41 protein-coding genes and 1 pseudogene (1 of these 42 running past the window's edge) are annotated in these 57671 nt (G+C 41.2%); 21 read left to right on the forward strand and 21 right to left on the reverse strand.

Annotation, left to right across the window (positions count from 1 at the left end; translation table 11 throughout):
- Positions 1 to 183: 183 nt before the first annotated feature.
- Together L6773_RS05545 and L6773_RS05550 are read left to right on the forward strand one after the other, a co-directional pair.
- The gene (locus L6773_RS05545; protein WP_237852867.1) at positions 184 to 1686 is read left to right on the forward strand and encodes an outer membrane protein assembly factor BamB family protein; all 1503 of its coding nucleotides are present in this window, start codon (positions 184 to 186) and stop codon (positions 1684 to 1686) included.
- Positions 1687 to 2108: 422 nt separating this feature from the next.
- Complete coding sequence (locus L6773_RS05550; RefSeq protein ID WP_237852868.1) at positions 2109 to 2738, forward strand: hypothetical protein; 630 nt, start codon at positions 2109 to 2111, stop codon at positions 2736 to 2738.
- Positions 2739 to 3359: 621 nt separating this feature from the next.
- Here the strand turns inward: L6773_RS05550 and L6773_RS05555 are convergent.
- The 6 genes from L6773_RS05555 to L6773_RS05580 all read right to left on the reverse strand — a co-directional run bounded on the left by L6773_RS05555 (position 3360) and on the right by L6773_RS05580 (position 16861).
- Positions 3360 to 4361, reverse strand: coding sequence for a DUF4249 domain-containing protein (locus L6773_RS05555; protein ID WP_237852869.1), 1002 nt, complete (start codon positions 4359 to 4361; stop codon positions 3360 to 3362).
- 23 nt (positions 4362 to 4384) lie between these two features.
- Positions 4385 to 6658, reverse strand: coding sequence for a TonB-dependent receptor (locus tag L6773_RS05560; RefSeq protein WP_237852870.1), 2274 nt, complete (start codon positions 6656 to 6658; stop codon positions 4385 to 4387).
- A 451-nt stretch (positions 6659 to 7109) separates the two neighbouring features.
- Entirely contained in the window at positions 7110 to 9353 is a 2244-nt protein-coding gene (locus L6773_RS05565; protein ID WP_237852871.1) for a CehA/McbA family metallohydrolase, read from the reverse strand.
- A gap of 942 nt (positions 9354 to 10295) precedes the next feature.
- Entirely contained in the window at positions 10296 to 12083 is a 1788-nt protein-coding gene (locus L6773_RS05570; protein WP_237852872.1) for a RagB/SusD family nutrient uptake outer membrane protein, read from the reverse strand.
- A 37-nt stretch (positions 12084 to 12120) separates the two neighbouring features.
- Positions 12121 to 15387 carry a SusC/RagA family TonB-linked outer membrane protein gene (locus L6773_RS05575; RefSeq protein ID WP_237852873.1) on the reverse strand — a complete coding sequence of 1089 codons (3267 nt, stop codon included), beginning with the start codon at positions 15385 to 15387 and terminating at the stop codon, positions 12121 to 12123.
- Between the two features lie 964 nt (positions 15388 to 16351).
- Positions 16352 to 16861, reverse strand: a complete 510-nt coding sequence (locus L6773_RS05580) for a metallophosphoesterase family protein (RefSeq protein ID WP_237852874.1) — start codon at positions 16859 to 16861, stop codon at positions 16352 to 16354.
- 92 nt (positions 16862 to 16953) lie between these two features.
- Between L6773_RS05580 and L6773_RS05585 the strand changes: the two genes are divergently transcribed.
- Complete coding sequence (locus L6773_RS05585; RefSeq protein WP_237852875.1) at positions 16954 to 17988, forward strand: glycosyltransferase family 2 protein; 1035 nt, start codon at positions 16954 to 16956, stop codon at positions 17986 to 17988.
- A 342-nt stretch (positions 17989 to 18330) separates the two neighbouring features.
- On the opposite strand, the gene L6773_RS05590 is transcribed toward L6773_RS05585, so the two are convergent.
- Both L6773_RS05590 and L6773_RS05595 read right to left on the reverse strand, forming a co-directional pair.
- Positions 18331 to 19998, reverse strand: a complete 1668-nt coding sequence (locus L6773_RS05590) for a carboxylesterase/lipase family protein (protein WP_237852876.1) — start codon at positions 19996 to 19998, stop codon at positions 18331 to 18333.
- A gap of 131 nt (positions 19999 to 20129) precedes the next feature.
- A complete protein-coding gene (locus L6773_RS05595) occupies positions 20130 to 21317 on the reverse strand; it encodes an esterase (RefSeq protein ID WP_237852877.1) in 1188 nt (395 codons plus the stop codon).
- 214 nt (positions 21318 to 21531) lie between these two features.
- Between L6773_RS05595 and L6773_RS05600 the strand changes: the two genes are divergently transcribed.
- The 3 genes from L6773_RS05600 (at position 21532) to L6773_RS05610 (ending at position 24886) form a co-directional block, all read left to right on the forward strand.
- On the forward strand, positions 21532 to 22209 hold the full coding sequence (locus L6773_RS05600) for a hypothetical protein (RefSeq protein ID WP_237852878.1): 678 nt from the start codon (positions 21532 to 21534) through the stop codon (positions 22207 to 22209).
- Between the two features lie 69 nt (positions 22210 to 22278).
- Complete coding sequence (locus L6773_RS05605) at positions 22279 to 23457, forward strand: lycopene cyclase family protein (RefSeq protein WP_237852879.1); 1179 nt, start codon at positions 22279 to 22281, stop codon at positions 23455 to 23457.
- Positions 23458 to 23773: 316 nt separating this feature from the next.
- On the forward strand, positions 23774 to 24886 hold the full coding sequence (locus tag L6773_RS05610; protein ID WP_237852880.1) for a right-handed parallel beta-helix repeat-containing protein: 1113 nt from the start codon (positions 23774 to 23776) through the stop codon (positions 24884 to 24886).
- Between the two features lie 5 nt (positions 24887 to 24891).
- On the opposite strand, the gene L6773_RS05615 is transcribed toward L6773_RS05610, so the two are convergent.
- Complete coding sequence (locus L6773_RS05615) at positions 24892 to 25611, reverse strand: PIG-L deacetylase family protein (RefSeq protein WP_237852881.1); 720 nt, start codon at positions 25609 to 25611, stop codon at positions 24892 to 24894.
- A gap of 144 nt (positions 25612 to 25755) precedes the next feature.
- Between L6773_RS05615 and L6773_RS05620 the strand changes: the two genes are divergently transcribed.
- Positions 25756 to 26829: a YEATS-associated helix-containing protein gene (locus L6773_RS05620; RefSeq protein WP_237852882.1), complete on the forward strand. Its 1074-nt coding sequence runs from the start codon at positions 25756 to 25758 to the stop codon at positions 26827 to 26829.
- Positions 26830 to 26927: 98 nt separating this feature from the next.
- On the opposite strand, the gene L6773_RS05625 is transcribed toward L6773_RS05620, so the two are convergent.
- Entirely contained in the window at positions 26928 to 30515 is a 3588-nt protein-coding gene (locus L6773_RS05625) for a vitamin B12-dependent ribonucleotide reductase (RefSeq protein WP_237852883.1), read from the reverse strand.
- 892 nt (positions 30516 to 31407) lie between these two features.
- On the opposite strand from L6773_RS05625, the gene L6773_RS05630 reads away from it, so the two are divergent.
- The 3 genes and pseudogenes from L6773_RS05630 (at position 31408) to L6773_RS05635 (ending at position 32825) form a co-directional block, all read left to right on the forward strand.
- A complete protein-coding gene (locus tag L6773_RS05630; RefSeq protein ID WP_237852884.1) occupies positions 31408 to 31575 on the forward strand; it encodes a hypothetical protein in 168 nt (55 codons plus the stop codon).
- Between the two features lie 110 nt (positions 31576 to 31685).
- Positions 31686 to 32029: pseudogene (locus tag L6773_RS21705) on the forward strand (DUF3047 domain-containing protein).
- A 49-nt stretch (positions 32030 to 32078) separates the two neighbouring features.
- Positions 32079 to 32825, forward strand: coding sequence for an acyl-[acyl-carrier-protein] thioesterase (locus L6773_RS05635; RefSeq protein ID WP_237852885.1), 747 nt, complete (start codon positions 32079 to 32081; stop codon positions 32823 to 32825).
- 3 nt (positions 32826 to 32828) lie between these two features.
- On the opposite strand, the gene L6773_RS05640 is transcribed toward L6773_RS05635, so the two are convergent.
- The 8 genes from L6773_RS05640 to L6773_RS05675 form a co-directional block, all read right to left on the reverse strand.
- On the reverse strand, positions 32829 to 32987 hold the full coding sequence (locus L6773_RS05640; RefSeq protein ID WP_237852886.1) for a hypothetical protein: 159 nt from the start codon (positions 32985 to 32987) through the stop codon (positions 32829 to 32831).
- Positions 32984 to 33160 (reverse strand): hypothetical protein, encoded by a 177-nt coding sequence (locus L6773_RS05645; protein ID WP_237852887.1) that lies wholly within the window; start codon positions 33158 to 33160, stop codon positions 32984 to 32986. Before L6773_RS05645 ends, L6773_RS05640 begins: the two co-directional genes overlap by 4 nt.
- A 92-nt stretch (positions 33161 to 33252) precedes the next feature.
- Positions 33253 to 34074, reverse strand: coding sequence for an aldo/keto reductase (locus L6773_RS05650; RefSeq protein WP_237852888.1), 822 nt, complete (start codon positions 34072 to 34074; stop codon positions 33253 to 33255).
- A 64-nt stretch (positions 34075 to 34138) separates the two neighbouring features.
- Complete coding sequence (locus L6773_RS05655; RefSeq protein ID WP_237852889.1) at positions 34139 to 36625, reverse strand: T9SS type A sorting domain-containing protein; 2487 nt, start codon at positions 36623 to 36625, stop codon at positions 34139 to 34141.
- A 59-nt stretch (positions 36626 to 36684) separates the two neighbouring features.
- Complete coding sequence (locus L6773_RS05660; RefSeq protein WP_237852890.1) at positions 36685 to 37593, reverse strand: tetratricopeptide repeat protein; 909 nt, start codon at positions 37591 to 37593, stop codon at positions 36685 to 36687.
- 64 nt (positions 37594 to 37657) lie between these two features.
- On the reverse strand, positions 37658 to 38968 hold the full coding sequence (locus tag L6773_RS05665; RefSeq protein ID WP_237852891.1) for a dicarboxylate/amino acid:cation symporter: 1311 nt from the start codon (positions 38966 to 38968) through the stop codon (positions 37658 to 37660).
- Complete coding sequence (locus L6773_RS05670; protein WP_237852892.1) at positions 38965 to 39804, reverse strand: DUF92 domain-containing protein; 840 nt, start codon at positions 39802 to 39804, stop codon at positions 38965 to 38967. Before L6773_RS05670 ends, L6773_RS05665 begins: the two co-directional genes overlap by 4 nt.
- A gap of 3 nt (positions 39805 to 39807) precedes the next feature.
- Entirely contained in the window at positions 39808 to 40065 is a 258-nt protein-coding gene (locus L6773_RS05675) for a DUF3098 domain-containing protein (protein WP_237852893.1), read from the reverse strand.
- Positions 40066 to 40162: 97 nt separating this feature from the next.
- Between L6773_RS05675 and L6773_RS05680 the strand changes: the two genes are divergently transcribed.
- From L6773_RS05680 to L6773_RS05700, 5 genes are all read left to right on the forward strand, one after another.
- A complete protein-coding gene (locus L6773_RS05680; protein WP_237852894.1) occupies positions 40163 to 40774 on the forward strand; it encodes a Maf family protein in 612 nt (203 codons plus the stop codon).
- On the forward strand, positions 40771 to 42675 hold the full coding sequence (locus L6773_RS05685) for a tetratricopeptide repeat protein (protein ID WP_237852895.1): 1905 nt from the start codon (positions 40771 to 40773) through the stop codon (positions 42673 to 42675). The genes L6773_RS05680 and L6773_RS05685 overlap by 4 nt, the downstream gene beginning before the upstream one ends.
- Positions 42676 to 42678: 3 nt before the next feature.
- Entirely contained in the window at positions 42679 to 43956 is a 1278-nt protein-coding gene (locus tag L6773_RS05690) for an asparagine synthetase B (RefSeq protein ID WP_369431344.1), read from the forward strand.
- Between the two features lie 217 nt (positions 43957 to 44173).
- Complete coding sequence (mazG, locus tag L6773_RS05695; RefSeq protein WP_237852897.1) at positions 44174 to 44935, forward strand: nucleoside triphosphate pyrophosphohydrolase; 762 nt, start codon at positions 44174 to 44176, stop codon at positions 44933 to 44935.
- Between the two features lie 211 nt (positions 44936 to 45146).
- Positions 45147 to 46298 (forward strand): citrate/2-methylcitrate synthase, encoded by a 1152-nt coding sequence (locus tag L6773_RS05700; RefSeq protein WP_237852898.1) that lies wholly within the window; start codon positions 45147 to 45149, stop codon positions 46296 to 46298.
- Between the two features lie 88 nt (positions 46299 to 46386).
- On the opposite strand, the gene ald is transcribed toward L6773_RS05700, so the two are convergent.
- Both ald and L6773_RS05710 read right to left on the reverse strand, forming a co-directional pair.
- Positions 46387 to 47499 carry an alanine dehydrogenase gene (gene ald, locus L6773_RS05705; protein ID WP_237852899.1) on the reverse strand — a complete coding sequence of 371 codons (1113 nt, stop codon included), beginning with the start codon at positions 47497 to 47499 and terminating at the stop codon, positions 46387 to 46389.
- Positions 47500 to 47633: 134 nt separating this feature from the next.
- Positions 47634 to 47909 carry a hypothetical protein gene (locus tag L6773_RS05710; RefSeq protein ID WP_237852900.1) on the reverse strand — a complete coding sequence of 92 codons (276 nt, stop codon included), beginning with the start codon at positions 47907 to 47909 and terminating at the stop codon, positions 47634 to 47636.
- Positions 47910 to 48094: 185 nt separating this feature from the next.
- On the opposite strand from L6773_RS05710, the gene L6773_RS05715 reads away from it, so the two are divergent.
- The gene (locus L6773_RS05715; protein ID WP_237852901.1) at positions 48095 to 48970 is read left to right on the forward strand and encodes a DUF58 domain-containing protein; all 876 of its coding nucleotides are present in this window, start codon (positions 48095 to 48097) and stop codon (positions 48968 to 48970) included.
- A 3-nt stretch (positions 48971 to 48973) separates the two neighbouring features.
- Here L6773_RS05715 and L6773_RS05720 read toward each other — a convergent pair whose 3' ends face one another.
- On the reverse strand, positions 48974 to 50239 hold the full coding sequence (locus L6773_RS05720; protein WP_237852902.1) for a M23 family metallopeptidase: 1266 nt from the start codon (positions 50237 to 50239) through the stop codon (positions 48974 to 48976).
- 179 nt (positions 50240 to 50418) lie between these two features.
- Between L6773_RS05720 and L6773_RS05725 the strand changes: the two genes are divergently transcribed.
- The 5 genes from L6773_RS05725 to L6773_RS05745 form a co-directional block, all read left to right on the forward strand.
- Positions 50419 to 51411 (forward strand): hypothetical protein, encoded by a 993-nt coding sequence (locus tag L6773_RS05725; protein ID WP_237852903.1) that lies wholly within the window; start codon positions 50419 to 50421, stop codon positions 51409 to 51411.
- A complete protein-coding gene (locus L6773_RS05730) occupies positions 51408 to 52406 on the forward strand; it encodes a vWA domain-containing protein (protein ID WP_237852904.1) in 999 nt (332 codons plus the stop codon). The genes L6773_RS05725 and L6773_RS05730 overlap by 4 nt, the downstream gene beginning before the upstream one ends.
- A 21-nt stretch (positions 52407 to 52427) precedes the next feature.
- Positions 52428 to 55778 (forward strand): transcription-repair coupling factor, encoded by a 3351-nt coding sequence (mfd, locus tag L6773_RS05735; RefSeq protein WP_237852905.1) that lies wholly within the window; start codon positions 52428 to 52430, stop codon positions 55776 to 55778.
- Entirely contained in the window at positions 55775 to 56722 is a 948-nt protein-coding gene (locus L6773_RS05740) for an L-threonylcarbamoyladenylate synthase (RefSeq protein WP_237852906.1), read from the forward strand. The genes mfd and L6773_RS05740 overlap by 4 nt, the downstream gene beginning before the upstream one ends.
- Before the next feature lie 251 nt (positions 56723 to 56973).
- A protein-coding gene (locus tag L6773_RS05745) for a fasciclin domain-containing protein (RefSeq protein ID WP_237852907.1) crosses the window boundary here: on the forward strand, positions 56974 to 57671 show its 5' portion. Its footprint extends 1069 nt past the window's final position; only the first 698 of its 1767 coding nucleotides appear in the window; it begins with the start codon at positions 56974 to 56976; its stop codon lies beyond the right edge, outside the window.

The following is a 57671-nucleotide window of genomic DNA, read 5'->3' on the forward strand; positions in this document are numbered from 1 at the left end:
GGCTGTGGCTGCGCGGTGACGGGCAGGGCGGCTTTACCCCCGTTCCGCCGATGCAAAGCGGGCTCGTGGCTCCCGGTGACGTACGGGACATGCAAATCATATCCACTGGAACAGGTAGACAACTGGTCATCTCCAACGTTGCAGACTCTATCCAGGTTTTTCAAATAAATCAACCATAATCATATGAGAACATTTATACTTACCGCATTATCGATCATTGTCCTGGCTATTGTTGCTTTCATTTTAAAAGATTGGTTCTTTTTCACTCCTGATAACTGGGAAAGACAGATTTCAGATATCGGTTCAGCATCCTCACCAAGGGCAGTAGACTTAACAGGAGATGGTGTATTGGATATCGTAATGGGTGGGGGTGCTCGTGAATTCTCACCAACTAATTATGGTGTGCTGGCATTTGATGGTAAAGATGGGAAGATTCTTTGGAATGTAGCTTCACGAAATCAGGTCATAGGATCACCCACTTTCTACGACATAAACAATGACGATATCCCGGATGTAATTATAGGTGGAAGAACTGCTATTTTATTTGCCATCGACGGAAAAAGCGGGAATGTTATTTGGGAGCATACACCGTCTTATGTTGGAATGGATATTATAAACGATCGCTCAATCCTAAATTTTTACAATATTCAATTAATTCCTGATCAAGATGGAGATGGTTTGAAAGATCTGCTAACCGCTTATGGTGGTTTCATTAAAGCTCAACCCACTGATACAGACAGGCCCATTGGAAGTTTAATGGTGATTAGTTCAAAAGACGGTTCTACATTGGCGAAGGCTGAAGTTCCTGACGGCCGCGAAACTTATATGTCTCCGCTTATTTATGATTTTCAAGGTGATGGCGAATTATCCGTCTTGTTCGGAACCGGTGGTGAAACAATCAATGGCCACTTCTATAAAGCCAACCTTCAAAGTGTTTTGGAGGAAGACCTGTCAGATGCTGAAGTTTTGGCTGAGGGTCGAGGAAAGGGATTTATTGCACCACCGGTAATAGCTAATATGAATGAGGATAATATTAAAGATATCATCGTTAATTCAGTTAACGGCAAGGTTTTTTGTATTGACGGCTCAACAAATGAGATTCTTTGGGAAGCCAATTTGGGAGAAGAATTTGAAGGTTATACCTCTCCATCTCCGGGGCATTTTAATTCTGATGATACTTTAGATTTTTTTGTCAGTTACGGTCACGGTGTTTGGCCGGCTATTGATTTTGCCTACCAGGTAATGCTTGACGGTTCAGACGGATCAATTATTTCCGCGCATACAGCCGGTACGTTTCAATACGCATCACCTGTAACCTTCGATTTTAGCCAAGACGGGAAAGATGACGCATTAGTCATAACCAATGGTAAAGAAGATGAAACAACCGGCATGAGCACAATTGAAATTTATGTAAATGAGATGCTGGCTTTTGATCCGCACAGCCAAACCCAGTTTCGTATTCACGAAAAGAATGCCGGATCAAACCTTGGTTCAACACCTCTGCTCACAGACCTTGATAATGACGGATACTTAGATATCATTTACAGCTATATGAATGATCCAATAAACTACTATTCATTTAAATCATTGCGAATTGAACGGATTGAGATGGATATTCAACTGGATGAGCCGATAAAATGGGGGGAGTATATGGGACCCGGTTATGATGGGGTCTATAAAGATTGAGTTTGCAGGAAGACGGTGTAAACGCGTTCACCAGTTCAGTTCTTTTTAGTGAAATAGAGGTCTTAACCACTCAGTAACGTGAATATCCGAGGTACCCTCTCACAACTCTTCCCGCAAGGCGATCCCTTTGGGAAAGGAACTTCTTCCGACGGCTGTCGGGATGTGTACTCTTGAATTCATGATTTAAGCCACCTTCAAGCGTGCGATAGCTCCTTGAAGAGTGGCGGTGATGAAGGTCAACCAGTCAATAACGAAACGACCAGAATACCACAACTCTTCAAGGATCCCGGAAATGCACCGTGAACTCTTGAAGGTTGTACAAGCCAAACCACATATTGCAAGTGCTTATTTTGGTGTAATTACTTGAAGATTATTTGATTTTATGTTATTTGTCTTGAGTAATAAGAAGGAGTATCAAGAAGATGCAACTCAGGGAAAAAAATTACTACCATATCTATTACAGGGGAATTGATAAAAAAGATCTATTCTTAACAGAAACCGACTATCACCACCTTCTGACCAAGTATCAATACTATCTTTTCATTGCAGTTGAAACCTATGCATTCTGCCCATTAAAAAATCATATTCATCTTATAGTGCGCGTAAGATCTGCTGAAGAGCAAAGAAGCTTAGTAAAGAGGCTGAAGCGTAAACCAAGTTCCGAATTCTATGGATTAAACTATTCTGAATTCAGAGTACAATCGGCCTCCATACAATTCGGGCATCTGTTTAATAGCTACACAAAATATTTTAATAAAAAGTATGAGAGATCAGGAGTTCTGTACGATGGGCGTTTTAAAAGAATTGAAATTGACAGCGAGGAGTACTTAACTCAATTGATCTGTTATATTCATCGGAATCCAATACATCATGGAATTACCAGGGAATATACCTCATATCCTTATTCTTCTTACAATGAGATCATGTTGAGAGAGAAAAGTATTACCAACAAGCAGAAAGTGTTTGAATGGATGGGAGGAGAAGAAAATTTTAAAAGGGCTCATGAAGAGTTTAAAAAGAAGTTAAGTGAACAATATTTTTTGGAAGAGTAACAAACTCAGCCACCTTTAATCGTGCGATAGCTCCTTGAAGAGTGGCGGGGATAAAGCCCAACCAGTCAATAACGAAACGATCAAAATTCTACAACTCTTCAAGGATCCCGGAAATGCACCGTGAACTCTTGAAGGTTGTTTCGGACCGTGCTACTGTGAGAGTTAGCAGGAACTCCAAAAGTGGCGCGGATAGAGGGCTGACCGGTAACCGCTTGGTTTAATTCACTTTCAGCCAGATCCGGTTAGATCAATCGTTTTGCTTACAATTCCAATGACCAGCCGTCACGATCAACTCTTTGAGTAGTTTTTAGATCAGGATGCGGTGAATCGGTAGTTTGTTTGAGGCGTGGTTTTTTTTCTTGCCAGCGCAATGTTTCTTCTTAAATATGAGTATGCAAATTAAAAAGAGTTCTGAGCCAGCAGGAAAAATACAATGTCTTTATTAATTAACGACAGTTCTAGATGATAATGATGGATTAAATGATTGAATAGATGACATTGAATTGAAAATGTGTTTTCGACTCCTCTGACGGTTCGGGGTAGGCAGGCTCAAAATCACGATTTTAAATAAATTTATATCGAGCTGACGTTAATTTAAGGCACCGGGTAGGATCGCAAACCTTATTGAAATGGATCTTCCTCAGGACATGAAATTATATTTCCCTTCTGATCCAAACACCCCTTGTAAGGAACATATTTACTGTCAATTCCAATGACATACCCAAGTCCGTTTTCAATATTATTCAAAGTTTGAGGTAGAGCGTAAATTACATCATTCAATGTTTCAATCTCTTCATCCCACTCTGTACTTGATGAGGCAACAAAAACCTGTCTGTATACAACTTCAAATTCACCTTCCGGAGGCAATAGTAATTGCCTTTCTATCTCATTGAGTTCAGCATCCGGGTCGATTTCTACCGTATAGAAACCGGGAAATTCCTCTACTTCCTCAGCTTCATTTCGATAAGCAAACGTAAAGGTTCTAATTGCTTCAAAGTCCGTTGCTACGAGCCTAACATAATATCTTACCTGGATATCAGCTAAATTTACGCTACTATCAACTAAGACATAGTACTCGGGTGGTGCTCCCGGTACAGTAAGTACAGCTACGATGGGCGTAGGTAATTCAGCCGGTGTTTGAACAGTTACATGGCTCTCCTCGCCACTTTCGAGTTGAGCTGAAAGACGATACGATTGACTATTTTCGAGGGGTTCATCCGTCCAAAAATTCAAAAAATTCCTGCCTTGTTGAAAGAGACTGTCGTTCATAACGATTTCATGACCGGTATTAACATTTTCAATCGTTACTCTAATATTTTTCCCATTATTCTGCAGATCTACCTGTTCCCGAACAGGAGTGATATGTACCCATTGAGTATCAGCAGAGGCATCGAGATAGCCGTACATCGAAAAAAACAATTCATTGTTTGATTCGAGCGGTTCAAACGATTGGTTGCATCCTGAAAACAGGATAAACAGCAAGAAAAACCCAAACATTACTGAAGAGGAGAAAGATTTTACTTTCATATTTTTAAAGATGCAGGTGCTTTCCGATTGAACCGAACTTGGCTGTTGAAATTTATCAGCAGTTTGTTTCATAATGCCATCTTTCACTTTTGCCATTTTTCTTTTTACTTCATACATCATTAATCAATCTCCAACTCAAGTGTGGCATATGGCAGAAATGGCAATTGATCTATACGTCGTTGTGTAAAAACATCGTAATAGAAGATATTGGTTTGATCGTAAATGTTAATCGCCCCCACTTGCAGATTCAATGCAGTACCGGAGTTTGTAAGCTGGAAACTTCTCTCAACTGAAACATCTAAACGATGAACAACCGGCATTCGCCCCTGGTATGGTTTATCAAGTATTACGCGGCGTGTACCACGGTCGGTGGTTACATCAGGCAGACGTTCTCTGAAATCTAACAGGTCATCAAACCCAAGAGGACGCGTATAAGGTAAGCCGGTTCCCAACTGCCATCGTGAACCAATGGTAAAGCCGCCTACATCTACGCTAAACAGAAGGTTCACCTGGTGACGGCGATCATGCGGCGGATTGTATTCCTGGATCTCTTCTCCAAACCAAACATTAAAATGATCTTGTGCCGATGTGTAAAGAGTATGGCTGTATCCATATCCTGCAAGAGCATAAAATCGTCCCCGGTTGTACTCAACGCGGATATCCGCTCCATATACTTCGCCATCAGCAAGGGCAAGATCTGTTGTGAACCGGGCGATGGTACTCCATACCGGAACCGCGATATTCGACATGGTTTTATAATATCCCTCAATAGAATAGGAAAAACCCCGAAGAATCTCCTGCTGCCATCCCAGCAATCCATGTACGGATGTCATTTGATCGGCACCTAAAGGTGTTCCCGACCAGGCCACAAACACGGAGCTGAGATCCCGCATATCACTAATACCCACAATAGATTGTTTATAAATGCCTAAAGAACCGCTGATCTCCTGTGCTTCATCATCAAACGGCAAGAGTGAAAATCTGAACCGGGGTTCAAAGCTCAATCCATATCCCTGAGGATTGAAGGATACGGCTGAACCCGGCTGGACAGTGAACCGATCTCCAATATTAATCGCCGTTTCAAGATATCCACCCAATGCTAACTCAGAGTAATTATCCCCGGTTATTCCGACAAATTTTTCGCCAAGATTATAACTGAGGTAGTTCAGTTTTGTAAAAAAACCATAATCGAACCGAACATCTCCACGATATTGACGAAGATTAAGATCTACATTCAATCCAAATACGCCCGATGAAAAACCAAAGGGTTCTGATTCTGTGACTTTATTCGAAAAATGAGTGATGCTCATATTTGTATCCATAAGAGCTCGAGACCCTTCCGGCAAAGCTACACATTTGCCACCCAAAACAATATTCCGCCACTGGATACTTTCCGGTTGCTCAAAGTCCATTCTTCCCCTGTCGTATGTATGCATAAGCATGGCCGAGCAACGAGTATTTTGATCGATATAACTGCTTTTCAAAAACTGGCTTTGAAATTTAAGAGGCTGATCTTCTACCGGGTACCATGTACTTGTTTCCTCAATCAGTGAATTCCGCATTGAGAAGACAAATGAGGATTCCCCCTTTGAAATTGGGCCTTCCGCCATCACTTCTGCCGCAAAAGGACTGATAGATCCTGATCCTTTATATTGTTCACGGTCTCCATGCCTCATCTGGATATCCAAAACGGATGAGAGCCTTCCTGTATATCTCGGTCCAAATCCACCTGCATAAAAATCGGCTCCTGAAACGAGGCTAGAGGGAAAGGGTGAATAAAATCCTACAATATGAGCCGGTTTGTAGATCATGGCTCCATCCACCAAAGCCATATTCTGGGAAGGCGTTCCACCGCGAATGAAAAACTGTCCACCGCGATCGCCCATCGCCACAACACCGGGAAGGGTCTGCAGGTAAGTTACAAGATCACCCGTAGCGGGGCTGGGTACCCGTGTCATATCAACCGGTGTAATTCGCTGGCGACCTTCATCTCTCATTGCAGCCCCGGTAGATTCCGAAACCACAACTTCATCCATCATCGCATCATCGGGATCGAGGGCAGTGTTGATGGAACGGTCCTCCCCTCTTCTCAACGAAATCGTATCCTGCTCAGCTACATAGCCGATGAAGCTTATTCGCACAATCCATGTTCCCGGTTCAATGGAACCGATACTGTAAAAACCATCGCTGTCAGCTGATGTACCGCGCCTGGTATCATCCTCTGTTGATTCCAATATCACATTCGCACCATAAAGCGGCTCGCCGGTTACATTATCCGTAATTAACCCCTGGATTGATGCATCCTGCGCAAAGATTCGTTCAGCAGAGAAAAGTAAAAAGCCAAACGAAAATAATATCACAGAAAGGAAACGAGCCACATTCAGATTATTCATAGAGTTGAATGATTATATGACGAAATTCTTATCAACACTTGATGATGTCTTTCTTTTGAAACCAGATTAGATTTGTTCAAAGCAAATTGAGCCGCAGCAAAAAATTTATTGTTTCATACCAAAACAAAATAATAATCTATTCCAACATTGAAAGCGGTTTTTAGAACGAATTTTTACTTTTTTGTAAAAGTTTTGAATAATGTGAAAACTGATCGGCGATTGTTTTATTGCTTACCAAGCGACAGAGTATCAAACACTATGAATTCGGCAGTTGAAGCCGATTCAACTGCCAAGGTAGATTTCTCGGCCGATGAGCCTCGCCTGCCCTTTCGGTCTTTGGGCAAGCAAATCTTCTTTGCATAACCTTCTTAAATCAATAGAACTCAAAAGAGCTTACATTAACACTTTTCGAACTTTGTTCAATCAATATCATGTATGGCAGATTTTATCACTAATCAGATTGATATGGCGATGTTCGTCCGAACTCAACAGCACGATGTGATATGCTTTCATAGACAGCTCTACCCTCTTCCAAAAGATCTAATACTGCTTCTTTTTGCTCATTACTTTCAAAAAGGGCTTTTGTCTGAACCCAATCCTCTAACCTGTTGATGACGCTGATAAACTCAGCCGTTTCTTCTGCAAATCCACGTGGGCGTTGTTCAAAATTTACGAAGACAGGATTGGAATGAGCTCCTTCCGTTCGCGCAGCAATCCAGGCACTATCATTCAAAGTTATGGTTTGATTGATTCCATTTCCTTTTGCCACCACTTCGCCATTCACCACAATTTCAACCGGTTGCATTCCATCGGGGTTTAATGCAGAAGCCTCAATATGTACCTCAACGGATCCATCTGTATAAGGTATTTCATTCCCCGGTTTTAGACCATCCACTGTAAAAAACAGCATAGGCCCTTTTGTGATAAAACTCCGGCCATGCTTTAATCCATCAAGCCAGTTATCCACGTTAAACGTATCCTCTCCAAGGTACACATAGGCACGTGGTGTATCTTTCATCGACCAGTCAGGTCCCGATGTAGCGAAGATGTTAAACCCGCAATTCAGCAGTTTGTACCAGACATCAAGCTGACCGGCATTCCCGTAGATCTCAGCGAGGTGCATATTCCCGAGGGCTGCATTCACGGGCATCTCAAACCCGGTGGAAGGCCATGTTGCAAAGATGGGTTCCTCTTCTGTAATGTATGATCCAAAGTGAGCCCCAATAGTTACTCCACCCTGCTCAACCGCATCTTTAAGGATAAATTCATTAGGTGGATAATCAGGACCTCCCATTTCTCCGATTGAACCGGAAGCAATTGGAAATATCAATCGATCCAGTCCAAGAAGAGCTAAATGACCATAGGGGTTATTCCGATATTCTTCTCCATAGGTGATCAGGTGATCGGAATTAGAATGGCTTTTCAGGGGGCCCATCGGGTATTCATCGGCATAGATAGCATGATCTACACGTTCACCCTGAAGCGTCAATATAGCTGAGACTCCAAACCCCTCCCCTTGTGTTACCAACGGCCAAAATCGGCTGTATTGAACCGGCAGGCCTACATCAGTTGTGTGAATGTGGGTATGACCAGAATACCAACCGCGATTCTTCATGTTGATCCACCGCTTTAAGGGTTCCGTGACGATTCCATCTTCAGGAACCTGCACTTCAACAGGTTCATATTCAAATCCATGATAGATTCGCGCAGTTTTCCCTTCAGGCTCAACCCCCAATTTTGCCCTGCCATTGATATAGAAAAAAGGTCCATTTTGAAATGTCCACAACGGTGTTTGCCAACCGACCGACTCACGATCTACAGCATAAGATGGACCTTGCAGAGGCGTCCAATATCTATTTCCTTCTTCATCTTTAACTTCAACGCGAACGGGGAGTGGATCTCCGCTTTCATCATCCCGGATATCAAACTGAATTGCATTTTCTGAATCAATGGTCTTCTCGTTCTCTGAATATTCTGCATGATTGATATCGAATTGAGTTTCTGCGGAAATGTGATTGTACCAGTCGTAGGTGGCGGGAAGAGTCCCGGAACCGCGGACTGTGAATGAACCCATAAAATTATCTTCCTGATTAATAGTGATCGTGGCCGCTTCAGTTCCTTCATCCATGGGAGCCACGTACACAAACGTGTATAGGGGTTGATCTTTTGTCAGCATGATCTCTTTCGACCAGAACAAAATTTCTTCGCTTTCTGAACTCTCCAACTTAAGATGAGTGTGCCCCGGGCTCTCCGTTGTGAATTCAACCAAAACAACTTCTCTTGACCCAACAGGTGTATCAACTTCAGACTTTAATCCAGAAATTGATATTTCATCCCCGAAACGAATACTGATAGACGGAAACTGATCCATTTTTTCACTGAAATAAGTTCGGCTATTTTCTAATAATTGCGTTCTTAAATCAGTGGAAAGTTTTACCTGTTTCTGCACATCCGGATGATCGATATTTAATCCCTGGTCATCTGTCATTTCCCGGATTTCCCAGGATTCCTCTCTCAAAGTTTGCCAATTCTTGAAGAGTGATTCTGCTCCCGCATCAGAGTGACGCAAAGTCTGAATAGCCATCATATAATCGTTCAGTTCTGCCAATTCCGGATTGGTTTTTGGATCGTGAGCTGATGATATATCTGTGATCATCAACAAAACTATGAATAGGAGAAGTGTTTTCTTTACCATTTTATTTCAATTTTCAAACATTTTAACTCTTATAGCTCGAGTATCTTACTCGCGCTCATCCTCATAAACACAAACCAGTACTTTGCAATATTTCAAAACTAGACTCTGCGATACCCAGCGATCTCAGCGGTTCACCAAATATAACCGCAGGGGGCGCAGAGAAACGCTGAGACAAGCTCATACACACAATTTAATCCTAAATCTATCTCGCATGAAATATGTTTTAAAAAACATGTTCCTTGATTGCGAAAGCATCTTCGATCATGCACATTTCAACAAGTACAAACGAGATGTTTCCCTTATCTAATCTATAAACAAAATACTCCGCGATACCCAGCGGTCTCAGCGGTTCACTATGTATAACCGCAGGGGGCGCAGAGGTACGCTGTGAAGATCATGCAAGTCACACAATTTAATTCTAAATCTATCTTGTACGAAAATTGTTTTAAATACCTAGTCCTTGATTGCGAAAGCATCTTCGATCATGCACATTTCAACAAGTACAAATGAGAGGTTTACCCTATCTAATCTATAAATAAAATACTCCGCGATCTCAGCGGTTTCAAATGTATAACCGCAGGGGGCGCAGAGGTACGCTGTGAAGATCATGCAAGTCTCACAATTTAATTCTAAATCTATCTTGTACGAAAATTGTTTTAAAAACCTAGTTCTTGATTGCGAAAGCATCTTCGATCATGCACATTTTAACATGTACAAACGAGATGTTTACCCTATCTAATCTAAAAAATACTCCGCGATACCCAGCGATCTCAGCGGTTCACTATGTATAACCGCAGGGGGCGCAGAGAAACGCTGAGAGTATCATATTCAAAACTGTATTTATTCCAAAACTTCCAGAATATAACTGCAAAAAAAAATCCCGGAAGGATAACCTCCCGGGATTTCACATCTGAAAATTTCAGAAAATAACTTAGTTGTTGATTACCAACCTGGATTTTGTATCAAAGTAGAAGCTCCGTCTTGCTGACTCAGCTCGATCTGAACTGATGGAATCGGGAACCGGTAATAACGTTCAGTAACCTGTGCAGAAGCAGTGAGATACTCTCTTCGATTCTGCTCAACAGATATATAGTTATTAAGTGTTGGTTCCAGGATTCCCCATCGTTGAAGGTCAAACAATCGAGTTCCTTCCATACCAAGTTCCAGGCGACGCTCCGCACGAACAGCTGCACGCGCATAGTTTACGTCAGAGAAAGAACCTGCAGGATACATACCAACCTGGTAATTTGCCCATGTAATAGATGGATCATCAAGAGGTACGGCTATCGTTGAACGATCACTACCGGGACCTTGTGCAGCTACTCCGGCTCGCATTCGGATCTCATTCACAATAGGACGAGCCAATTCAGGACTTCCGGTTTCCACATACGCCTCAGCAAGTTGAAGCATTACATCAGCATAACGCAGGATGTGAATCTTCACAGAGTTTAACTGGGTGTTTACCCAACCAACATTACTCTGAGCGTCACTGGCTTGTTCATGGACGTTTTTCTTGGGACTATAAGGTCCACCAAACGATGGCTGACGAATCCAGCCCTCTTCGTGGGGTCCCCAGTCTTTATAAGGTACGCCGTCACGTCCTACTGTCCAGTCGATTCGAGGATCAACAGGAACCGTATTTTGTGTGCCATCAAACTCCTCGTCCTGGGCATTCCATGCTCGTGTAGCATCAAATACAGTCAGACCATCAGCTCCTCCGGCCATCGCAAGCGGAAGTCCGCTTCCGTCAACCTTAAAGAAGTTGACCAGGTTTTGAGAACCCTGGTGGAAACCACAGCAGCCGAATGGGCTACCGGAGTGAGGGAAGTTTAATCGCTCACCAAAGTTAGCATTATTACCATTGGGCTCACCGTCATTCGAAGATGCCTGGTAAGCAAGGATAGTTTCTGGACCATTGTAAAGATCACTGAATCCTGTCCATACATGATGGTAGTTTTCTTCGAGTGCAAAAGGGCCGTTGTTCACTACATCCTCTAACACTGTTCTGGCAGCAGCATAATCTCCATTCCATGTGTACACCGTACCTAAGTAGGCTTTTGCAGACCAGGAAGTAGCACGACCTGCTTCACCGTTTCTTGGAGAATCGGGAAGAAGTGAGATCGCTTGCTCAAGGTCAGAAACAAGATTTCCAACTACATCTACACCTTCATTTGTTTTCACAAATGAGTCATCTTCCTCAGTGTAATAGGGAATGTTTTCAAACTTTTGCCACAGATCAAAGTGGTAATGAGCTCTCAGAAAGAGTGCCTCTCCACGAATACTGTTAGCATCCGCATCAGAGATTTCACCCGGTTGATTATTAAGAACCTGGTCTAACAGTTGGATGGCCGAGTTTGCCCGGTTTACACCTTCAAACTGTTTTCTCCAAGTATCGTTGAATCGTCCGTCAGCACCACCGGTAGACCAGTTATACTGTTCCATCTGGGTACCTACAGCATCATCTGTAGCCTCTGTTCCTTTGTAAGCGTCATCTGTCGTAATCGAGCTGAATGCCCAGTTACTCGCAGCTCCTGCCTGAAGGGAGAAGCCATTTGGGTTATCAAGCGCTCGATAAGCAGCGATCAAGGTTGCTTCAACTCCACTGGCATTCGCTAGTGTGTTTGCATCCAGCGAACCCTGCGGGGGTTGATTCAAGAAATCTTCACAGCCGTATAGAAATGTTCCCGCAATGAGAACAACAACTGTTCCAATCCAAAATTTACGTTTCATTATGTTTTTCATGGTTTAATCCTTTTAAAATTATCTTTTAAAACGAGGCGTTTATACCCAGACTGAATATTCGATTTGATGGATATGCTCCACTGTCGATTCCCATGTACTGGTCACGGGTGTCACCTGAACCGCCTGAGATATTTCTGGCTGGTAATGAAGGATCGAGTCCATCATACCCGGTAATGGTAAACAGGTTTTCGCCCTGCACATAGATTCTCGCATTTCTCAGGCCGGGAATAACTCCGCCCGGAAGCGTATATCCAATCTGAAGGTTTCGCAATCTTAAATAGGATCCGTCTTCCACGTAAAAATCACTGGGCTGACCACCACTAAAGGTGTCATTCAGGTCAATGCGTGGATACTTTGGATTGTTTACGACTTGTCCGTTTTCAACAACAGCAGATTTCGTTAAGAGATCTTCACGAACCGTTGTACTAAATGTTCGGAAAATGTAGAACTCTTTCTGCACATCGTAAATTTCATTTCCGATTGAAGCAAAGAAGGTAGTATTAAGATCCCAGCTCTTATACTGAAGACCAATATCCAGTCCACCCGTAAAGTCCGGGTGCGGATTACCAATAATGGTTTCATCAGCTGCGCTGATATTTCCGTCTCCGTTCACATCAACAAACTTGAGTCGTCCGGGTGCGGCACCATCTTGTGTTACGTGGCTGTTCACTTCAGCTTCATTCATGAAAATACCATCAGTTTTCAACCCGTAAAACGAACCAATTGGCTTACCAAGCTGGTTGATGGAAGTAAACCCGTGTCGACCAATGGTCGTTCCTGAAAAGAAGAACTCAGTGGTTCCATCAATCTTTCGGATCTCGTTCTTATAGGTCGACCCGTTGAATGAAAGCGTCCAATTCAGATCGGTCCCAACGGTTCCTCGTGTTCCAAGCGTAAAGTCAAATCCGGTGTTTCTCATCTGACCAATGTTTACAATCGGAGGAGCTGCAAAACCTGCAGAAGCAGGGAGTTGCGGAGCGAAGAGAAGGTCATTGGTATCTCTCTGGTAAACGTCCAGGGCGAAGTTAAATCGACCGTCGAACATCTCCAGGTCAACACCTACGTTTATGGATTCGTTTTCTTCCCACTTCAAGTTGGGATTGCCACGTACAACCTGTCGGTAACCGGCAACTACGGAAGTTCCGTCACCACCAATGTTGTAGAAGGTATCACCAACGCTACCACCATACTGGTTCACAGTTCGACCCGATGGAATCTGCTGGTTTCCGGTGACGCCGTATCCGGCTCGAATCATCAAGTTGGAAATCAACTCACTGTCTTGCAAGAACGATTCATTGGAGACTCTCCAGCCCAAACTTGCGGCAGGGAATGTACCCCATCGGTTCGTGGACCCTAATCGGGAGGAACCGTCTCGTCGTACAGTCAAGTCGAGAAAGTATCTCTGGTCGTAGTTATACGCTACTTTACCAAAGAATGAGAGCAGAGAGGATTTAAATCCACCACTATTCACGTTTTTTGTACCCGGATCTGCAAGAGCATCCTGAATGTACCGTGAACTCTCATTAGTGTTCAAGAGCTGTCCAATACTTCCGTTCAGGCTTCTGGTAACAAATTCGTTTGCTTCATGTCCAACCAATACGTCTACATTGTGCACACCTGCAAACTGATCGATATACTGAAGTGTATTCGTCCAGGTCCAGTCGGTGTTTACATAGTTTCCTTCACCGATACCGTTCGTAAAACTCGGCTCAGAGTTTTCAGGAGCTACAGGGTTAAAGAACCGATAGGAACCTTCATTCAGGTTAAACCCTAAACGAGAAGTAACCAGTACTTTTTCCTGAACATCAAACCGTCCGAAAACATTACCGAAAATTCGGTTATTTCGGCTTGGTCCTTCTTTGCTGTAGAATGCAGATTTCAAGGGATTGGATTGGTTACCGAGTCCAACTGCTTTACCGGAGGCCCACCAGCCGTTGATATCCTTCACAGGTACAACCGGCTGCATCAGGATATTTTTCCCGATAATACCACCCTCAGCATATCCGCCAGGGTTCCCCTGGATACCACCGTAGGTATGCTCTGTAGCAACCGATACGTTCTCACCGATGGTGATCAGGCCAAGGTCGAATTCGGTATTTACCCGAACTGTTCCTCTTTGGAAACGGTTATAAGCTGCCGTTCCTTCCTGGTCGAGGTAGTTAAACGACACATTATAATTGTGGGAATCTGAACCACCGGCAACACTAATGTTGTAGTTTTGCTGCAGTGCATTTCCAAACACCTCATCCCACCAGTTTGTACCTGAACTTGCAGGCATTATCAAACTATTCGGGAAGGAGTAAGAACCCTCATCTACATTCATGGTTTGATTCGTACCATCATTCGGCCAAATGTAGTTGGGAATAGATGGGTTGTTTGGATCACCATAAATATTCGTTGGCACGGTTTGACCCGCATTTTCGTAGGATCTCTTAATTACTTCGTGATACTGAAGAGCATCGGTAATAACGAAATCATCATACCCGCGAATTGGTTGAGCAATTCCGGTTCTCACGTTCAGGTTCACCTGGGGTGCACCCGCGCTTCCGGTTTTGGTTTCGATGATAATCACACCATTGTTGGCGCGAGAACCATAGATTGAAGCAGCAGAAGCATCCTTCAATACCTGGATCGATTCGATGTCAGCAGGGTTCAACCAGTTGGCATAAGAGTCCTGAACCGGAGTACCGTCAATAATGTAGAGCGGATCGTTGTTCTGAAAAGAACTGATTCCACGAATACGAACGGTATTTCGGGCACCGGGTGATCCACTGGTTTGAACTGTGACACCGGGTACTCGACCGTCGAGGCGCTGAAGAACACTTGCGCTGGTTTCCCGCTCAACACTTTCAATGTCAACCGAGGCAACCGCACCGGTTACATCACCACGTCGCTGTGATGAATAACCTGTTACAATCAGTTCGTCGAGATTAGCAATGGTTTCTTCCATTGTTATATCAATGTTCGTTCGGCCGGTAATTTGTTCCCGTACCGTTTGAAAACCAACAAAAGAAAATACCAATACTCCGTTTTCGGGAGCATCTATTGTGTAATTTCCATTTAAGTCAGTTGTTGTTCCGATCTGAGTACCTTCCAAAGCAATAGATACACCCGGCAGGGTTTCTCCACCAGTTGTGGTTACGGTTCCGGAGATTTCTATCTCCTGGGCAATCGCCGTTCCACAGAAAAGTACTGCAAGGAACAAACTCATCATCACTTTTGTATAGCTACTCAGGCGATGACGTACAGAATCGAAAAAAAACTGAGACCGTAGCTTTTTGTTTTTTCTCATATTGAGTCCATGTGGTTATGGTTAATGTTTAAGGTAGATTATTATCCGCTGGTTAACGGATACTATCGACTGGATGGAAAAGCAGTAGTTTAAAATTCTAACAGCAGTGCATACACTTATTAGAAGTGCCGAAGAGCAATTGTATATACTGTCTATTAAAATTTGTAACCCATGTTCACCATCACACCAAGCAACTGATAGGTTGACCTAACAATTACTATCAAACTGTAGTAATAATAAAAAAGCCCTTCCAATATTAAAAACAGTAAATTAAAAAAATATCTTTTAGAGAAAATGAGTTCCAGGCTTAACAAATGAGCCTAGAGTACTAATTCTAAGAAAATAATTATTCCATGTTAAGTACATGTTATTACATATTTTAAGACCCTACAAATGATGAAGATTTTCTAATTGTTCTACTTTGTAAAGAATTACAGCCTACATTTTTACAGGTACAATTTTTTACAGATAAAATACACACCCTCTTCACATATAAATTTATGTGCACGTTTTGAGAACAAGAACTAATTTAGGATACACTACTCTTTTATTTTTGCTAAAATCCTTATCTAAATAGACCTTTATTTGGAGCAATTAATCTTTTAAAAAAATCAACCATTAAAGTATTTTTAACCAATGGAATCATAACTGTCCAAAATGTTTTTGAAATTAGAAGTTATGGAGTCTGTCTCAGGCTTTCAGCCTGCCGGCAGGACTAGCCTGTAGACTTGGGGCGATGCCCCAAGCTACGTTATTACAGGCTTTCAGCCTGAAATATTACAGCCCAGGGCATCGCCCTGGGTAGAAACATGAAAACCATTGGCAGGCTGAAAGCCTGAGACAGATCCCGATTTGTTCAAGTAGGAATTGGATATTGAGAACCATGCAATATCTGGCCATACATTCGGAAAACAACAATTTTTTTCAACTTTAGAAACGTTTTGGACAGTTATGCAATGGAATATTATACCGGCTCTCCGACTTTCCCTAAATTTATCACTTCCACATCCAGGATTTTTCCGGAATCTACAGAAAATCGTAAAACTGTTCGGTAAACCTGGAACCCTTGTTTGCCGGCAGCCCCGGGATTCATGTAGAGCATTTTTTTAAGGGATTGGTCTCTCGCAATTTTTAAAATATGAGAATGGCCACAGATAAAAAGGTCAGGAGTATTGGTTTCGATCTCTTTTCGGATCGGAATACAGTAACGACCGGGAATCCCCCCGATGTGTGTCATCCAAACATCTACCCCATCACAATCAAATCGTTGATGCAGCGGATATTTAGATCGAATGTCATCTCCATCAATATTCCCATAAACACCTGTTACGGGAGCAATTTTTTCCAACTCCTCGGCTATTTCAATTCTACCAAAATCGCCGGCGTGCCATATTTCATCCCGGTCGGAAAAAAAATCATGGATTTGGGGATCAAGATAATTATGTGTATCCGATATAAGTCCTATCTTTCTCATGCATCTGTAAATGGTAACATCTATTTATGATGATAGGAATCCTGTAGAAGCTTGCAAAACTTTTTAGTCAAAATCTGAGACTTTTTTTCATCGTGCAACATTCATTTAGCATAATAATAGTCACCTGGAATGCCTTAGAACATCTGCAGCGATTTCTGCCTTCTGTTGCAGCCACCGACTATTCTGATTTTGAAGTAATAATCGCGAACAATGCCTCCGAAGATTCAACAGCTGAATGGATCAAAACAAACTACCCGGAATGTAAGGTGATTACATACGATCGGAATTATGGATATGCAGCCGGCAATAACCGGGCGGTTAAATATGCTTCGGGTGAAATTCTTGTCTTTTTAAATAATGATGTAAAAACTGAGCCCCATTGGCTTGATGGTTTTGATAATGTATTTCAAGATCGTTCGGTCGGGATCGCTCAACCCAAATTACGCTCTGTAGAAGACCCGGAGTATTTTGAGTATGCAGGTGCGGCTGGTGGTTACATCGACTGGATGGGTTACCCGTTTTGCCGGGGCCGGTTAATTGATAAGGTGGAAAAAGATGAGGGCCAATACGATGAACGTTCTGAAATTTTTTGGGCTACCGGAGCGGCCTTCGCTATTCGAAAAGAACTTTTTATAAAAGCCGGTGGATTTGATGAGGATTTCGAGTTTCATATGGAAGAGATCGACCTATGTTGGCGATGTTTAAAGATCGGACTGAAAATTCAGTACGTACCCAACAGCACAGTATACCACCTTGGTGGCGGATCATTGCCTCATGGTTCACCACGGAAAGTTTTCTTTAACTACAGGAATAGTCTTTTGATGCTCCTGAAAAACTTAGATCGATTTATCATCCCGAAAATATTTTTCCGATTGATTTTAGATGGAATTTCAGGCGTTCGCTCTCTCCTCAAAGGAAAACCTGCAGAAACCTGGGCTATCATCCGGGCCCATTTCTCTTTCTATGGAATGATTCCTACCACTCTTTCTAAGAGAACAGAACTGAAAAAAAAATCTACCACCCAAACGCCAAAAAACCTCGTTTTGATGCGATTGTTGATTATGGAATATTTCTTTCGAGGAAAAAAGACATTTAATGAATTAGAGTTCTCACCTAATAATAATTAGTAAATAACTTGGCTCGTTGAGTCGTAAATTTTATATAAAACGTGTTGACAGGTTAAGATTGTATGCTAAAGCCCTATACTCAACTGGAATGACCTTTAATAGCTTTTGTCATTCCTCCCGACAGCGGTCGGGAAAAAGCACCCGAATTTTCCCCTTTCGACCAGTGCAACGAAGCCTTGGCATAGTTGTAAGGGGGATAGGGGGATGATCAGCCTGAAAAACATTCTTCATTCAATATAAACAAATATCGCTTTGTGAATTCAACCGGTAAAAGCATTTATAAAGCTAATTCGTAAATTTTTGGGTTAAAAAAAAACGGGTCAGCGACCCGTTCTACATAAATTACAACATCTGTCTTGCTTCCCGATCCGGATCATTGACAATTCTGCACTCATCATTCAGAATCATCGTTTCACCATTTTCTGTAGAGTATGTCGTCCATTCAGGCAGATCACTCACATTCGGATCACCTGTTCTCATAAATTGGTTCAGAGCGGCCGACATCTTTTGTGATAGTCGTCTGGGCCTTGCCCCTCCTCCCGTGTGGGTCAACATCCGATCTGTATTATCGAACCAGAAACAGATATCTAAGCAGTGAAAAGCACGCATTCGTCCGTTGAACATTGGCGGTTCCCATCCAAACCAGGCAACATAAACCGGGGCTTGCTGTTGCACTTTCGCATTGGCCGTTTCAATCAACCCTTGACGATTACTGATAACCATAATCATAATTTCAACAGGCTTTTTATCAGGGAATGCATCACAATACGCATCCACCACCGGACCTGCCTTTTCACCAAGTCCTCCGGAAAAACCGGCTTGTTCCGCGAGTGATTCTTTCACCTGGTCAAACGTCCACTCTTCCATTTCAGGATTGTTACGTGCCACGCTCCATTCATGAAATGTACTGCAGATCAGCATGGGAATATCAGACGATAGCCCATTTGGATCTGAAAAGTATTGACTTTTCGGCAGATTCCGTCCATCTGCAACCGGACCGAATGAACCGAATCCGGATCCACCATGATCCTCCCGGTATTTTCGAGCCGCCTCATTAGCGATTCGCAGATACTCTTCCGAAGGAATCTCCTGGAGCTTTTCGACATCACCTTCACTCAGGCCGGCTTCTTCTAAAATGTATTGCCCCACTCCTTGTGACCGCTCCTGATCAATTCCATCCAATGTAGATCCACTTAATGGCACAGCTTTATGAAACAGGCCTTGTGCTTTTTCCATCGCCATTAACGTACAAACTTTGGCACCACCGCCGGACTGCCCCATAATGGTCACGTTCCCGGGATCACCATCAAAGTTTTCGATATTATCGCGAACCCATTCGAGAGCGGCTACCATATCGAGAGCGCCAACATTTCCGGAATCCGCAAACTTGCTCCCTCCTACCCCGGACAGGTCAGAAAATCCAATCGGACCTAATCGGTGATTAATTGAAACAAAAACCGTATCGTGATTTCGGCTAAAGTTTGCGCCGTGATACCCATCTTGCTCAATGCCATTTCCATTTGTGTAACCTCCGCCGTGCAACCAAACCAAAACAGGGCGTTTTTGATTATCGCCAATTGATGGTGTCCAAACATTCAACTTTAAGCAGTCTTCACCGATGTTATCATAATTCCAATGATCCTGCCAGGATTGATACGAATTGCTGTATCGACCCTCCATAATCTGCGGAGCCGAATCGCCCCACCAAACCGCCGGATAAACATCGTCACCCCACGGTTCCGGTTTTTGTGGTGGCATGAATCGATTTTCACCGGCCGTACTCGCCCCGTACGGAATGCCCCTGAAATTGTAGATATCATTCAGAATAAATCCATGAACTTTACCGTATTGAGTATCCGTAATTGCGGTGTCATCATTAATGATTAAAACCTGCTCTCCCGGTTCATCTGCACTCACTCCATTTTTAGAAAGTCCGGGGATTGATCCCAAACCAAGTCCTGCTGCTCCAAGTCCCATCGTTTGTAAGAAATTTCGCCTGTTCGTTTTCATGGTTGAGGTGTTTTTTGTTATGGTTGATTCGATTTAAAAAATTGTTGATTGAAATCATAGAAATTCAATCGTTTTCAGATCCTCTCTGACACTGACAGGTTCTATCTATCAATTAATTTCACACAAAAATATTATTGAAAAAGCATTGGCGTAAATTCAGACAGGTACATCCGCCATATATCCCAGGTGTGACCACCTCCGCTCTCGCGATACACATAATCAAAATCGTGGCTGTCCAGAACCTCCCTCATATTGTTGACACTTTCGAAAAGAAAATCATCCGTCCCACATGCAATCCAGTAAAGTTCGTACCCGCTTTCTTGTAGATCACCGATATTTTGATTGGTGAGTTCAAGGTGTGCCCGGGCATCCATTCCAAACTGAGTTTCTTCAATAATTCCCATACTCATCACTCCGTAGTAATCAAACATGTCCGGATGCTTGAGCGCCAGTTTCTGGGTTTGCCAACCACCCATCGATAAACCTGTTACTGCACGATATTCCTTCCCTGTTTTTACCTGATAATTCTCTTCGATATATGGGATCACATCCGCAACCAAGCTCTCTTCAAATCGCTCGTTAGCCATTGGGTTGGGTGAATTCGATTCGCGTGCCGGTTCATGTCCCGGGGTTACGTGCCAGGCTGAAGATTGGTTCGGATTTCCATTTGTCATTACAACGATCATCGACTCAGCCTCTCCGGAATGAATCAAGTTATCCATGATACGGTTTGCAAAACCCAATTCGGTCCAGGCGTTTTCATCACCTCCACCACCATGGAGCAGGTATACAACGGGATAATCCTGATCGCTTTCATTGTAATTCGGCGGCAGATATACTTTCATTCTTCGCTGATCCATATTCAGCGTGGGCGATGAATACCAAACTTCCTCAATGGTTCCTTTTTTTTGACCACTCAACTGAACATTTTTACTTCCTTCACCCGGAAGAATAAATGCACTAAATGTATTACGAACATCTCGAATCACCCATGGATTATGTGGATCGATGGTTCGAACTCCATCTACGTTATATGAGTAGATATAGTAATCAGGTTTAAGATCTGAAATAGTCAGTTCCCAAACTCCTTCCTCTCCTTTTTCCAGATGTTCCGAAGCGCCCCAGCCCTGCATCCAGCTTCCACTGATTTTAACCGAATCTGCCGTCGCTGCCATGATTCGAAACGTTACCGCTCCATCTTCATGAATCTCCGGTGAAACTACCGGGTCTTGTTGGAATTGAGCTGATGCTGATGTTATAAGAACCCCAAAGAAGCCAACGAGAAGAAAAGCTTTTTTTATAATATGTTTTGATTTCATGTTATTGTCAGTGGTTGGTTGTAAGTAGTTATTTTTGATTTTTTAATGACTTTCAAGCGTCTCTATTTCCTTAAAGAGTTTGATTTAAATTCACGATTCTAATACTTCATAGTTAATGGTTACCGATGCTAAGTCAGGCAGAACAATTATTATTGTTACATAATACAACAATTGTAATTGTTTAAAAGTCAGATATCAAATTAAATTGTAGATTTTGCTCCTAACTGATGTAATTTTAGAACTATTTACATTCAGAAATTTAAAACATGTAGGTAATACAGATTTGAGTTCTTTATCTGAATCGACAGACTGGCAAGAGATTATAAAAAAATGGTGGGGCTCAATAATCCTGCTTCCGTTTATGGCATATCAGCTTCACCAGGCATATTGGACTCTCAATTTTAATATTTTTTTCAGCATCAGTTACTCATTTCCCTTCCCTGTGAATGTTGAAAAATTTCTGCTCAACAATTTTTTGTTGATTGTTCATGAAGCCGGCCACACATTCTTCAGCATATTTGGATCAAGAGTTATTACAATACTCGGTGGTTCTTTAAATGAGATACTTCTTCCAATATTGATTGTCATCTTTACAATCTTCAATCGATTCATTAAAGGCACTCAGTTTTCACTATACCTTTTAGGATCAGCTTGGTTCAGCGTAGCATTTTATGCGGCTGATGGGGGTCAGCGCCAGCTCCCTCTCATCGGTAATCTTGGAAAAGAATCACACGATTGGTACAATCTGTTATATCATTTTGATATGCTGGATTCAGATATGGAAATTGCACTTACGTTTGTAACTATCGGTATTATGATCTATTTGGCAGCTATCTCCGTTCCGCTTTGGCTTAAGCGATACCAAAGCTTAGATTTAGATCTGAAACTTTAACTTAATGTTGAACGGACATTTTAGAAGAAGGGTTTAAAGACTACAAATTTTCATTTGATTTAAACTTTAGTGGCTAATAAAAAACAGTTCGACATTATCATTGCAGGTGCAGGAGCTGCCGGACTCAGCCTACTTTGGCGAATCTTAAATTCGTCAGTTCTCAGAGATCAGAAGATTTTGCTTATCGACCAATCCTTTGAACCTGCCAACGATAAGACATGGTGTTTCTGGGAAGATCTTTCTCTGCCCAATGAAGGGGTTATTCACCACTCCTGGGAAAAGCTACTTGTGAAAATTGCCGGAGAGGATTACTCGGAAAATCTCAATGAGTACGTGTATAAATGTATCAGAAGTGAAAATTTTACTCATCATATATTACAGCAAGCAGAAAAAAGTGAGCAAGTCACATTCTTGGAAGCGGGTATTAAGGACTTTATCTCTGATGGTCAATTTGGATTTGTACAAACAACCAAAGGTGAATTTAAATCCCGGAAAATTTTTCAAAGTGCCTTAAAACCTTCCGGTTTCGATAATCTTGAGGTAGACATATCCTTAATCCAACATTTTCTCGGGTGGGAAATCAACATCAACAAAAATCTGTTTGATCCAAACCTGGCAATATTTATGGACTTTGAAGTACCGCAGTCAGATGGCACTTCGTTTATTTACTTATTGCCTTTCTCCCAAAACAAAGCCCTGGTTGAATACACCATTTTTTCAGAAAATTTATTAGAAAAAGATCGGTACAGAGAACAGGTAAGAAATTATCTGGAAACTCGATATAATTTGCACAAAGATGACTTTTCAATCGAACGAGAAGAGTTTGGAGCCATTCCGATGGAAGATCGAAAATATCCGGCAAAGTATTGCGATTTTGTTTGGAATATTGGAACCATTGGAGGATTCGCAAAACCCTCTACCGGTTATGCATTCAGCAGGATTCAAAAACGCAGTTTGGAAATTATGAATGCATTGGAATCACAAAATCCAATTCCCGAAAGACGTGCCTCATCCTACCGTTTCAGGGTATATGATATTATGATGCTCTACCTTCTTTCACATGAAAGAGATAATGCATTAAGAGCATTTGAATGCTTGTTTCAAAAAAACAGTTTTGATCAGGTACTCAAATTTTTATCTGAAGAATCCAATCCGGCTCTTGAATTGTCTATTTTTTCTAAGATGCCGTATATGCCATTTTTCAGATCAATGTATAAGATGAAGCACCGAATTTTCACGGGCGTTTAAATTTTATTTTTCTTATTCTGGAATTAAGAAATCGGAAAAAATATTCATCAATAGTCTTTATTTGGTTCTTAGTAAAGTATTATTGAACAAAATTTTAAATTTTTTACACATAAAATTTTATAATTTTTCTAAAATAGTGACTATTTGTCAAAATCTAATTTCTATTTTTATTTAGGTTTACAAGACTAATTTATTTAATCTATAATTTTTTCGTAGATACTTGACTCATAATTTTCTAATTATTTTATTAATCGGTCCAAGTATCTAAAGGTTTTTTTTTGGGTCTTATTCAATTGGGGTAAAAATGAACAAATGGGTGAAACTATATTTATCGCTGGGTTTGCTATCTCTTATTTTCATTGAGAGTTGCTCAGACACTGGTAGTTCCGGTCAGGTAAAACTATATCCGGGTGATAATTTTCAACAAGCAAACGACAATTTCCCTGCAGGTACTGTATTTGTTATTGCCAACGGTGTACATCAAAAACAGCGTGTGCACAATCCAAAGTCAGGGAATGTGTGGCTGGGAGAAAAGGGCGCTATTATGGATGGGCTAAATTCCATAACAGCTGCTTTCACAGGCAAAGCTGTAAATGTTTCTATACAAGGTGTTGAGATAAGAAATTATGTTGATAATGGAATCTATTTTGATGCCGGAGAAAAGGTTAGTTTCAAACGACTTAGGATCACTGATACCGGCTCAGGAACAGGTGAACTGAATGGTGCCATACGTTTGAATGATGTATCCGATATTACGGTCTCGCACAGTTACTTCGCCAGAGTTTCATCTGCTATACTACCCTCCTATTGTGAAGGCCCGATTTTGATTGACTGGAATACAGGTATAAATATTGGCAGAAACTTTGTCCAGTTGGGTAAATGCAGAGGAGAGAACATCCGAATTGAATATAACACGATGGAAAGGAAGGGCGATTATCTCAGGCCAGGCGCAAGGGATGTTGAAGATTGGATATCAATTTATCGATCCAGTGGCACAACAGACAATCCTATCCAAGTGAGATACAATCGGGCAAGAGGACACGGCCATTCTAAGTACGGTTCATTCATTATGCTGGGTGATGCCGGAGGAAAACATCAACTTGCCTATGGAAATGTTGGTGTGACACCGGGACAGGTTGGAATCGGAATAGCCGGCGGTGAAGACATCAAAGTTGACAGCAATATTCTCTACAGCGATGAATGGAGAGACAGCAATATTGCACTTTACTCAGCAGACTACAGTGAGCCTGAACCGTGTAATAATCATATAATTACAAATAATCGCTCTTTGTGGTATAACAGGACTGGTGTTCAAAATAATCTATGGACTGATCAAGACTGTAATCCAATTCTCGATAATAATACTTACCCCGATTACAGTTTAAACCATAGTATCTGGGAGTCTTCAAAAGCGGCCCGTGGTAATTAACGGGTTTAGTCAGAATCATCGTCCATCTGATCTGAAATACTCTCCAAACGATTATTTATATCTTCACCAAAGATTTCAAAGGGGACTTCGTTGTCCACCACATTTTTTACGTTACTATCATTAATTACTTCCTGGTATGTTTCATAGCAATCGAGGGCATCATGGAATTTTTGCATATCCTTCTCAGAGCAGGTCTCAATAAATTTAATGTCCTCATCCTCTGAGGCTTCAAGCCGAAACTTTCCATCCAGGTCAACCTCACCCATGCGTGTAAAAAGTGCAAGGCGTTTTGGATGTTCGCCTCCCTCCTCTTTCATTTTACAGAAAACTCGTTTCACAACAGCATGCGTCACTAAATGATCGTGAAATCCACTTATACCATGCACCGCATATGTAACAAGAATATCCGGTTTTATTTTTTTGATATGCGTCTCTATGAGCTCTTCTATTTCAATGGGACTGATATTTTTTAGTTCACCATCCGGCATATCAAGAACTTCCATTCCAGTTAATCCCAACGTTTTTTCAACACACTTCATCTCATTATATCGAATCTCTCCCATCTCCTCTTTATTCACCCCCAACCTGAACCGTTGTTTAGTAGCTTCTCCTTTGGTGAGTGTTAAAAGATATACTTCATAACCTTGGCGTAACTGAGCTGATATAGCAGGTGCGGGTCCAAAGGATTCGTCATCCGGATGTGGAAATATGTAGAGTATTCTCATTCTTTAAGTAAATTTTTTGCTGAAAATTTAAATAGATAACTCACGATAAATTCAATAATTACATAAAATTATTTTTGATCTATTAACATTTCTAATTTAATTATTGATTCCAGATTGCAATTCTACACCTAAACATATTTAAAAATGAATCAAGCTGACAGTTTAACAAACCAGGAGATTGTAGCAAGTGTAAATGATCCAATACATCTGCTTATTATTTTTTCAATCATGATCATTGCCGGAGTTCTTGGCGGTGGTGCAGCTTATATGATCGAAAAATATACTTCCTCAACGATGAATAACACTCTTAAACCGGAGTTCTATATTTTAATTGGTGTTTGTGCATCACTGCTTGTGCCCTTATTTATGACAACCATATCAAGTGATCTGCTCGAAAACAGCAGGAAAAATCATCTTGATTATTTTGTGTTTGCGGGATTTTGTCTTATCGCAGCAATTTCTGCTCATCGTTTTATTACATCTATTTCTGAAAAAATACTGAAGCAGTTTGAAGACACAACCCAAAAAATTGAAACGGCCGGTATGAAACTCCAATCTAATGAAAATCGCCAGGAATTAGATAAAGAGATAAATACCCTGAGAGACAATTTAGAACATGAACAATTCTTTTACTTTACTAAAGAGAGGGCGGATTCGATTCTTATGAAAATTCTTTCTCTCAGCAATGAAGGAGAAAAAACACACTACTTTTCAGAATTAATTAAACATTATTTTTCGGCATCAAAATTTGACCAAATCAATGCCATTGTTGATGAGTATTCCAATAAAATCAATTTAAATGAGCTTACCTGGGCAAACGTAGCGATTGCAAACATGAATCTCTACAGCAGAACCCAGAATAAAGACTACAGGAAAAAGTCGGTGTATGCTCTGCAAAAATCGATTGAATTGAATGAGTTCTACGGTGAACCGTATGCAATTCATATCTATTTGAATTTAATTGATTTTGCTTCTGTAGAAACCGATGAGGAAAGAGAGGCAATCTCTAATACTATTGGTGGTCTGATTGGAGAAATTAAGAAGAAGGGAGTTGAAACAGCCTATGATGCTTACACATATTTCCTCGCAAATGATGGTAACACATTCAAAGTTTATAATGAGATTCTCCGGAATCGATTCGCTGAAGATTTCAAGAATTTAGAAGAGTTAGCGATAGGATCTAACCTGGGGAAGCAGAATAATCCAAGTTTGGCATAAAAAAACCTGCCCTCCGAGTCATCGGAACGGCAGGTTTTTGAATCGTTTAAGTCAACACTCCATCTCCGCCAAATTTGAGCCGGAAACGAAGTATACTTTTAGGAGCACCCTGTTGTAGATCCACAAGTCATGCATTTCAAACATGTACCGTTGCGAATCATTGTCATGCTCCCGCATTCGGAGCAGGAATCGCCTGTATATCCAAGTTGTTTCGCTCTGTCGTAATCAGATTCAGCATCATCCTTTTGATACTGCTCTTTTTGAACGACATTTGCTCCTTGGTTTACAGTTTTAGGTTTATTTTTGGTTTGAGACTTTTTTGCCACCTCATCGGCGAGGTCCTCCTCTTCGGATGGCCGAAGTTTTCGTTTGAGGATATCTTCGGGAGCCACGTGCGCCAGGTCTTCCCGGCCCAAATAGGTTACGGCTAGCTCTCTGAATATATAATCGATCACCGAGGTCGTCATTTTTATATGAGGACTACCGTTAACCATGCCACTCGGCTCAAATTTCGTAAAGGTAAATGCATCCACGAATTCTTCGAGTGGAACACCATGTTGTAAACCAAGTGAAATTGCGATGGCAAAGCAGTTTGTGAGACTTCTGAATGCAGCACCTTCGCGATGCATGTCAATAAAGATCTCACCGAGCTGACCGTTATCGTATTCACCGGTTCTCAGATAGACACTTTGTCCGCCTATTTTCACTTTCTGTGTATAACCGCTTCTGCGGAACGGTAATCGCTGACGTCGAGCCACATATTTGTGAATAATCTTCTCTGCGGTTTGAACCACTTTGTCTTGCGCTGCTGCGGTTTCTTCATCTTCATCTTCGAGTTCTTCAATTACGTCACTCATAGAGTTCAATGGTTGACTCAACTTCGAACCATCTCGATAAAGAGCGTTAGCCTTCAACATTTTCTCCCAGGATTGCATGTATGCATCCTTGAAGTCCTCAACCGTAGCTTCATTCGGCAGATTAATGGTCTTGGAAATAGCACCTGAAATGAACGGTTGTGCAGCTGCCATCATATTGATATGACCTTCCGCGGAAATAAATCGCTTCCCGATTCTTCCGCACTTGTTAGCACAGTCGAAAACAGGATAATGTTTTTCTTCAAGATGAGGTGCACCCTCGATCGTCATTGTACCACAGACATAATCATTGGCGTCCTGGATCTGATCCTTCGAGAATCCAAGGAAACGTAGCATGTCGAAGTTATGATCGGACAATTGATCTTCTGAAAGGCCGAGTACATCTTTACAGAAATCCTCACCCAGCGTCCAGTGGTTAAATGCAAATTTGATGTCGAAACTACCGGGCAGAGCCTCTTCTACAGCTTCCAGTTTTTCATCTGTAAAACCTTTCTCTTTTAACGATTCAGGATTGATATGAGGGCACCCTTCAAGCGTTCCGGAGCCTTTGGCATATCTAATGATTTCATCAATCTCTTTCTCTTTGTACCCGAGATTTTTAAGAGCTAACGGCACACTCTGGTTGATGATCTTAAAGTAACCGCCTCCGGCCAGTTTCTTGAATTTAACCAATGCAAAATCAGGTTCAATTCCGGTTGTATCACAGTCCATCACCAGTCCAATTGTTCCGGTTGGCGCGATAACCGTGACCTGGGCATTTCGGTATCCATGCTCTTCACCCATCTCTACCGCTTCATCGGCATTTTTTTGAGCAGCATTCAAAAGGTATGCCGGGCAGTGATCTTCACTGATTCCCATGGGCTTAATCGTCAACCCTTCATATTCCTCGTTATCCGCATCGTACGCGGCCCGTTTGTGATTTCGAAGAACCCGAAGCATATGTTCCTTATTCCGCTCATATCCTTCAAATGCACCAAGTTCACTGGCAAGCTCAGCACTTGTAGCATAGGCTTTCATGTGCATCATACTCGTGATAGCACCGGCAATGGCACATCCCTTTTCACTATCGTACGGAACACCCTGTACCATAAGGGCCGCACCAATATTGGCAAAGCCAAGGCCCAATGTGCGGTAAATGTAAGATAAGTCTGCAATTTCTTTGGATGGGAACTGCGCCATCAACACAGAAATTTCAAGAACAACGGTCCAAAGTCTTGACGCTTGTTGAATTGATTCCACATCAAACTCGCTGCAATCCTCATCCTTGAAATACTTCATCAGATTCAGTGATGCAAGATTACATGCCGTGTTATCAAGGAACATATATTCCGAGCAGGGATTACTCGCATTAATCGGTCCATCTTCAGGGCACGTATGCCATTCGTTTATAGTATCGTGATATTGAGCTCCCGGGTCGGCACAAGACCACGCCGCATAACTAATTTGTTCCCAGAGATCACGAGCCTGCATGGTTTTCAAAGGCTCAGGTTCTCTGCCCTCTTTCTTAGCCCTCTTCCGCTCAACCCTGCCGTAAAGATTCCACTCTTTGTTATCTACAACGGCTTTCATGAAACTGTTTGGTACCCGAACAGAGTTATTAGAATTTTGTCCGCTTACTGTGGCATACGCCTCTGAATTCCAGTCAGTATCATACGTATCAAATTCAATATCGGTAAATCCCTGTGCTGCTAACTGAATGACCCGTTCAATATAATTTAATGGAACCTGGTCTCTCTTTGCCTTTTTAATTGCTTCACCTAGATCTTCATTCTTGATAGGATCACGACTCACAGCTCCGTTGTATGTCTTTCCATCAATTTCTACAGGTTCATTGCAAAGCCTTATAATTTTTTTGAGATGCTTCTCGGTAATTTTCGAACCGGTAACGATTGACGCTACTTTCTGCTCTTCGCGAACCTTCCAGTTGATATACTCTTCAATGTCGGGGTGATCTAAATCGAGCGTAACCATTTTGGCAGCTCTGCGCGTAGTACCGCCGGATTTGATTGCACCGGCTGCACGATCACCGATCTTCAGGAAACTCATCAGGCCGGAGGACTTTCCACCACCGCTCAGTGGTTCATTTTCTCCTCGAATTTTTGAAAAATTACTGCCGGTACCTGACCCATATTTAAAAAGGCGAGCTTCCCGAACCCACAGATCCATTATACCGCCTTCATTTACAAGGTCATCATCAATACTTTGGATGAAGCAAGCATGGGGCTGTGGATGTGAATAGGCGTCTTCTGATTTTTTAAGCTCACCTGTTTTGCCATCTACATAATAGTGACCTTGTGCGGGGCCATTAATCCCGTATGCCCAATGTAAACCCGTGTTGAACCACTGCGGACTGTTTGGCGCCGCCATTTGATTGGCAAGCATATACCGAAGTTCATCGTAAAAGATTTTTGCATCTTCTTCTGAATCGAAGTAATCGTGTTTCCATCCCCAATAGGTCCAGCATCCTGCCAGCCGATGAAATACCTGCTTACTGTCAATTTCATGACTGTAGCGATCATCTTCATCAATTTTTTCGAGAGCTTTCTCGTCAGGTACAGAACGTTGTAACCACGATGGTACTCCTTTCTCTTTAACCTTTTTTACTTTTGCCGGAACACCTGCTTTACGAAAATATTTTTGAGCGATGATATCCGTCGAGACTTGCGACCAGGAGGATGGCACTTCCACGTCTTCCATCTGAAAAATAAGCGAGCCGTCAGGATTCTTAATTTCTGATTTTCTCTTCTCGAACTTGATATCTTCGTACGGCGAACTCCATTCTTCGTTGGTATAAAAACGCTTAAATTTCATAAATATATTCTCCTCTTTTACTATCTATTAATGTGTGAGAGCGCTAAAAAAAATTTCTGCTGGTGATTTGGCTTTTTAGCGAGAAAATGTATCAAGCAATATATTTGTGAGAGCAAGACACAGCAAGAAAAAAATCAATTACTTTTCCACAATTTCCGGAAGTTATCCACATTTAGAACTGCATTAAAAAAATTAGCTGAATTTGAAAAATTAAAGCCAGGCAAATTATCCTATTTTCGTGATCATATAGATAGAAATTAAGTTTTACAGAACTATAGATTATCAAGATGTGAATAATTTCATGAGTTTATTTGCCTAATTAGCCGGTTTTTGTACTTATCAACAAGTAAAAAAGTTATCAACATTTTAAATTTTGGGTGAAAAAATTCCATTAATTTTTTTTATAAATTATTTTATTTTGAATTTAATTTATATTCTTATAAATACTTTTAAAGGAATATTTTTACATTTTTATGATCATTAATCTTATATTATAATATGAATTTCTTCATTAATTTTTATGACCATACTTCTGCATTTCTATATCGTATTAAATGATTGATATTTGATTATAAAAAATCACAAAAGAAAGAATATCAATCTATTTAGAAGAAGCTACAATCATTTTAGGTGATTTATCAAGCTAGCTGTGAATCAGACAAATGTTACTTTCATGCGATTCATGTGATTAGAATCAAACCGTTTTTTTAATCTCTGAATTTTATTCCTTTATCATGGATTTAATTACAAGATATTTGGCCATAATAATGGTCTTCATATTTACTAATAATCAGAGTGGAATTGCTCAGTCAATTGAACTACAACCGGATAGTTTTGTTCGTTATGTGATGGACCCTGCAACCTTCCAAGAAGATGCTAATTCGAACTCGATTTGGAAACTGGCGCCTTCGGCAGAAAAGATCCTACTATTTACAGATCGGGCACAAAAGATAATGGTGAACCAATTATTAAAGCCAGCTCGAATCAATCCGTTTCAAGTGTAAAAAATGAAATTTCTGCAAATGCTGAGGACTTTCCGATTATTGATGGGAATGGATGATCGAATCTGTGCTCGAATCAGGAGATGTAACAAAAAAGATGGTGATGACTATGCTGCACGTTTTTATATCACGTTTGAATATCCTGTTTTAATTTTTGTATTGGAGATAAATCAAGTACAGGTTTTATCAAACATTCACATCTTTTGACGTCTCCACTCGCGCCTTGAATTATATATGGGCAAACAAATCAGATGCTGGATCGATTCATCCGATTCCATATACAGATTGGGTTCAAGTTCTGTCAGTTCAATTTGGAAATGAGAAGGCGTGTACCTCGCAATCTGAAAAGAGAAATATCCCGGAGGATTATAGAGCTGCATTGGAGAACAACCACCTGCCATTACAGGTATACAGATTATGACAGACTCAGATAATACGGGGGAATATGCAAGAGCTGGATATGAAAAAATAATCTTGAGAAAAGAGTCTGACTCAGACAGCCTGAATGATTAGTGTAAATACCGTAAATTTTGGCAATACATATCATCAAAAAAATAAAAAAATGCCAAATTTAGAGTATTCATACTCAGTACCATTTAAAGTGCGCTCCTACGAGGTTGATCACAATAAGGAGGCATCTATCTCTGCAATTTGCAACTATTTTCAAGAGGCTGCCGGTTTACATGCCAGGAAGTTAGAATTTGATATCTCCGACCTTCAAAAGCAGGGACTAACATGGATCTTGTACAAGCTGCAAGTGAAGGTTCACGTATACCCTGAGCGATGGGAGACGGTACATGTTAAAACATGGCCCTCTACCGGAGATGGATTGCGAGCGTATCGAGATTATGAGCTTTACAATGAAAATGATGAGCTTTTGGCCGTTGGGTTAAGTCAGTGGATGGTAGTAGACGTCCGAAAAAAACGGCCGGTAAAAATGCCGGATGAGCTTATGAGCAGTCGCTTTGAAACTGATAGCCATGTTTTAGAGCTTCACAAAAGTAATCTAAAAAAACTTGACAGTGATAAAGCAACTTTTATCACCACAGCCGGGCTGAACGACCTGGATATGAACAAACACGTTAATAATGTACGGTATATTGATTGGGTGACAGGCTACAATCATTCAGAAAAGGCCCAAAAAAAATGCAATGAGATAATCATCCAGTTCTCTGCCGAAACAAAAGCAGGCGATAAGATTTATCTTTCAAATCAAACAAACCCGAATCTGAATGATGAAATTAACTCTACTCTATTCAAAAATAATGATAAGCAGATCATTGCAAATGCAAGAACGAGTTGGTCGTAATCATTAACCCTTATCAATAACCTCGGGTTCATCACTCCTGTCTCTACGAAAATCTGATGGGTGACCTTCCATCTCTTTGAACTCTTTGAAGGTATATATCAGCCCAATTAAAAAGAGTACGACAACAAAGATTCCTGACGTAAATATAAACGGTGCGTTCATTGGCGATCTCCATATTTAATGATTTTAAAATATGCGCCAAATCCCAGAATTGAGGGTACCCATATACCAACAAACAGACCGGCATCCTGATCTACTGTAAACCATAATGCAATAGAGAGGATCATGGACACCAATGCTGCCGCAAGAATAAAGTAATCTGATTTATTCAGCATGTAGATAAAATTTATTAGTTGTAATTTCCATTTTTAACAAGGAACAATTACAACATATCGTTCCTACAGCGTCAATAAAGCCAGACTATCTGCTATTCGTTCCAATTCGGTGCGAACGATGGGTTTACCAAACGTTTGGTTTTATCGAGTTCGTCGATCTGTTGGAAATGTTCATCAGAAAGTTCAAAGTCAAAAATATCCATATTCTCTTCCAGGTGCTCTTTTGAGGAAGCCTTTGGAATAGTGATGACATTTTCCTGCTCAATCAACCATCTGAGAGAAACCTGTACAGCAGATTTGCCATACTCATTACCGATCGCAATAAGTTCCTCATTCTCAGTTACCTGTCCCTGTGCCAACGGACTATAAGCGGTAATTAGAAAATCGTGATCATACGAATAATCCAGTAGATCAAACTGAGCCAGAAAGGGATGGTATTCAACCTGGTTTGTAAGGATTGGAATTCTATGCTCCTCTACTACTTCCCTGGTCAAACCCATTGGAAAATTGCTAATTCCAACATTTAGAGCTTTACCCTGGTCCCGCAGGGTTAACATAGCTTCAAAAGTTTGTTGAATAGAAAATTGGTCGTTAGGCCAGTGGATTAAAAGAAGATCAACATAAGGTGTTCGTAACTGGCGTAAACTATCTTCAACTGACTGAAGAACATCATCGTGTTCAAGATTTGTGTGCCAAATCTTTGTGGTAAGGAACACATCTTCTCGGTTAACGGGCGAGGAGTAAATAGCGTCCCCCACCTCTTTTTCATTTTTATACATTTGGGCTGTATCAACATGTCTGTAGCCCATGGCCAAAGCTTCTGTAACCGTTTGATTACACTCTCTGCCATATAGCCTGTAGGTTCCAATTCCAATCTCCGGAATTTTAACTCCCTGAACTGATTTATACTGCATGGATATTTTTTACTGCGTATGCCTGTTTAATTAAAATTAGCTTTTTATCGTGTTAATTGAATGGTTACTTAATCAATGTAATTTTTCGCGTAAAAATTCGGCTTCCTGTTTCAAGTTGTACGATGTAGATACCGCTTGGCTTGTCGGAAGCATCCCAAAGAAGTGAATGTTCACCCTGCTGGACAACATCATCCAATAACAGGGCTACTTGCTGTCCCACTATGTTGTAAACCCCCACACGTACGCTTCGCTCTTCCGGGATATAAAAATTAATGTTGGTTGACGGGTTAAATGGATTAGGATAATTCGGCCGAAGCTCAATACTATTCGGTACCTCTTCCTCCTCCGTTGCATTCGAGAATGACTCGTAAGGTTTCACGTTTACAACAAATCGGGGTCGCTCAACAGGATTGATTGATCTGATTTTTGGTGAATCTGAAAGTTCCCGCTCTCTATTTTCCGAAGAATCTATATACCTAAAGCGATATTCATTCTCTTCTCTCAGGTTTACGACCGTACCATTGAATGTATCTTCAATCGTAATCACCCACTCATCCGGTAATTTATCACTTATATTCCAGCGAAGTACTGCACCACCTGCATCATTTGATACCTGGTGGCCTAATCCAAGTTCATACTCCTTATCTATTTGCTGTGGCAGATGTGTGAATGAATTATAACTCTCATCCGATAGTGTTGACGTTAAATATAAATGCTGTGAACCTTCAACACTTTGACCCGAGATAGATGACTCTTCAAGTACCAATTTAGGAAGGTCATACCGAATCTCATCGTACTGAGTGGGTATATCCATAAAGCCTACCATCACAACATCAGATAGAACAGAGCTTTCCTGGTCATCCGGGAGAATTTCAAACTCAACATATCGATCTGGAATCGGACTTCGAATTTGATTTTCAGAGGCACTGAGTAATTCAGCTACACTCCCGTGAACCATTAACGGCGTCCAGTAATCAGTTTGAACCTGATTCGTTAGAGATAAATTGAATTTCTTCTTTTGTGGATTCCAAACCTGGGTAACGGGAAAAGCCTGTCTGAAACTTTGGTTGTTACTTTGTATGGCATCCCGTTCCGTATTTATTGGTATTGATAAGAAATCCGATTGATCCGTGAAAGAGGTTTCTATATCAGATCTCGTACTTTGATTTCCAACTACTTCTGTAAAAAGAGATACCGGGGTATCATCTGCTTTTTCTACTAATACAGGTGTATAAGGTTCAATAGATCCTACATCTAGTTCGGTACCATCCAGTTTGTAAAAATCCAATGGCTGGTTCCGGTTCAATTGCTGGACTGGCGTACCGGGAAATGAGACCAGGTAAACTCCACTTTGGCTAAGTGTTTTTTTGAACATTCGTCCCGTACTTCCCTCAACACCGGGCGATCCAAACAATTCCTGGAAGTATGATGTTTGCGAAGCTGTAAAGTCCTGCATACTTGAATAACCGTCGTAGGCTTGTGATACCCTATTGAGTTCTACAGCTACACCGGATTCAGTTGGTTGATAAGTTGCTGAGGCGATTAAATTTCCATCACGTTCCAATTCAACTCTGCCTCCGTCTGAAGTTACCATTGAGCCCGGGTAAAAATAACTATTTTCAACACCTTCAAGACTGGAAATATCGACATTCGAAATCACCGTAAAATTATAGGGTTCAACAAATATATCCTGCTGAATAACTCTTGACCCACTACCGGTTACCAGTTCAATACCTTTCAGTGAAACAGAAGACTCCCCGGGGTTATAAATTTCTACATATTCAAATTCAGATCCATTTACATCTGATGAAGGTAAAATTTCTGTGATAATAAGATCTCCCCTGTTAAGCGAATTCTGCTCTACTTTTTCAGGAAAAATTTCCATCCTCTGCAGAGCCATGGGAATTCGTTCTGTCACAGGATCTTCCTCATCAATCGTCCACATTAAATGGATTGTATCAGAGGGGCGCAGGTAAACATCATCAATATTCAGATGAAGTGAAAAAGAGCTCCAGGCATCTTCAACAGAACGAAGAGAAGATTCGTCAATCACACCACTTGGCAGGTTGTTCCACTCCCCATCATTAACTTTATACTTCAGCTCAAAATCATTTACACTTTCATTTCCAAAGAAATTATACATGAAATCGAATGCAACAATAAAATTGCCAAAACTAAACTCACTCTTGTTTTGAATTGAAGCTACAAAAAATGTTTGATAGGGTGAATTTTCAAGTTGAACACGGCCAGGAGCAGTACCATAAATACCACCTGGAACATAGTAGTTTTCTTCACTGTTTGCTTCCCGGTAAGACTGCCACTGATTATTTGCAAGAGTAAATTCAGGTGAGAGAATCGTTTCAAATTCAAATAAACCGACAGTGACAGAAGATTCATTTTTCGCAGATGCTCCCTGTGAGAAACGGACTTCCAGAGGAGTGTCATTTTCGAGTAAAATTTGAGCAGTAGATACAGTTACACTACCCCCGATCAAAACAACGGATACAGAAAATAAAATTGCTAAGAAGAAGGCACGTAACTTTCGTCCCATAGGCAGTTTAACAGTTAGATATATTTCTACACTCTCTAATGTTAGAATTTATTCAATTATTATCTACTATTTATGTCTGTTTTTTCCAGTTCAGCCGCTTTTTTTCTGCTTTTTTCGGTAATAAGCGCCAAATCTGGATTATTTTTATTGATAATAGCTTTATAAACGTTTAAAGCGGCTTCTCTATTTCCGAGATTTTCCAAAATATCTGCTTTTTTATACAAAAAGATTACGTTGTCAGGCAGATCTTTGGTCAGTTTTTCTGCATAATGAAGAGCATCTTCCAATCTCCCCTCTTTTTGATACAAATACATGAGCATCATTTTGGCGTCATTGCTGACATATGAATCACTCTCTGCAGCTATTTTTAGTTCATGAAATCCATCCTCTATTTCTGCATTTAATCCAAAAATATTGGTTGCCCATTTCATTCCACTTGGTACGCTGCCCACCATATAGTAAAACATTCCTTTGCCGATACGCGCATCTGGCCTGTTAGAATCGATGGAAAGCAGCTGCCGGGTGTAATTGAATCCTTTCAAACCGCTTTGAAGTGCTATTCGATGCTCACCTTGTCCCGCAGCAACCAGCCCTCGATATCCATATAAACCACTTAACATCAAAACCATTGTAGTGTCTGTTGATGTTTCTTCCAACTTTTGCTGACTCAACTCTACAGCTATCTCAGATTTTTTTAAAAATTCACTTGCCAACTGTTCAGATTGATCCACAAAAAAGTATTCCAGGAAAGGCATCATACTCTCAAAAAAATAGGGAGTTGGATCATCGGGATGACGAGTTTTAATCTGTTCAAAATTTCGGTTGGCCCGATCCCAATCTGTTTGATAAAAAGCTTCGATTCCGGAGTTCAATCTATCTTCATACCAGGACTTTTCAGCCTTGATAGATTCTGTTGAATCATTAATTAATGGCATATACAGCAAAAGAAAGAGAAAAGCTATTATCATTGAAAGTCAATCAATTAATGAATGTATTTCCTGTTTATCTAAGTGAACTTTCCAATAAAAAGTTTCATGACTCATCATCGTCAAAATGTAACGGCCCTAACTTTCCTTCAGTATAAGCTACAGCAACAGAAACAGCAGCGTCTCCCGTAACATTTACCGCCGTTCTGAGCATATCAAGAATTCTGTCAACACCAAGTATTAACGCAATTCCTTCCAGTGGAACCTGAACTGCCTGGAGAACAATAACAAGCATAATGATCCCTGCCCCAGGTACTCCTGCAGCTCCTATTGATGCAAGTGTAGCCGTTAATACTATTGTCAACTGTTGGGCGATGGACAGATCCAACCCGAGTGCCTGAGCAATAAAAACTGCTGCAACTGCTTGGTAGAGACTCGTCCCATCCATATTTATAGTGGCTCCTACCGGAAGCACAAAGCTTGAAACTTCATCCTCAACTCCCAAATTTTTCTCGACTCTCTCCATCGTAACCGGAAGTGTAGCAACACTCGAGCTCGTACTAAAGCCAAGCAATACAGCCGGTTGAATAGCCCGGAAAAAATCCCTGAGCTTCATTTTGCTGAAAATTTTAAACAAGCTGGAGTAAACCACAATCACATGAATAAGAAGTCCAATGACTACAGTAATACAATACCAACCGAGGGCTTTTAAAAGGACCAGTGCCTGACCGATATCATCACCTGCAAGATCAATAATAACAACGGCCATCAAAGCAAAGACTCCGTACGGAGCAAGTTTCATGATGAGATCCACAATTTTAATGATCACATCATTTAACGCCTCGAATACATTGATGAGCACCTGTGATTTTTGAAGGGGAATTTGAACAATTCCAATTCCAAGAAGAACGGCTACAAATACAATCTGAAGCATGTTGCCATTATCAGATGCGGCAGCAAAAAAGTTTTCCGGAACAATATCAACAATGAATTGAAGTGGACTCTGTTCAAGGAGTTGGTCGGCTGCATCTCCCCTCTCCTGGACACCTTCCCCATAACTCTCCATGAGTGAAGTACGTGTTTCTTCTGGTAATGTCTTGCCGGGTTGAATGATATTGACCGAAGTCAATCCTATAGTAATAGCAAAAACCGTAGTGACCATATAAATTCCGATGGTTTTTCCACCCATCCTGGAAAGCTTGGTCATATCATTCAGGCTTGTTACACCAACAACCAGTGATGCTAATACAAGCGGAACTGCGATAAGTTTTAAAAGTGTAATGAAAATATCGCCAAAGGGACGAACATAATTGCTCGTGAACTCATTGAACCCTGCAATGCTTGACAGGAGTCCCCAAATAAGCCCAAGTATCAGTCCGATAATAATTTGCCAGTGTAGCTTTCTATACCATTTCATAGAAGGAGGAGTTGAGTGATTAAATAAGCAGCCAGTCCGCTAATACCGGTAGATGCCCAGTTGATGAAGCTGTTTGTGAATGAATTATTTGCATCGCTAAAATCTTCGGGAGGTTCCAGATCGATCTTATTGTCGAGGAGAATAGCCCCCGCAAAAGAGTCAATCAATAAACCGGTAATACCCCCAACAAATACAATTGCAAAAAATTTAAGTGGAGATAAAATTTCTAAGTTAAAGATAAACAGACCAATCAATAACGCTCCTAACACACCTGCAAGCGTTCCTTTAAGGCTGATACCTCCGTCAGTTCCGGGCTCTACTTTTTCAAAAGTTGTAATTTTCCAAGTTCTTCCCGGTTTTAAAGTCCCAATCTCAGTAGCCCATGTATCAGCGGTAGATGCAGCAACTACAGCAAAAGCAGCTATCAAGTAAGCTATCGAATTTAAAGTAAACCAAAGAGTGCAGAATACAGCTACCCAAAATCCATTGGCCCAAACCTGGTATCCATCTCTGCGTCGGTCTTTAAAAATTTGTACAGAATTGGTGGAATCATCGGATGTTCGGCTGTTTAGAACAGTGAGGAAGCTGCTTACTCCAAAAAAGAAGGCAACTGCAAACGCGAGTGTCCACCCACCGAATCCAAGGACGATTGTTCCGAGAATAACCACTGCCTTTGTAGCTTCAAGCGAGATCCAATTGGTTAAAAAGGTGGTGTACGCTACAAAGATAGATAGTACCAACCCAATCAAAACCATAACATGATCTCCCATCCTGCCCTCAAGGATAAAAAGGTAGATAAGCGTTAAACCAAATAAGTAGTTTATGAGCCGGTACAAAATTTACGATGAGCTGTTCGTTGTTGAGGGATCATTTATTTTGTGATCTTTTTTAAGGATAGCATACAATACGGTAACATACCCTGCCATAATTACAACCGGAGATATATAAAGGGAGATAAATCCCTGGACTTCGTTCTCAATTCTCATTGCAGTAAAACCAATCACGAGAAACAGCAACCCCAAACCAATTAGTTTATAATTCAAAGGGGTAAAAAGCATCGGTTTTTGATCGTCTTTTTTTCTTTTTTTTGCAGACATGAGTGCTAATTAAACGGTTCTGTTTTGTAGGTTTGATTCATTAAGTTATTTAATTATCCGTAACTGAAAAAACAGATCTGAACGAAGTATACAAAATATGAAAGTTATTTTGGCATCTGCCAGTCCCCGGAGAGCTCAACTGCTGACTCAGGTCGGAATTCATTTTGAGATAGATCCATCATCGATTGAAGAAACATTTTCAGAAGATACACCGCCTCATGAGGTTGTTCAACTCCTTGCCCGCCATAAGGCAGAGGATGTAGCCAAGCGCCATCCCGAGCAATTTTTAATTGCTGCAGATACAATCGTTTGTCTTCATAATGAAATTCTTGGTAAACCAAACAATAAAGATCAGGCATCGGAGTTTCTTCAAAAATTGAGCGGACAAACACATGATGTCTTAAGTGGAGTTTATGCCGGAAAAACTGACTCGGCCGGAAAATTTCGTTCTGAAATCTGTTTTTTTGAAAGAACAAAAGTAACATTTTCTTCGTTAACTGAATTAGAAATTGAACAGTACATCAAATATGGACAGCCCTTTGACAAAGCCGGTTCCTATGGTATTCAAGATGATCTGGGTTCATTGTTTGTCGAAAAAATCAATGGCGATTATTATAATGTAGTTGGATTCCCACTGCATCGATTTTATGATATGATGAAAACTGAGATGCCGGATATCCACAAGAAACTTTTCTTCCAGACTTCATGAAAACAAAATTATTTTTTCTATTACTAAGTTTTGTTCTTCTTTTTCCATTCACATCGTATGGGCAAACTGAGGATTATCAAACGGCCAACCAGTTAATCCAGCAACAAAGATATGAAGAAGCGTTGCCCATCATCCGTTCCCTATACGAACAAAATCCAAGATCTTTTGTTTATTTCGACAGATATACACGCTGTTTAATTAATCTCAAGCAGTTCGATGAGGCGGAGGAAGTTGCTCGGAACCAAGCACAGAATAGTCGATTTCAATTACAGGCCTCAACAAAGTTAGCAGAGATTCTCCATTTGAAGGGAGAGCGTGAGAAAGCTTTAGAGACGTGGAATCAAATTATTGAGCGGAACAGGGGAAGCCAGCAAGCCTACTATGCAACAGGAAATTCTATGACCAGCCGCCAGGAGTTTGATGCTGCTGTTGAATTGTATAATGAAGCTCGGGAGGATTTGAACAACGACTCTCTTTTTCTGAATGAGCTGGCAAATACTTACCTGCAAGCAGGCAGATTTGAAGAATCGGTTGAAGAATATTTTCGGTTGATTGTCCAATCTCCGGATCAGATGAGTTTAGTGCAGCAGCGCTTTTTAAGAATGAGAGATGATAAACTCTATGAGATCGCTGCTTTTGAGCTAGAAGATCAACTCCTGCAATTGGACACAGAACACCAATCCTACTCTCCTCTTTATCAATTATTAATTTGGCTCTTGCTTGAAACGGATGAACATCAACGGGCTTTTGTTTTCGCGAGACAATATGAAAATCAGACGGAGTATTCTATCTATTCACTCTTTTCCCTTGGAAATCAGCTACTGTCTGCGCGAAATTTCGAGCTGGCTACCCAGGCTTTTCAATACTACACAGATTCTACTGAATCTTCGCTTCGTTTTCGGGCGAAGGAGAGTCTGGCAGCTGCTTACCGCGAGTGGGGAGAATATCTCAAGCAAAACAATATTGAAACATCCTCCCGGCAGGACGAGAAATTCAGTCGATCTTACGAAGTCAATCAGCAACTTCTTGACGCAACACCCAACTACGAAAATGCTCCTGAAATCTATTCAAACCTGATTGATCTCTCTGTGGATTTTTACAAAGATATTGATAAAGCTGAAACCTGGTACAACCATATGCAACGAAGAATTGCAGCCGGGGAAAATCCATATCTCTATTACGCCGAAGGCAGAATCGCACTCTTCAGAAAAGATTTTGTTACTGCGAGACAAGCATTGACACGGGCTGATAAACAATCTGATGAATCTGAATTGTCAGAAAAGACAAGGTATTATTTGAGCCTTTCTGATTTCTTTGCCGGTGATTTTGATTTCGCTGAAATTCAGCTTAAAACTCTTGAACGACGGAATACATCTTACTACGCCAATGATGCGATTAAATTGAGAATGTGGATTAAGAATGGTTTGAGGGCTGACTCAACCGGAAGTCTTTTAGAGACAATTGGCAATTCACTATACTCCATTCATATTGGTAATTACAATGAAGCACTACGGCAACTTGAACCGATTCTTGCTCAAACGAATCATTCCTTCTCAGATGACTTAATTCTTGAACTCTCTAAAGAACTTCCCGACCAATACAATCGTTTAAAGCTTCAATTGGTTGACAGGGCAATTCAATCTCAGCCCTATAGTCCACTTAAAGAACGGCTCTTGTGGGATCAGGTTACGCTTATTGAATATTTCATGAAAAATATAGATCTGCCTCCTCCACCGCCTAATATGTACACCTATTCATTTCTAGATTCTAATGTGAATATGGAGTTCACCGAGCAAAATCTTGTTGATCTATATGAAGAAATACTCATTGAATTTCCCAACGGTTTTTATGCACCTTTTGTAAGAGAAAAACTTGAAAATATGGAAACAGCTTCCACATAAATCATGATCAAAAAACATTTTTTGAAAATAGTTTTCATTCTTATTGTCAGTTTTGGCCTGGCAAGTCTAAGCTATGCCCAAAGGGTCTTAATCCCGATGGGCGGCTCGCAAACCAATCATCTGAAAGCTTATGGAGTGATCTTCAATCACATCGATGAGGGAGAATCCGGTATGTGGTTACTGAACTATCGTGGTGGCAGTTTTTTGACTACGGCTACAAACGACATCGTTCGGAAAAGCAGGCTTAAAAATGTAAGCGTAGAAACCATTTCAGAGTCTGAAGCCGCATCTATTATCGCGGAAGTTGAGCAGCCCAATGTGAATATGGCGGCCATTAACCTTGAAAAATCCCCCAGTATTGCCGTCTATACCCCGCCGGATGCTCTACCCTGGGATGACGCCGTTACACTTGCTCTCGATTATGCCGAGATCCCATACGATAAGGTTTATGACACTGAAGTTCTTACCGGTGCCCTTGATGAGTACGACTGGCTCCATCTGCATCACGAAGATTTTACGGGTCAGTATGGAAAATTCTGGGCCATCTATCGAACTCAGCCCTGGTACATTGCCAGTGTGCGAGAACAAGAAAAATTGGCCCGGGAGTTAGGTTTTGGAAAGGTGAGCCAGCTAAAGCTAGAAGTGGTACATAAAATTCGCGATTTCGTAATGCAGGGTGGATTTATGTTCGCGATGTGTTCTGCAACTGATACGTTTGATATGGCACTTGCAAGCGAGAATTTAGATCCGCTACCCACTCCAATGGACGGGGATCCGATCGATCCGAATGTAAATGAAAAACTGAATTACGAATACACATTTGCATTCGAAAATTTTGAGATGATCACTGATCCGTATATCTACGAGCATTCAGATATAGACATTGAGGTAGATTTAAACCGAATTAGTGAAAGCCTCGATTATTTTACTCTTTTTGAGTTTTCAGCCAAATGGGATCCTGTACCAACCATGCTAACTCAAAACCATGTAAGCAGTATTCCGGGATTCTATGGACAGGCAACAGCTTTTCAAAAAGATAAAGTAAAAAGCAGTGTCGTAATCCTGGCAGAATCACCGGGCCGAAACCAGGTAAAATATGTTCACGGTAATGTTGGACGCGGGACATTTACATTTTACGCCGGTCATGATCCTGAAGATTATACACATCGAGTTGGAGATCCGCCCACCGACCTAAGCCTTCATACCAATAGTCCAGGCTACCGTCTAATTCTGAACAATATCCTCTTCCCCGCTGCTGAGAAAAAGAAAAAACAAACGTAGTTCAGCGGACAGTAAACAGTTGGAAGTAAGCAATTGGCAATTGAGTTCATCATTTTGAACAAGATAGAAGTAGTGAATGAAGTAAGGTAATCTCAAATCAAATTATCGTTTAAGGATACATCATAAATTCATACAATTTTCTCTTGTTCAACCATTTAAAACTCTTACTTTATTGAGTCAATCAAATCATTGTTAACTGCTTACTGTCAACTGAAAAATGACCCCATCCGATAAATTTGAAGATTTTGTTGAACTTGTATCCATCCTCCGAAAAGAGTGCCCGTGGGATCGAAAACAGACACACGATTCCATAAAAGATAACTTGATAGAAGAAGCCTACGAAGCAGTTGAAGCGATTGATAACGGAGACTATGATGAACTTTCCAGGGAACTGGGTGACCTGTTGCTACATGTAGTTTTTCACAGCAAAATGGCGTCCGAAACAGAATCCTTCTCAATTGAAGATGTGATCTACAGAATCTCTGAAAAGCTGATTCGACGCCACCCACATGTTTTTGATGATGTTGAAGTAGATGATGAAAAGGATGTGGCCACCAACTGGGAATCGATCAAATTAAAAGAAGGAAAAGAATCGATCCTGGATGGCGTTCCCAAACATCTTCCCGGCCTGATTCGTGCACAGCGAATGCAAGAAAAAGCCGGCAATGTTGGATTCGACTGGTCAGAGTGGCAATTAGCGTGGGTGAAATTGGACGAAGAGCTTGAGGAGTGGCGTGAGTCCGTCGCAAATCAATCGAAAGAAGATCAGCGCGAGGAATTTGGAGACCTGATTTTTAGCCTTGTAAATGTAGGGCGACTTTTAGAATTGAACGCAGAAGATTCTTTACGTCTGGCAAATAAAAAGTTTAATGAACGTTTTCGATATATCGAAAAGAGACTCTCAGAGCAGGGAAAGTCCGTTACCGATTCTACCCTTGAAGAGATGGACAAATTTTGGGAAGAATCTAAAACTAAATGATAGAAGATTCTGTTTGTTAAATATATTTACAGGCGTGTTATTACTTCTATTATCGTGCACTGTTTTGTATTTTAGTTCCATTGAATAACAAACCTGCAATAGCAGATTTCATTTTAATTTTCTCTTTTTTTCGGGATAGAGCCGGATAAAGCTCATTTGAAAAATTGAATTAACAAATATCCTATAACTAAAAAAGACTTTAGATAAGATAATGGCGGAGCAAAATTTAGAAAATATTGATTTGGAGCAGTACCCTCATATAAATAAAGGACTTGCCGGTATTGTTGCTTTCTCAACCACTAAAAGTTTCATTGACGGACAAACAGGTGATCTTATTTATGCAGGTTATCACATCGATACACTTGCTGAAAATGCCACCTTTGAAGAAGTTTGCTTTTTGCTATGGAATGACCGCCTTCCGAACCAAGAGGAGTTAGATGAGCTGCACAATAAATTGCGTAGTGAAAGACAACTACCGGAACCTGTTATTGAATATATTAAAAACACTAGGAAAGATGCCGAACCAATGGCTGTACTCCGAACCGCTGTGTCGATGCTTGCGGATTTCCAGGATGATTCCAATGATACAAATCATGCAATCGCAGTAACGGCTCAGATTCCAACAATCATTGCCGCTTTCGATCGCGTTCGAAATGGAAAAGAAGTTGTTTCTCCACTTGACGAAGGAAGCACGGCTTTCAATTTTCTATATATGTTGAACGGTGAAAAACCCGGACAGGCAGCCGAAAAAACAATGAATCTTTGCCTCGTACTTCATGCCGAGCATGGAATGAATGCTTCCACTTTTACATGCCGAACAATTTGTGCCACCGAATCTGATATGTTTTCTGCAGTAACAGGTGCCATCGGAGCATTGAAAGGCCCCCTTCATGGCGGAGCTAATACGGCTGTGATGAATATGTTGCTTAACCTTAAAGAGCAAGGTGAGAATGCAGACCCTGTTAAATTCACAAAAGAGAAACTGAATAAGAAAGAAAAAATGATGGGTTTTGGGCACAGGGTTTACAAAACCTTTGATCCAAGAGCCGTTCATCTGCGAAAAATGTCGAAAGAACTTTCTGAGGAAACCGGTCATGAATACCTTTATGAGTGGTCTGAAGCGATGGTAAAAACGATGAAAGAAGAGAAAAATATTGATCCGAATGTGGATTTCTTCTCTGCGTCAGTTTACTACTCTATCGGAATTCAACCCGACCTTTATACTTGTATTTTTACTATGAGCCGGATTTCCGGGTGGACCGCTCACTTCTTTGAACAAAAAGCCAACAATCGATTGATTCGTCCAAGAGCCTTATACGTCGGAGAAAAAAATCTCGACTGGGTTCCTGTTGAAGACAGATAAAAGAAAAGCTTAATTAAAAGCCCTGTATAGCTATAAGTTATACAGGGCTTTTTTATTGAAGTAAATTGAAGATAAACTTTTTGTTATTTCAAAGCACTTCTTCAACAGGTGTATAGTCCATCTCAAATGCTTCGGCAACGTCTTTGTATACAATTTTACCATCTACAATATTTAAACCTTTCAGAAGCTCTACATCATCTTCAAGGGCCTTCTTCCAGCCTTTATTGGCTATTTGCACCGCATATGGTAACGTTACATTCGTGAGTCCCATGGTTGATGTGTACGGAACAGCACCCGGCATATTTGCCACACAATAATGAACTACATCATCTATGATAAAGATAGGATCATCATGAGTTGTCGGTTTCGACGTTTCAAAACACCCCCCCTGGTCTATAGCAACATCAACCATGACCGTGCCCGGCCTCATCAACCCAAGCATATCTTTTCTAATTAAATTTGGGGCTTTGGCTCCGGGAATAAGCACTGCACCAATAATCAAATCAGTATCAGCCAACAAATTTCGAATATTCCCCTCTGTTGAATAGAGGGTTCGAACGTTTTTTGGCATGACATCATCGAGGTAACGGAGTTTTTGAACATTTACATCCAGGATGGTTGTATTAGCCCCCATTCCCGCCGCAATTTTTGCTGCGTTCACTCCAACAATTCCGCCGCCCAGTACAATCACGTTTGCAGGTGCTACTCCCGGAATCCCGCCCATCAAGATCCCTCTCCCACCGCTTGATTTTTCGAGGTATTTTGCACCTTCTTGAGAAGCCATTCGCCCGGCCACTTCACTCATGGGAATCAGAAGTGGAAGCGAACCGTTTTTCTTTTCTACAGTTTCGTAAGCAATGGCCACTGCTCCGGAATCGCGTACGGCTTCTGTTAACTCCTGGCTTGCGGCAAAGTGGAAGTAAGTAAATATAATTTGTCCTTCTCTCATCCTTGGGTATTCAACGGCGATCGGTTCTTTAACTTTCATAATCATATCCGACTGCCCCCAAATCTCCTCAACGTTTTCTACTATCTCCGCCCCTCTTTCCTCATACATCTCATTTGTAAATCCACTTCCGAGGCCGGCTTCGTTTTCAACTAAAACTTTATGACCATGTCTTTTAAGTTGAAGAACTCCTGCCGGTTGTACGGATACCCGGTTCTCTTGTGATTTAATCTCTTTTGGAACTCCAATAATCATATTTCTAACCCTATATTTTGATGGATATTTTCCTAATAAAGGTAGAAAAATTTAACCTAAATTATGAGAGTGTATAGAGATTTGTTGTAAGATATCAACTACTGAATCTTGTAAAATTAAATTCTGAGAATTGTCTATTTCGAACTCTTTTGTATAGCCTTAATTTTTGCAATTCCCTTATCAGTAAGTGTGATATGGCCATATAAAAAAGGGCCGCCTATTGTGGTGAGCTCAATCAGTTTTTGATCACTCATATACTCGAAATAGTATCGGATCTCTTTTCTGCCGAAATCGAGATTTTTGTTTAGTTCCTCAACCGAAATCTTATACCCGGATTCATAGTCGCTGATTTCGGCCGCTTCACTTAAAATTTTCTCGCACTTTTTATTGAAACCTTTTCCAATTAACATCCGACTGTAGATTTATGAGTGATACTTAGTGTTTATGGATGTTATAGATTCATCAATATAGCTTATGAAAGGGTTAACTAACTGTTAAGCTATTGTTAAGAATCCTATATTTTAAACCCTACTTTTGAATACATTATTTTGAGTTCGGTTGCAGAAGTGATTATCATCCTACCCAATTAATCTTTATGATTTCAAAAGAAATTTTATCAAAAATCCGTAAGCTTGAAATTCACACCAAAGGGTTGGTGAACAACATCTTTAGTGGTGAATATCAATCTGCTTTCAAAGGTCGTGGAATGGAGTTCTCTGAAGTCCGTGAATACACGTTTGGAGATGACGTCCGGCAGATCGACTGGAATGTAACCGCCCGCAGTTCGGAACCATACATTAAAGTATTTGAGGAGGAGCGTGAGCAGACTCTCATGCTCTGTGTGGATATATCCCCAAGTGGATATTTTGGCAGCCATTCTCAAACTAAAATGGAACTCGCCATCGAAATCTGTGCTGTATTGGCTTTCAGTGCTATCAAAAATGGAGATAAGGTTGGTTTGGTCCTGTTTTCGGATAAAATTGAAAAAGTAGTTCCACCCAAAAAAGGTCGTACTCATGTGTTACGCTTAATCAGGGAACTTTATACAACCGAACCCGACGGAACCTCCACCAATATCGGTGAAGCACTTTCGTATGTGAACCGGTTATTAACGCGTCGATCTATTCTTGTCTTGGCTTCAGATTTCCAGGATGAAAACTTTGAGAAACAGCACAGAATCACTACTCAAAAACACGATCTTGTGAATCTTGTGATTAATGACAGGCTTGAAGAGGATCTGCCGGATATCGGAATAGTTCCTTTCAGAGATGCCGAAACAGGAAAAGAATCACTCGTAGATACATCCAGCAAAAAAGTTCGTGAAGCATACCGAAAGCGGGTTCAGGAGAGGAAAAAATCACTTCAGGAATACTTCCTCAAAAACAAAATGGATTCGATAGATGTGTACACAAACGAGTCGTACATCAAACCGCTCATCAACTTTTTCCAACGCAGAATCAGTCGATTTTAAGATTTAGTTCATCGCCAGCTCATCAGGTTCTTGTACAGAATTCAGCATATTGTCGAATCTTTGGACTCTCATCATGAACTCATCCATGTATATTTCCTGAAGTCCCTCAGAAGGCGGGAAATCATATGTTACCGAATTAACAGGTGATCCATGTTTATAGAGCCTGTAGCAAAGATGTGGTCCCGTTGCAAGGCCTGTTTGACCAACATATCCAATTACCTGGCCTTGCTCTACATTTGCACCGGCATGAATTCCTCTTGCAAAACGGCTCATATGCAAATAAGCGGTTTTGTATACACTGTTATGCTTGATCTGAACAATGTTACCATTTCCACCTCTGCGTTGAGCCTCCGTTACAACTCCGTCACCGGCAGCAAGAATGGGCGTCCCCGAGGGCGCTGCATAATCCGTTCCGTAGTGAGGACGATTTCTTTTTAGAATTGGGTGATATCTGTTTCTTGAAAAACTTGAGCTGATTCGCGGATTGTATTCAAAAGGTACTCTCATCATTTCGCGCCGCATGCTGTTTCCTTCCGGGTCATAGTAACCGCTGTCATCACCATAATCGTAATAGTAAGCCCGCAGCTCTTTTCCGCGATGAACAAATTCTGCTGCCCGAACTTTACCTATCCCGATATATTCACCGTTCACGTATCGATCTTCATACACAGCTTTAAACTGATCCCCCATCTGTAGTGCATAAAAATCAACTGTCCAAGCATAGATATTTGCCAATTCAACCACCAGCCGCTGCGATACCTCTTGTTCCATCAAGGCATTGGCAAGTGAGCTGTGAATGGTACCCGATATAGTTCGAACAACGGTATCAATTGGAATAGAACCATTCTCAATTGTGATTTCATCTTTCCAGTTGATGGTTGTAAACTCCGTCGGTGAACGATGCCAGACAAATGCAAAAACACCCGAATCATCCCGATATAATCGATAGTCCTGCCCTGGAATCATTCTGTTCAGCCTGACAATACCATTTGCCTCTTGCTGGATTTGATGAATCTTCTCCGGTGATACGCCCTGACCATTTAAAATAATATAGAGCGATTCATTTCGATTAATTTCATCATCCAGTATTTCAATATCAGCTATTTTCATCCCATATTCGTCGACTTCCGGAGCAGGTGGAATCTCAGAAAGATTTTGGGTGGTAATAGACTCTTTTTCGGGGTAGTGAATTGCACTGTGGCTCCACTGAATGAGCAGAAGGATGATCACAGATGTAAGAGACACAAGAGCTAAATGTTTTTTTGGCATACAGTCAGTTTATTTGAGAAGCATGGCTGTAGATGATTTTCAAAGAAAATAATAGAATTGCTCTTTTAATCATAATTGAATTGTGTATTTAATAAACCATTTCCACTTTCGTTAAAGCATTCGTTATCTTATGGACTTGTAAATTTTTTGAGTATTGAAACTGAATCATAACTGACTACGTGAAACCGGCAAGATTTACTGCTTTTTTGATTCTCATTTTAAGCTTCACGGCTTTGGCCGAAGCGCAACAAGTTCACACTTATGTGGGTACTGATTCTCTCCAGGTCGGCGACACATTTACCTATACCATTGTTTTTGATGGAAATTACAGCAGCATTCAGTTTCCCGACGAAGAAAATTTTGAAGAAGATCTTTCGGTAAATTCAATCCAGAGATATCAATCGCCCGCAGGAAGAGACAGTATTGTCTATAATCTCCAGTTTTTTGCGATTGAGGACTTAACCATAGAGTCAAAAGAGATTACCGTACAAACGGAAGAGAGTGATACGACTTTTACAACAGCCCCCGTACCACTTTTCTTTAAAACTTCCCTGGCAGCAGATGATGATGAATTCCGTCCCATGAAGCCCATTTTTGATTTTGCCAGAACCTGGTGGCCATGGATTCTCGGTTTGATTGTTCTGCTAATCGCCGGGTATTATTTTTACCAATGGTATTCAAACCGTGAAGTCCCGGAAGAACCAGAAACCGAAGAACCTGCCCCACCTGCTCCGTTCTCGAGTCCACTCGACGAACTCAAGGAAACAATATCCAGTCTTACAGATGTTGAAGACCTCGTGACTGAAGAACAGTTCGAGCAATTTTATATCGATCTGGGGGATGCAATACGGCTTTACATAAAACGGGTTTATGAATTCCAGGCTTTGGAAATGACAACTTCCGAAATCACGCTCACTCTCCAGGAAGAACTTGCACCGCCTAAATTGATCTCCATAACCCGAAAAGTTCTGAATGAAGCTGATATTGTGAAATTTGCAAACTTTAATCCAGGTACAAAGGGAGCTAAATCGGCCCGGGAAACGGCTCAAACATTTATTGAAACTGCAGATGTAGTAAATTTCGAGCAGATCAAGTACATGAAGTACAAGTACGAAGTAAAGCATGGTATTCGTGAGGACAACATCAAACAAACAACCGAAAAGCCGTCATGACCTGGGCAAATCCTGAATTTTTCTGGCTGCTGATCCTGATCCCGCTTTACATCGGGTATAAGGTGTGGTTTGTACTTACGAAAAAAGATCCATCTCTTACGTTTTCATCAACAAACTTTTTAAAAGATTTGCCCGGTAATTATCGTGCTTATCTTATTTGGTTAACGCCGGTTCTGTATGTAGCTGCTTATACCCTATTTGTAGTAGCGTTGGCTCGTCCGCAGTTGGAAAATTCAAATATCGAGAGAAGTGCAGAGGGGATCGATATTATCATGAGTATCGACATCTCATCTTCCATGCTGGCAGAGGATATTTCTCCCAACCGTTTATCAGCGGCAAAATCTGTGGCATCTGACTTTATCAATGAGCGGCTTTCAGACCGAATTGGAATCAATGTTTTTGCACGCGAGAGTTTTACAGTAGTCCCTCCTACCCTGGATCATGATCTCGTAAAGAATATGCTGGAAACCATTGATGTCGGGACGGTTCGAGACGGTACGGCTATCGGGATGGGAATTGCCACCTCTATTAACCGCCTGAGGGATAGTGAGGCGGAAAGCAAAGTGATTATTCTTTTGACGGATGGGATGAATAATGCCGGTGAGATCGACCCAATTACGGCTGGTGAGATGGCCGCTACGTTTGGAATCAGAATTTATACTTTAGGAATTGGAACGAGAGGAACAGCCCCCTACCCTGTAGATGATCCGGTGTTTGGCAGACGTTACCAAAATGTGGAAGTCAATATCGATGAAGAGATGCTCACTCAGGTTGCAAATCAAACCGGAGGACAGTATTACAGGGCTACTGACCTGCAGGAGCTAATCGCCATTTATGATGAAATTGACCAGTTGGAACAATCAGAAATCGAAGAGATTATTTATATCGACCGGGAAGACCTGTATCCCTGGTATCTTGGTTCCGGAATACTGCTTTTGTTGTTGGGTTTTTTAAACGAACGATTTTTCGCACGGTCGCCCTTGTTCTACTCTTGAGAAAATGAGTATCAGTAAAATATGATTGAGCAGATTACATCAGCTATTCAGCAAAATTTAGGATTAACGACCTCAAAAATTGCTGATTTTTTAAACCAGAAGAAGATCCTGGAATGGGATGGCTTTACGGGATCATCGGCAAATTTTCTTTTGGCCGATCTTCTGAAGAAAGAAAGTACACTTCTCTATATCGCCAAAGATTTTGAAAAGGCGGCCTCCGTTGCATCCGATTTTGAAGAGATGGGCGTTTCGAATATTTACCTCTTCCCTCCCACCAGAAATAAACCGTATGATCACGAGAAGGTGGTTGATATGTCGATCATGGTACAGCGCTCTGAAGTGTTAGAGATGCTAAAAGAGAAGCCATCGCTGACCATTATTGCCTCAGTGGATGCCATTACGGAAAAACTCGTGCCGGCAAGCCAATTTTACGAGTCGTCCATTCACTTGGAAAAGGGTGACGAATATCCACCTAACAAACTTTCCGAGAAGCTTGCAGATCAGGGATACAGGGCAACACGATTTGTAGATGCACCGGGCGAGTATGCCATTCGCGGAGGGATTTTTGATGTATTTCCTTTTTCCGGAGAGTACCCGGTTCGGCTTGAATTTTTTGGTGATGAGATCGATTCAATTCGAGAGTTTGACCCCGATTCACAACGATCCATAGCTTTTTTGAATGATACACGGTTAGTTCCAAACGCTGCTTCATCAGAAAATGGGAATAAGGAAAGTTTGATGACCTATTTGCCTGAAGATGCAATTCTCGCCGCTGAGGATACCGACTTGATCCATGAAGAGATTCAGCAACATTTTGAAAAAGCAGAAGAAGTCTACCAAAAGATCGACCAGGAAAAACATTCGCCACCTTCATCAGAATATTTAGGCGTGCATGAATGGGATGAGGCGGTACAAGCTTATGGGATGATTATGCTTGGTAGCTTTAATCAAAATATTACGGCGGATAAAACAATGTCCCTGGGCACTTCTCCGCATCCATCATTCAATGGGAGTTTTAAACTGCTTCGGGATTTTATAACTGATCAGACCAAAAAACAAGTTCACACCTATATTCTCACCGATCATGAGAATCAGAAAGACCGATTTGAAAATATCTTAGGTGAATCGGGAAACGATTTTCAGTACAGCGTACTCATACAAAATCTTCAGGAAGGCTTTTTACTACCGCAGAATAAACTCGCAATCCTCACTGATCACCAAATCTTCAATCGGTACCACCGTCCACGGATCAAACGGAAGCGGGTACGAGGCGGGATCTCTTTCAAAGAGATGAAGGACTTAAATATCGGTGACTATGTTGTCCACGTTGATTACGGTATTGGGAAGTTTGCAGGATTCAAAAAAATAGAAGTCCGCGGAGCTGTCCAGGAAACCGCCGTTCTGAGATATAAGGAAGATTCCATCCTCTACGTGAATGTTTCCAGCCTCCACAAACTCCAGAAATATTCCGGGAAGGAGGGCAAAGTCCCGCGAATTACAAAGCTTGGCTCCGGTCAATGGGCTCGAAAAAAGGCCAGCACCAAGAAAAAAGTTAAAGACATTGCGAAGGAGCTGATTGAACTTTATGCCAAACGTAAAGCTCAGAAAGCTTACGAATTTTCAACAGACAATGCGTGGCAAACCGAGATGGAAGCACGGTTTGAGTTCGAAGAAACGCCTGACCAAATGGATGCCATTAACGCAGTCAAGAACGATATGGAATCTTCCCAACCGATGGATAGACTGATCTGTGGTGATGTTGGGTTTGGTAAAACGGAAGTCGCTATTCGTGCTGCATTTAAAGCAGTGATGGATCAAAAACAGGTTGCCGTATTAGTTCCTACAACCATTTTGGCCGACCAGCATTATAAAACGTTTTGCAAACGGATGGAGGAGTTCCCGGTTAAAATTGATGTTATCTCCAGATTTAGAACGAAAGCCGAGCAGAAGCAGATTATCAAAGATCTGAAAGAAGGAAAAACAGATATTTTGATTGGCACCCATCGAATTGTCTCCAAAGATGTGAGATTCAAGAACCTTGGTTTGATGGTGATTGACGAGGAGCAGCGATTTGGCGTCTCCGTGAAAGAGAAACTTAAAGAGTTCAGGGCAACGGTTGATGTGCTCACTCTTACGGCCACACCGATTCCAAGAACGCTTCAGTTCTCCCTGATGGGCGCACGCGACCTCAGCATTATCAACACTCCACCCCCGAACCGTCAACCGGTCTACACCGAAATTCACAGTTTTGATGAATCGCTAATTCGAGATGCTATCATCCAGGAAATTTCTCGTGGCGGCCAGGTCTTTTTTATTCATAATCGTGTAAAAAATATTGAAGAAGTAGCCGGAATGATTCGGGAACTTGTTCCGGATATTCGCGTTCGTTTTGCTCACGGTCAGATGACGGGATCCAAGCTCGAAAAGATAATCAGTGATTTCTATCTAAATAAATTCGATGTCCTTGTATCCACTAACATTGTTGAAAACGGAATTGATATCGCCAATGCAAATACAATGATTATCAACAATGCGAATAATTTTGGATTATCTGAACTGCACCAGTTGCGTGGAAGAGTTGGGCGATCAAATCGTAAAGCCTACTGTTATTTAATCACTCCACCCGTAAATACACTCTCTCCCGAAGCCCGAAAACGTCTTACTGCACTCGAAGAGTTTTCTGACCTGGGATCGGGCTTTAACATCGCGATGCGGGATCTTGACATTCGCGGAGCCGGAGACATTCTGGGAGCCGAACAAAGCGGCTACATTTCTGATATTGGATTCGAACTCTACACGAAAATTCTAGATGATGCCGTTCGCGAATTAAAGGAAACGGAGTACAGTGCGCTCTTTAAGCATGAAGAGAAGAAAATTGACTATCCCGACACAAAAGTTGAGTTCGATCTCTCAGCTTATCTCGAAAACTCTTATGTACAAGACAGTGTGGAGCGACTCAACTTATATCGAAAACTTTCTGAGGTTGAGAATCTCGAGCAGATCGATGAGTGGAAAAATGAGTTGGAAGACCGGTTTGGTGATATCCCTGACAGCGGAACCAACCTGATGAAAGCTGCAAAAATTAAGTTTTTGGCATCGAGATTATTTTTCAAAAAGGTAACCGTTCGTTCGGACAGAATGTGGCTGCTCTGCCCTAAAAATGAGAGTGACCTGGGTGACCATTTTTATGATGAAGGACATTTTCAAAGCACAATGAAGAAAATCCAAAGTTTTGAAGATAATCCGTTTCAAGTTGTTCAGAAAAATGATGCCGTTACATTTGTGATATCAAATATTGCCGATGTGGATGAGGCAATTGAATACTTGAAAACTCTGCGAAATGCTGAAGTTGCCGAAAGTGAACCGGTATGAAAGTGACTCTTGAAAAAGCATCGGAATTAATCAAACAGGGAGAAACTGTAGCGATTCCAACCGAAACCGTCTATGGCCTTGCTGCTGATGCTTTCAATATAAATGCCGTAAAAAAAATTTTTGAGCAGAAAGGTCGCCCGGCAGATAATCCTTTGATCGTTCACATCTGTGATTTAAATCAATTACAAGATGTGGCCAAAGATTTTTCCGATGATTTGCAAAAACTAACCGACCGCTTTTGGCCGGGTCCTTTGAGTGTTGTTTTAAAAAAGAGAAAATCTGTTCCGGACATTGTTACCGGAGGTTTGGATACGGTAGCTGTACGAATGCCTGATCATCCGTTGACGCTGGAACTCATCAAAAAAACCGGCCCGTTGACAGCACCAAGTGCAAATAAATCGGGTCGCCCCAGTCCTACAAATCCCAGACATGTCATCGAAGACTTTGGAGATGATTTTCCCATCCTGGACGGTGGCGCATCTAAACTGGGATTGGAATCTACCGTCCTGGATTTGAGCGGTGACTCTATTACGATTCTTCGTCCCGGATTTGTCGATTCAAAGATGATTCAAGATCTGCTCAAAAAAGAAGTGAAGCTGATAGCCGAATCAGATAAAAAGTCTGGAAAAAAAAGTCCCGGAACTCGCTTTACACATTATAAGCCAAAAGCTTCTGTAAAATGGCTGGATTATTCCGTAAAAAACATCAGTGATTCTGACAGTTATTTCATCTTCCATTCAAAAACAATCAAATCCTCAAACCGGAAAAATGTTCACACCTACCAAGGTGACTATTCATCATTGGCTAGAGACCTGTATGATCACTTTCGAACTGCAGACTATATCTCCTGCAGTACGATTTATATTGAACCGTTCACGGACGAAAAAATACACCCTTTAATTCCCGCTCTCAAAGACCGAATTAAACGCGCAATTAGTTCCTGATTCAGCCCAAATCTGATTAAAGCGGCAAATTCTACACAGGGTAAGACAAATTAATCCATCCTCTAAAACCCTGTTTTTATATACATTTTTGCGCTTTTAGAAAAGAAAGAAAATTCAAAAAAACACAATAATCTGGAGGATAGTTCATAGAAAAAAAAATAAAAAAAATCCAAACGATTTGAAGTTAAAAGTGTGTTGAGGGTTAAAATTGATTCGAAAGTCAAGTAAAATTAAACCAACCCAAAAATAAAATGGATTCGAAGATAGTAACTAAAATTAACACACTTTTGCTCATAGCTTTAGTGAGTTTTGGATTATTCATCTCATGCAGTGATGATAACAACGGCGGCGGAATGGACCCCGACCCAGATACCAATACTAACATAGTTGAGACAGCCACCGATGACGGCAATTTCGACATACTCGTGCAAGCCATTCAAGATGCCGGATTGGCAGATGCACTTCAGGGTACCGGCCCTTTCACCGTATTTGCACCAACTGATGATGCTTTTGACGGATTGCCTGATGGCGTACTTGAAAGCCTTACAACAGAACAATTAGCTGAAATACTTCAATTTCACGTAATATCAGGTGCGGCAATATCATCCGGCAGTCTTGCTGCAACACAAGATGTAGAAACTCTGCTTGGAGAAGAGATTCTTGTGCAAGCAAATGGCGGAGTTACTGTTAACGGGTCTGCAAACGTGATTACTGCAGATGTAGAAGCTTCTAATGGAATCATTCACGCGATCGACTCAATTCTATTACCGCAAAGTATTAGAATAGCACTTGGACTCCCTAACATCGTTGATCAAGCTGTTGAACTCGGCAATTTTACAACTCTTGCAGGCGCTCTCGAGCAAGTTGGACTTACAACTACACTCAAGTACACAGGTGATTATACTGTATTTGCGCCGAGCGATGATGCATTCAGTGCTCTTCCGGATGG

The sequence above is a fragment of the Rhodohalobacter sulfatireducens genome, from assembly GCF_022012475.1.
Classification (GTDB): domain Bacteria; phylum Bacteroidota; class Rhodothermia; order Balneolales; family Balneolaceae; genus Rhodohalobacter; species Rhodohalobacter sulfatireducens.

Excerpts from the sequence above, each read along its gene's own strand:
- L6773_RS05545 (WP_237852867.1), top strand. The coding sequence starts at position 184 with ATGAGAACATTTATACTTACCGCATTATCGATCATTGTCCTGGCTATT.
- L6773_RS05550 (WP_237852868.1), top strand. The coding sequence starts at position 2,109 with ATGCAACTCAGGGAAAAAAATTACTACCATATCTATTACAGGGGAATT.
- L6773_RS05555 (WP_237852869.1), bottom strand. The coding sequence starts at position 4,361 with ATGGCAAAAGTGAAAGATGGCATTATGAAACAAACTGCTGATAAATTT.
- L6773_RS05560 (WP_237852870.1), bottom strand. The coding sequence starts at position 6,658 with ATGAATAATCTGAATGTGGCTCGTTTCCTTTCTGTGATATTATTTTCG.
- L6773_RS05565 (WP_237852871.1), bottom strand. The coding sequence starts at position 9,353 with ATGGTAAAGAAAACACTTCTCCTATTCATAGTTTTGTTGATGATCACA.
- L6773_RS05570 (WP_237852872.1), bottom strand. The coding sequence starts at position 12,083 with ATGAAACGTAAATTTTGGATTGGAACAGTTGTTGTTCTCATTGCGGGA.
- L6773_RS05575 (WP_237852873.1), bottom strand. The coding sequence starts at position 15,387 with ATGAGAAAAAACAAAAAGCTACGGTCTCAGTTTTTTTTCGATTCTGTA.
- L6773_RS05580 (WP_237852874.1), bottom strand. The coding sequence starts at position 16,861 with ATGAGAAAGATAGGACTTATATCGGATACACATAATTATCTTGATCCC.
- L6773_RS05590 (WP_237852876.1), bottom strand. The coding sequence starts at position 19,998 with ATGAAAACGAACAGGCGAAATTTCTTACAAACGATGGGACTTGGAGCA.
- L6773_RS05595 (WP_237852877.1), bottom strand. The coding sequence starts at position 21,317 with ATGAAATCAAAACATATTATAAAAAAAGCTTTTCTTCTCGTTGGCTTC.
- L6773_RS05615 (WP_237852881.1), bottom strand. The coding sequence starts at position 25,611 with ATGAGAATACTCTACATATTTCCACATCCGGATGACGAATCCTTTGGA.
- L6773_RS05620 (WP_237852882.1), top strand. The coding sequence starts at position 25,756 with ATGAATCAAGCTGACAGTTTAACAAACCAGGAGATTGTAGCAAGTGTA.
- L6773_RS05625 (WP_237852883.1), bottom strand. The coding sequence starts at position 30,515 with ATGAAATTTAAGCGTTTTTATACCAACGAAGAATGGAGTTCGCCGTAC.
- L6773_RS05635 (WP_237852885.1), top strand. The coding sequence starts at position 32,079 with ATGCCAAATTTAGAGTATTCATACTCAGTACCATTTAAAGTGCGCTCC.
- L6773_RS05640 (WP_237852886.1), bottom strand. The coding sequence starts at position 32,987 with ATGAACGCACCGTTTATATTTACGTCAGGAATCTTTGTTGTCGTACTC.
- L6773_RS05645 (WP_237852887.1), bottom strand. The coding sequence starts at position 33,160 with ATGCTGAATAAATCAGATTACTTTATTCTTGCGGCAGCATTGGTGTCC.
- L6773_RS05650 (WP_237852888.1), bottom strand. The coding sequence starts at position 34,074 with ATGCAGTATAAATCAGTTCAGGGAGTTAAAATTCCGGAGATTGGAATT.
- L6773_RS05655 (WP_237852889.1), bottom strand. The coding sequence starts at position 36,625 with ATGGGACGAAAGTTACGTGCCTTCTTCTTAGCAATTTTATTTTCTGTA.
- L6773_RS05660 (WP_237852890.1), bottom strand. The coding sequence starts at position 37,593 with ATGATAATAGCTTTTCTCTTTCTTTTGCTGTATATGCCATTAATTAAT.
- L6773_RS05665 (WP_237852891.1), bottom strand. The coding sequence starts at position 38,968 with ATGAAATGGTATAGAAAGCTACACTGGCAAATTATTATCGGACTGATA.
- L6773_RS05675 (WP_237852893.1), bottom strand. The coding sequence starts at position 40,065 with ATGTCTGCAAAAAAAAGAAAAAAAGACGATCAAAAACCGATGCTTTTT.
- L6773_RS05680 (WP_237852894.1), top strand. The coding sequence starts at position 40,163 with ATGAAAGTTATTTTGGCATCTGCCAGTCCCCGGAGAGCTCAACTGCTG.
- L6773_RS05685 (WP_237852895.1), top strand. The coding sequence starts at position 40,771 with ATGAAAACAAAATTATTTTTTCTATTACTAAGTTTTGTTCTTCTTTTT.
- L6773_RS05690 (WP_369431344.1), top strand. The coding sequence starts at position 42,679 with ATGATCAAAAAACATTTTTTGAAAATAGTTTTCATTCTTATTGTCAGT.
- mazG (WP_237852897.1), top strand. The coding sequence starts at position 44,174 with ATGACCCCATCCGATAAATTTGAAGATTTTGTTGAACTTGTATCCATC.
- L6773_RS05700 (WP_237852898.1), top strand. The coding sequence starts at position 45,147 with ATGGCGGAGCAAAATTTAGAAAATATTGATTTGGAGCAGTACCCTCAT.
- ald (WP_237852899.1), bottom strand. The coding sequence starts at position 47,499 with ATGATTATTGGAGTTCCAAAAGAGATTAAATCACAAGAGAACCGGGTA.
- L6773_RS05710 (WP_237852900.1), bottom strand. The coding sequence starts at position 47,909 with ATGTTAATTGGAAAAGGTTTCAATAAAAAGTGCGAGAAAATTTTAAGT.
- L6773_RS05715 (WP_237852901.1), top strand. The coding sequence starts at position 48,095 with ATGATTTCAAAAGAAATTTTATCAAAAATCCGTAAGCTTGAAATTCAC.
- L6773_RS05720 (WP_237852902.1), bottom strand. The coding sequence starts at position 50,239 with ATGCCAAAAAAACATTTAGCTCTTGTGTCTCTTACATCTGTGATCATC.
- L6773_RS05730 (WP_237852904.1), top strand. The coding sequence starts at position 51,408 with ATGACCTGGGCAAATCCTGAATTTTTCTGGCTGCTGATCCTGATCCCG.
- mfd (WP_237852905.1), top strand. The coding sequence starts at position 52,428 with ATGATTGAGCAGATTACATCAGCTATTCAGCAAAATTTAGGATTAACG.
- L6773_RS05740 (WP_237852906.1), top strand. The coding sequence starts at position 55,775 with ATGAAAGTGACTCTTGAAAAAGCATCGGAATTAATCAAACAGGGAGAA.